This is a genomic window from Hymenobacter negativus (genome assembly GCF_017571495.1).
In the GTDB taxonomy this organism is placed as follows: Bacteria; Bacteroidota; Bacteroidia; order Cytophagales; family Hymenobacteraceae; genus Hymenobacter; species Hymenobacter negativus.
The window spans coordinates 1-57671 of sequence record NZ_JAGETZ010000014.1 but is presented as its reverse complement, the minus strand read 5'-3'; the positions used below and the strand labels follow the sequence as shown (position 1 = coordinate 57671).

Below are 57671 nucleotides of genomic sequence, written 5' to 3'. Positions count from 1 at the left end.
TTTTTGTTAGCGCAGCCCTATCGGTCCGACCTTTGGTGCTGCGTTAACGCCGTGAGACAGGGCCAAATCCGGTACTTTTGGGCTCTTTAAGCGCTTCAATTTTATTTTCTCATGCTTCATCTACACCCGAATTTTATGGTGCGACGCGCCCTTTTGATTGGTTTGACAAGCTTGGCCAGTGCAGGCCTGGCCGTACCCGCCCTAGCTCAAAAAGTCAAATCGACTCCGTTCAGCTACCTGCCCGAGCAGGGACCCGACCGCTACGACATGCGGGTGCCGCACAAAACCTTGTCCCTAGCCGATGGCTCCGGTTTCGTGATTCTGGCCCACCAAAGCGCCGGTGGCTATGCCGTGGAGCGTTACGACGCGGACCTGAAAAAGCAGTGGAGCACTACCATTCCGATAGCGCCCGGCGAAACGCTGGAGGCCTTCGGACGCGGCACGCAGCAGGCGCTGGTGGTGCTCCACCACAAGGACGACAGCGGCCAAAACCTGACCGCAGTACCCGTGAATCTGCAAAGCGGCCAGAAAGGCGCGGCCAAAGTGGTGATATCGGCTGCCGCGCGCGACCGCCGGCCGGGCGTGTCCATCTCACCCGATGGCAACCGGCTACTGGCCTTCCGCTACCTCACCCGTGAGCAACAAGTTCAACGCATTGCCGCTACGCTGTTTGACCAAAACCTGGCGCAGCTGGAGGAAAAAGCCTACGACTTCCGAGACTTGGGCGAATTTTTCTCGCCTGCCGTGCACGTGGCCAACGACGGTACGCAATACGTCACGCTCATCAGCGAGGGCATGAAGAAGCTGACTGTGCGCCGGTACCCGGCTGGGGCGGGCACCGAAATCAAGGTGCTGGGGGTGCCAGTGGGCGGGGTGTTTGGTGGCAAGCCCGTGACTGTGCGCGACGCCCGCTTCACGGTGCTAAATGATGGCAGCTTATACGCCGCTGCATTATGCGCCGACTACGCTACCGGCGAATATTACAGCCTGAAGGTGGTGAAATTCGACTTCAGTGGCACCGGCGACATGAAGTTTTCGCCGGAGTTCCGCTTCACTCCTGCTTACCTCACCGAGGTGAGCAAAGCTACTGGCAAAGAGACAAAACGCCTCGATGATGTGTACCTGGGTGAGCTCTTACTAACTCCCGAAAAGCAGCTGGTTGTTATTGCCGAAAAGCACTTTGAGGAAGACGGCAGCGAAAGCCCGGTGCATGCCCGCGAGCTGCATATGTTCGGCTACAACGAGTTTGGCGCGCCCACCTGGCACAGCATTGTGGCCAAAGACCAAGTAGCCCCGGCCGTTGATTCCTATACCGGAATCGGCTTCCGGGCGGCAGTGTTTGGGGGCACGGTGCAGCTGCTAACGCTGGAGAACATCGATAAGAAATCGGACCTCTACCTCCGCCGCGTGAATGCCCAAAACGGTATCATCAGCCCACCCGAACGCCTGAAGCTAAACGTGGCAAATGACCAGCAGCTGGCTTATGTGAAAGATTTTACCACCTGGATTACTGAAAAGACCATCGTCGGTGTGAGCCGACCAAGCAAAAAATCGGCTGCGCTGCAATTGGAGAAGATTGTAGTGAAGTAATACCACTTCGGTTTTAGCAAAATCAAAAGGGCCACTCCTATTATATAAGGAGTGGCCCTTTTGACTATTGGTAGAGGGATGGGTTAGGCCCGACGGCTACTCCACGGCCAAACGCTGGCTGGCTACCTGGCCACCGGCCACTACCCGCAACGTGTAGAGGCCGGGCACCACACCCGTGAGGTCGAGTTGCGTGCGGGTTTCGCTGGCCGGCGTGAGCGGCACCGTCTGCGTACGCACTTGCTGGCCAATGGCGTTCAGGAGCGTGATTTTTGCTTGCGCTACACCGGCTACGGCCGGCACCACGAGGCTGGCGGCATGACGCGCCGGGTTTGGAAATACATTTAATACGCCCGCACCCAGTGCCGTGCGATTGGCCAGCGCCCCGCGGAAGGCGTAGGTTATGGGAGCGCCAGAAGTAAACAAGGTGCTGGTGGCAGTGCCGCAAATGCTTATTACCCGAATGATATACGTCTGCCCCGGCAGCAGGCGACGGAGCGTAACCGGCGAACTGGTGGCATTTTGCACTCGCATGGTGCGAACGGAATCGGAAGCCACGAAATAGACTACTTGGAAGCTGGTGTTGCCTGCTCCTGGCGTGAAGCTCACGGTAGCTGAAGAGTCGCTGGCTGCTGTTATGGTGATATTGGTAGCAGCGCCGCAAGTGGCCGAAGTGACCGGAGTAGTGAAAGTGGTTGACAGCGTAGTGGAGGCCGATACAGTAGTGCAAATAGCCTGAATGGTGACGGTGTAGCCAGTGTTGGGTGTGAGGCCCGTCAGCAGTACCGGGCCCGATGACACGGTTAGGCTCGTTCCCTGATTAGGGTTAGCGCCTAGTGGAGCATACCGGATGATGTACGCCTGTGCGTTCGAATTCGCATTAAAGTATACCGAAGCCGTGGTGGCATTGGTGCTGGCGACATAAAAGCCCGATGGCGCGTTGCAGATTGGCGTACCGCCACTCGTGCCACTCACCGTTACCGACGGCGAAGTAGTGCCGCCGCCGCAGTTTGCTGTAATGCGAATGATGTAGCGCGTGCCCGGCAGCGCCCCCGTACCAATAAGCACCGGCGAACCTGTAGTGGTCAGGGTTAGTACCTGAGTACTGTCGGAAGCCGGATAATACTGCACCGTGTAGCTGGGTACTCCCGCTGCTGGCGTAAAGCTCAGGCTAATAACGCCTGAGCCCGCTGGCGAGGCTACCACGTTGGTTGGTGCCGCGCAAGGGCCGAAGCTGTTGGTATTCAGTCCCACCCATGGCGAACTCGTAGTGAGGCCGCCCGCGCAGTTGCTTACCACCGACACCCGATAGAAACCACCCTGGCCGGTGCGCAGTCCCGTCAGGGTCACCGGCGAAGTGGTGGTATTGACGCTCATAATACCGGCCGCCGTCGAGTCGCCAATCCAGAAATAGCGCACTGTGTAGCTCAACGCCGACGCCGATGGCGTGAAACTCACTACCGCCGAAGCCGTGCTCGCTGTGGTCGGCGTGCCGGGCAAGATGGTGACACTACCAACTTGTATGTTGGTTGGGGCCGCGCAGGTTTGGGCCTGAGCAGCGTGCAAGCCCAGCAGCGCCACCAGCAGCAAAATCAAGAAGGTACCAATGCGTTTCATAAGCCAGAAAGAAAAAGGAGAAAAATGGACCCAAAGCCGGGCGGCCGCGCCGTGCTTTTCCTTCAGACCAGGCCCGATGGCAAAAGGCTTCCCTAAGTCTCACATTTAACTCAAATTCAACGGCTATAATGATAAAGCCTCGGCATGCTGAGGGTTGTTTATAAATAAAACAACCACCCTAAGTGACTATTGAGGTGGCTGTTTTATTTATAAACAACCCTCAGTAGAAAAGACTGCCATTCGCATTTATCAGCTTAGTCCAACAATAAAAAGGCCGCCCCGGAAATCAGGAACGGCCTTTCTACTTTCACCTACCAAATCCGACTAATCCGTCGAATCCGATAAATCTGTGGTCTAGACGGCGTACTCGTTGGCCGTAATCAGCTTGGCGGCGATGCGGCGGCGCGACTCTTTCACGTTCAGCAACTCGGTTTTGGTGAAGCGCTTCAGGCCCATCAGCAACAGGCGCTGCTCATCACCCTCAGCCATGCTGCCGATGGCGTCCTTACCGGCTTTCTCCACAATGTCCACGGCATCGGCCAGGTACACGCGGGCAATGTCGGCTTCAACAGACATAGCTTCTTCGCCTTTGGCGGCAGCTTCCTTCTCTACGCGGAGCAGGGTGCTCTCGGCGATGTAGGTTTTGATGGCCATGTCGGCGATATTCATCAGCAACTCCTGCTCCTTAGCGAGGGTAGCGGTGAACTTCTGCACGGCCGAGCCAGCCACCATCAGAATGGCCTTTTTCAGATTGGCGATGGTCTTCATCTCCTTGCTGAACAGGCCGGATTCCTCGTCCTGGCTCATGCTTGGGATGCTCATCAGCTCCTGCTGCACGGCTTGGGCGGGGCCCATCAGGTCGATTTCGCCCTTCAGGCCCTTCTTCAGAATCATGTCAACGGCCAGCAGGCGGTTGATTTCATTGGTGCCCTCGAAAATACGGTTGATGCGCGAGTCGCGGTAAGCGCGGTCCATCGGATAGTCGGCCGAGAAGCCATAACCACCGTAAATCTGCACACCCTCGTCCACCACGTAGTCCAGCACTTCCGAGCCTTCCACTTTCAAAATGGCGCACTCTACGGCAAACTCACGGGCGGCACCCAGTAGGGCTTCGTTGGCACCTTTGCCCTCGGCCATGAGCTGCTGCTCCATGCGGTAGATGTCGGAACCGGCGCGGTAAATGGCTGATTCCACGGCGTAGATGCGGATGGCCTGCTGCGCCAGCTTGTAGCGGATGGCGCCAAACTTCGAGATAGGCATTTTGAATTGCACCCGCTCGTTCGCATACTTCACGCTCAAATCAGCGGCCATTTTGGTAGCGCCCAGGCAGGCGGCGGCCAACTTGATGCGACCGATGTTCAGCACGTTGAAGGCAATGAGGTGGCCTTTGCCAATCTCGCCCAGCACATTCTCCTTCGGCACCAGCGCGTCGGACAGGAATACCTGACGGGTCGAAGAGCCCTTGATGCCCATCTTGTGCTCCTCGTTGCCGAGGCTTAGGCCGGGCGTGTTTTTCTCCACTATGAAGCCGGTGAACTTGTCGCCGTCAATCTGGGCAAAGACAATGAACACATCGGCAAAGCCGGCGTTGGTAATCCACATTTTCTGGCCATTCAGCACATAGTGGGTGCCTTCGGCATTGAGTACGGCTTTGGTCTTCGCGCCCAGCGCGTCGGAACCGGAACCGGGCTCGGTGAGGCAGTAGGCGCCCATCAGCTCGCCGCTGGTGAGGCCGGGCAGGTATTTAGCTTTCTGCTCGTCGTTGCCGAAATACAGAATGGGCAGCAGGGCAATGCCTGTATGGGCCGCAAAAGCCACTGGGAACGAGTGGCCGCCGCCCACGCCTTCCGTCACGCGCAGGGCCGTGGGGAAGTCCATGTCCAAGCCACCAAACTGCTCGGGCACGCTTACGCCGAACAGGCCGAGCTGGCCAGCTTTCTCCATCAGGCTGCGCATAAGGCCTTCCTCGTGGTTATCGAGGCGCTCCAGCACCGGCTGCACCTCGGCCTGCACGAAATCGAGGCAGGTTTGGTGCATGTAGTTCTGCTCTTCGGTAAAGTCGGCCGGCGTGAACACGCTCTGGGCATCGGTCGGCTTGATGATGAATTCGCCGCCCTTGAGGCTGGCATGCTGCGTGGTTTCCATGACGGTTGGGGGTGGGTATGAAGTTGAAAAGTGTTAGGCACGCCTACTAGTTAGAGAAACAACGAGGCCTGCGGTTTAGTGTTGCAAGATAAGAAAAAATGTTAGGCACGCCTACTACTTCATGTAAAGAAAACCCCGCCGGGGCGGGGTTTTCTTTTACTGCTTTGTTTTAATCGTAGCAGGGAGCCCAATTGTTACCAGAGGTACTAACCCGATACGAAATAACCTCCGGTTGCTGTACTAGCCATTCCCTCATCCAAAGACGGTCAGTTTCCTTAATAGCGGGAATGGGAACGATGTTATAATTTGTGAAGACCTAGAAGTCATCGGCTCGTCCGATTACATACATTCTTTGTGCTTCAACAGCTTTTTCCAGCCTGGCCCAGAAATGATGCCTTTCCTCTTCTATGTCAGGTAAGCTTAAACTGAGACAAACGGCAAAACCGGTATGCTGAAACTCCCGGAGTCGAAGCTTCTTACGCAGACGCTTTTTCATGGCGGTATCTACTGTGGCTTAATGCATGCTATTCGAATATTGAGGCCCACTGTCACAGGACGCCCCGATTGATAGCCTAGCTTGAACGTTGGCAACGCTTTAACTGCTGCCAATAATGCAGCATCCAGGCCAGCAGAATGGGTGCTTTTGGTTATACGAATGTGCTGCACCTTACCAGTGGGGGAAACCTCGAAGTAAATTATTGGCGAGCCTTCAGAGGCCTCAAGGTCAGCTTTCGTGACTTGCAACCGGTCCAAAATAGCATTTACTATTTTCGGCATCCCGCCACCGCCCGGCAGTTACGGCATTTGCTCAACGTAAGTGTACACCTGAGCCGGCTTGGATTGCGCCAGCATGAGCTGCGTTGAAGCGAGTAAAAACAGAAAGAGCCATTTCATGCGCTTCACGATGGATTAGCTACCAAATAAAGGGAAGCATCTCTACCGCGCGCAATCGTAATTGATTACTACTGCGGTAGAGGTGCTTCACTGCGTTCAGCATGACGTTCGGCTAAACAACGGCTACTTCAGCAGTTCATAGATGCCGGCGACGCCCTGGCCGCCGCCCACGCAGGCCGTGACCATGCCGTACTTCTTGCCGCGCTCGCGCAGCTCGTCAAAGAGTTGGATGCTGAGCTTGGCACCGGAGCAGCCCAGCGGGTGGCCGAGGGCGATGGCGCCGCCATTCACGTTTAGCTTCTCGGGGTCGATGCTAAGCTCGCGCACCACGGCCAGCGACTGCGAGGCAAAGGCTTCGTTCAATTCAATCAAGTCGATGTCGTCGAGTTTGAGGCCGGCTTGCTTGAGCACTTTCGGCACGGCCTTGATGGGGCCCATGCCCATGATGCGCGGGTCCACGCCTTCGGAGGCGTAGTTCACCATGCGAGCTATGGGCTCCAGGTTCAATTCCTTCACCATGCGCTCCGACATCACGAGCACAAAGGCGGCACCGTCGGAAGTTTGGGAGGAGTTGCCGGCGGTTACAGTGCCGTTGGCGGCAAACACGGGACGCAGCTTGGCGAGGGCTTCTACCGAGGTATCGGCGCGGGGGCCTTCGTCGGTATCCACCACGTAGGAGCGGTTTTTCTTCTTGCCGGTGGCCTGGTCCACATAGGTTTCTTCCACGGTCACGGGCACGATGCTCTTCTTGAACTTACCACCCTGCACGGCCTTGATGGCCTTTTGATGGGAGTTGTAAGAGAATTCGTCCTGGTCCTGGCGGCTGATTTTGTAATCCACGGCCACGGCTTCGGCGGTGAGTCCCATGCCCATGTAATAGTCCGGATGCTGCATGGCCAACTGGTAGTTGGGCACGGTTTTCCAGCCCACGGTGGGCACCATGCTCATGCTCTCGGTGCCGCCCGCGATGATGCAGTCGGCCATGCCCGCCGAAATTTTGCCCACGGCCATGGCAATGGTTTCGACGCCGGAGCCGCAGTAGCGGTTCACGATGAGGCCGGGCACGTTGATGGGCAGGGCCAGCAACGAAATCAGGCGGCCCATTTGCAGACCCTGCTCAGCCTCGGGCACAGCATTACCGACAATTACGTCGTCAATCCGCGTGGGGTCGAGGGCCGGCACCTGGGCCACGAGGTGCTTGATAACGGTGGCCGCAAGGTCATCGGGCCGGGTAAAACGAAAGACGCCACGGGGCGCTTTGCCCACGGCCGTGCGGTAGCCCGCTACGATATATGCAGTGTTATTCGACATGTTGTTCTGGCGTTAACCTCACCCCCTAGCCCCCTCTCCCGTGGAGAGGGAGGACTAGTTTCTAGCTCTAGTTAACTAACTTTTAAAAAGTTAAAGACTGTTTTACTCCCGACTAACATCTAAAACTAGAAACTAGTCCCCCCTCTCCGCGGGAGAGGGGGCCAGGGGGTGAGGTTACTCGTGAGGCTAGTTGCGCAACGGCTTACCCGTTGTCAAAATCGACTGAATCCGCTCCAGCGTCTTCCGCTCGCCGCAGAGGCTGAGGAAGGCTTCGCGCTCCAAATCCAGTAGGTACTGCTCGCTTACTTCGGTGGGCGACGACAGGTCACCGCCGCACATCACGTAGGCCAGCTTATCAGCAATGAGCTGGTCGTGGGTCGAGATGTAATTGCCCTGCTGCATGGCGTACACGCCGGTTTTGAACATGGCCAGCGCGCCTTTTCCATGCACTTTGATGTTGGTTTTCTGCGTGGGCTGGGTGTAGCCAGCATCGGCCAAATCGAGCGCGGCGGCTTTAGCCTGCGCGATAACGCGGTTGCTGTTCAGTACTACTTCGTCGCCGCGACGGAGGAAGCCCAAATCGAAGGCTTCGGCGGCTGAGGTTGAAACCTTGGCCGTGCTAATGGTCATGTAGGTATTACGCAGCAGGTTGAATTCGGGCTCGCCTTCCTCATACTTAGCGGCCGTGCGCAGGGTCATTTCCTTGGTGCCGCCGCCGCCGGGAATCAGGCCGACGCCGAACTCTACAAGGCCGATATAGGATTCGGCTGCTGCTACCACCCGGTCGCAGTGCAGGTTCAGCTCGCAGCCGCCGCCCAGGGTGAGGCCGTGCGGGGTACCCACCACCGGGATGCTGCTGTAGCGCATCCGCATCATGGCCTGCTGGAACTGCTGAATCATCAGGTTCAGCTCGTCAAACTCCTGCTCCAGCGCCTGCATGTACACGAGGCCCAGGTTGGCACCGGCCGAGAAGTTCGGCGCATCGTTGCCCACCACAAGGCCCCGGTAGCCGGCTTCAGCCATCTCCACGCCTTTCAAGAGGCCCTGAATCACGTCGGTGCCCAGCGAGTTCATTTTGGAGTGAAACTCCACGTTCAGGATGCCGTCGCCGAGGTCGATAACGGATGCGCCCGCGTTTTTCCACAGCACTTTGCCGCTGGCACGCAGGTTATCGAGAATGATGAAGTTCTCCACGCCCGACACCGGCTGGTAGCTCTTGGAAGCCACATCGTAGAACTCGCGCACGCCGGCTTCGGTCACGCGGTAGAATGTCTGGTTACCAGCCGCTAGCATCTCCTCCACCCACGGTGCAGGAGTGCGGCCAGCTGCCTTGGTCAGGTCGATACCGGCTTGCACGCCCAGCGCGTCCCAGGTTTCAAACGGCCCCATTTCCCAGCCAAAACCGGCACGGAGGGCATCGTCCAGTTTGTAGAGCTGGTCCGAGATTTCGGGAATCCGGTTGCTCACGTAGGCGAACAGACTGCCGAAGCTCAAGCGGTAAAACTCACCGGCCTTGTCTTTGCCTGCCACCAGCACCTTAAACCGGTCGGCCAGCTTGTCAATGCTCTTGGTCATCTCCAGCGTGGCGAATTTCACCTTCTGGCTCGGCTTGTATTCCAGCGTAGTCAGGTCGAGCGCGTGTATTTCCGACTTGCCGCCTTCGCCCTTCACTTTCTTGTAGAAGCCTTGACCGGTTTTATCGCCGAGCCACTTGCTCTCGCCCATTTTCTTGATGAAATCGGGCAGTTCAAACACGTCTTTGGCCTCGTCATTTGGGAGGCCCTGTGCCAGGCCATTGGCCACATTGATGGTGGTATCTAAGCCCACCACGTCAGAAGTACGCAGCGTTGCCGACTTCGCATGGCCAATTACCGGGCCGGTTAGCTTGTCGGTTTCTTCCACGGTCAGGCCCAGCTTCTGCATGGTTTGCATGGCATCGAGCAGGGCAAAAACGCCCACGCGGTTGGCAATGAAGCCGGGCGTGTCCTTAGCCAGCACTACGGTTTTGCCCAGGTACAAATCACCATAGTGTTGCAGGAAATCCAGCACCTCCGGTTTGGTGTCCGGCGTCGGAATGATTTCCAGCAGCTTCAGATAGCGCGGCGGGTTGAAAAAGTGCGTGCCGGCAAAATGCTGTTTGAAATCCTCGGAGCGGCCCTCGGCCAGCAGGTGAATTGGGATACCGCTGGTGTTGCTGGTAATCAGGGTGCCCTTTTTACGGAACTGCTCCACCCGCTCGTAAAGGCTCTTTTTGATATCGAGGCGCTCGATTACGACTTCAATCGTCCAGTCGCAGCTGGCAATGTCCTTGAGGTTGTCATCGAAGTTGCCAGTCTTGATTTTCGTCGCATCGGCCTTGCGGTAGAGCGGCGAGGGGTTGGCAACGATTGCGGCCTGCAACGCAGCATTCACAATGCGGTTGCGCACTGCCGGTGCCTCTAACTTCAGGCCCTTTTTCTCCTCGTCTGGCGTCAGCTCTTTGGGGGCGATGTCGAGCAGCAGCACCTGCACGCCGATGTTGGCGAAGTGGCAGGCAATGCGCGAGCCCATGACGCCGGAGCCGAGCACGGCCACTTTCTTGATGGTTCGGTTCATCCTCTTTCTACTTTGGGTGGTGAGGTGGGTTGGTTATGAATAAAAGAACAGTCATGCTGAGCGTAGCCGAAGCATCCCGCTCGCTTCGTTGCAATCGTCTTGATTACTACTGCCCGCGAGATGCTTTGGCTCTGCCCAGCATGACGCTCCAGGAATTAGATTCTTAAGAAGCTGCCGATTCCGTACGCAAGGGCTTGAGCACGAAGTCTTCAAACAAGGTTTTACCCTCAATCATGCCCGTAATCTGGGCCGCTACTTTAAAGAATACTTCCAGTTGATTCTGCGGTATTTTCTCCCTGATTTTCAGGTTGAAGTGCCTCACGGTCTGCCGTGAAACCTCCTTCTTCTCCAAGCCCAGTGGCGTTAGGAAAATACGAACTGAGCGCTTGTCTACCGAGTCGCCTTGCTTATAAATAAGACCTTTCTCTTCCATACTCCGCAGAATACGGGTTAGGCTACGGGTTTCGAGGCCCAGCAAAGGCGCGATTTTCGTGGCGGGAGTGCCCTTTTCCTGGTCGATATTCAGCAGCACGAAGCCAATGCTTGTGGTAATATCGTTTTGGGCCGCCTGGGTGTTATACATCCGCGAGATGGCATGCCAGGCTACTTTGATGTTATAATCAACGGTTTCTTCAGGTTTCATGGGCGGGGTGTAAGTGCGGTAAACTTACGAATAATTTATTAGGCTTGCATAACAGTTGATATAATCTTTTCATGCATGCCAAGCCTCTTGCTACCGTGGCGCACCATTCTGCCAGTTGAATCCAGCCGACCACGCCGACAGCCCAAGCCCTTGGCAAGCAGAAAGCCCCAACTCTGCGAATGAGTCGGGGCTTTTCACATTTATACAGGCTGGTCACATCGAGAGGTTGGGTTAATGCATTGCTCACGCTGCAACAGGCTCAACCTAATGGTACATGCCCTCAATCAAGGCCTTGTTTTTCTCTGTAATGACCTTGCGCTTTACCTTCATGGTCGGCGTCATCTCGCCGGTTTCCACGGTCCAGAGTTCGGGTAATAAGGTAATTTTCTTTACCTGCTCCCACTGCGCAAAGCTCTGGTTGTATTTCTTCACCAACCCCTCGTAGAGCTCTACTACCTTCTCGTTCTTAACCAGTTCTTCGTTTGTCGCATCCGGCACGCCGTTGCGCTTGCACCAGCCTTTGAGGTCAGAAAACGAAGGTATTACCAATGCGGAAGCGAATTTCTGGTCGGCCCCCACTACCATGGCTTGCTCAATGAGCGGGTCTTCTTTCAGTTTGCCTTCGATTACCTGCGGGGCAATGTATTTGCCGCCTGAAGTCTTGAACATCTCCTTCTTACGGTCGGTGATTTTCAAAAACTTGCCATTCACCAACTCGCCGATATCGCCGGTGTGGAACCAACCGTCTTTATCGAACACTTCCGCCGTAAGGTCGGGCTTGTTGTAGTAACCCTTCATCACGGAGGCTGATTTGGTCAGAATCTCGCCATCCTGAGCAATTTGCACTTCCATGTTGTCGATGAGCGGACCTACCGTGCCAATCATATTGTTTTCGGCTTCGTAGCCACCTACGGCAATTACCGGCGAAGTTTCCGTCAGGCCGTAGCCTTCCATCACCCGGATGCCGGCTGCCCAGAATACGCGCGCCAGGCGCGGCTGCAAAGCTCCACCGCCGCTCACGATGCAGCGCAGGTTACCACCCAGCGCTTCGCGCCACTTATTAAAGATAAGCTTATTGGCCAGCGCGAGTTGCGTATTATAGAAGAAGCCTTGGTCTTTCTGGGTGTCGTATTTAAGGCCCAAGTCCAGTGCCCAGAAGAACAGGCTTTTTTTGATGCCATCCAGTTCGTGGCCTTTGGCGACGATTTTATCGTATACCTTCTCCAACAGGCGCGGCACGGTCGTGAAAATCTCGGGCTTCACCTCGCGCAGGTTGTCGGCGATGACGTCCATGTTCTCGGCGTAGTAGATGCTCACGCTGTTTATCATGTACAGGTAAGTCACCATGCGCTCGAAAATGTGGCATAGCGGTAGGAAGCTGAGCGCTTTGTCATTCTTTGTGACGGGCACAAAGCGCTGCGAGTTACGGCAGTTGCTCAGGATGTTGTCATGCGTAAGCATCACGCCTTTGGGGCTGCCAGTGGTGCCGCTGGTGTAGATGAGCGTGAGCAGGTCGTCGGGCTGCACGACAGCTTTCAGGGGTTCTAAGTCGGCTGCATTCCCCTTTTTGCCGATTTCCAGCAGCTCGCTGAAATGGCGGGCTCCTTCGATTTTATCAAAGGTAAAGACGTTTTCGGCCGGAATATCCAAGCCTTGCGTTGCCTCCCTCACCTTATCAAACAGCTTTTTATCAGCCACGAATACAGCGCGCACCCCGGCATCAGTGAAGATGTACTTGTAGTCCTCAACGGTGATACTCGGGTACATCGGCACGCTGGTAGCCCCTATTTGGGAGATGCCGAAGTCAGCCAGCATCCATTCGGGACGGTTCATGCTGATAATGGCTACTTTATCGCCCCGTTTAAGGCCCAGCGACACGAGCCCCAACGAAACCCGATTGGCTTGGTCCTGTAATTCCTGACTGCTGATGGGCACCCACTGGCCATCTATTTTGGAAGCCAGGGCGTCTTTTTTGGGCGACTCAGCTATTTGGTGAGCGAGGATGTCAAAGGCACGACGAACGTCCATGGGTGGGTTTTAATAAAGCGTATCTGGTGAATTTCCGCTTAAATAAAGCGCTTTTTTTGGGGCCGTGCTACCGAAAGCTGAACCAGACAGTAGCAGGCTTAGTACGGGTTAAAACCAAATCGGTAGCGCAAAGGGTCAAAAACCCCAAAAACCCGGCCTTTTTAGGTGTAATTTTGGCTTCTTGCATTACCGCTCCCAATGAATCTGGCCCTGTTTTTCGACCCGTTGCCGGAAACGCTGACCGACGCCGTGCCCGTGCCTACCACGCTGGCCGCCTACGCCACCCGCTTCACCGAAACCTTCCCTGACTGGCGCGCCGCCGACCTCGCCCTTATCGGCCTCGACGAATGGCGGGGCAGTGCCGCCGGCCCACCCAGCACCCGCCGCCACGGCCCCAATGAAGTGCGTCAGCGCTTCTACCAGTTGCAAAAAGGCACCGGCCTGCTCCGGCTGGTAGACTTGGGTAACCTTCGTCCCGGCCTCACGCTGGAAGACACCTACCAGCGCCTGCGCGAGATTATTGGGGCTTTATTGGAGGAAAATACAGTCCCCATCTTGCTCGGTGGCAGCCACGACTTGGATTATGGTCAGTTTCTGGCCTACGAGGTGCAGAACCGCACCATCAACATAACGGTGGTCGACTCACGGCCTGATATGGCTGAGCCCGGCCCCAGCACTCCGCCCGAGGAAAGCCATTTGCGCCGCCTGCTGGTGCACGAGCCTAACATCGTATTCAGCTTGGCCCACCTTGGTCACCAGCAGTATCTCACGCCGCCTGAAGTGACCGTGGCGCTCGAAAAGCTGCATTTTGATACCATGAGCGTGGGCGAAGTACGCGCTGACCGCCGTCTGGCTGAGCCACTGGTGCGTCAGGCCGATTTTATGAGCGTAGATATTGCTGCCATTCGCTGGCAGGATTCGCCGGGCTACTACCCGGCCAATCCTTTTGGACTGGGCAACGAAGAAGCCACTCAACTGTGCTGGTATGCTGGCCATAACGAGCAGCTAAGCTCTTTCGGACTCTACGGATACCGCGCCGACGTGGACTCCAACGGCCTGGCGGCGGCCACTATTGCCACCATGCTCTGGTATTTTGTGGAAGGCTTCTACCATCGCCGGCCCGAAACTGGTTTCGGCACCTTCCGCTTCCTCACCTACACGGTGGTGCTGCCCGGCAACCCGGATAAGCTGGTGTTCTACAAGTCGCGCCGTGCCGAGAAGTGGTGGATGGAAGTAGAGCGCCTCGGCGACAATTCGGTGAAGCGCGTGGTGCCCTGCACTTATGAGGACTACCTCAATGCCTCACAAGGCGACCTGCCGCAACGCTGGATTCGCTTGCAGGCGCTACTGAGCTAGGGTTTTAGTTGAGAGTTATCAGTTGTTTGTTGTCAATCAGATTTGTAAGAGAGGAGCATGAGCCTGACAACTGACAACCAGCAACCAACAATTAAAACCTACACCAAATCTCAGCTCGCCCTACGCAACGGTCAGGACCGCGACGAAATATGGGTGGCATACCAAGGTCAGATTTACGACGTCAGCCGCTCGCGGCTCTGGCGGCGCGGCAACCACTACGAGCACTGGGCCGGCCAGGACCTGACCGCCGAGCTGGACAAAGACGCGCCGCATACGGCCAACGTATTCGATAATTTTCCAGTAATTGGTCGGCTGTTGTAGAACATGCTTCCGCTTGTTCCCGGCCATATGAAACCCTTATCCCGAACAAGCTAAAGCTTGTTCCAAACGCTATGATGACCACCGAAGCTCCTTCCCAGTTCAACAACCTGGAAACCCTCTCCACCACCGAGCTGCTGGCCGGAATGAACCAGCTCGACCAAACCGTGCCTCAAACCTTGGCCAAAGCACTGCCTCAAATTGAGGCCCTGGTGGAAACTATTGTGGCACGGCTCGGAGCAGGTGGTCGGCTGTTCTACATTGGGGCGGGCACCAGTGGACGGCTGGGTGTGGTAGATGCCTCGGAGTGCCCGCCCACGTTTGGCGTCCCGGCCGGGTTGGTGGTTGGTATCATGGCGGGCGGCGACGGCGCCATTCGCCAAGCCGTGGAGGGCGCAGAAGATGACGCCGAGCAGGCCTGGATTGACTTACAAAAGCACGACATCAATGCCAAAGATGTGCTCGTCGGCATTGCAGCCTCAGGCCGCACGCCCTACGTCATCGGTGGTTTGAATAAGGCGCGTGCTGCTGGTCTGGCCACCGGCTGCGTGGTGTGCAATGCCGACTCGGGTGTAGCGGCCGCCGCCGAGTTTCCGGTAGAAGTAGTAACGGGGCCGGAATTCCTCACCGGCAGCACGCGCCTCAAGGCTGGCACTGCGCAAAAGCTGGTGCTCAACATGCTCACCACTGCCACGTTCATTCGCCTGGGTCGCGTGAAGGGCAACAAGATGGTGGACATGCAGCTTTCTAACGAGAAGCTGGTGCAGCGCGGCGAGAAGATGCTGATGGACGAGTTAGGCCTTGAAGAAGCCGAAGCCGCTGAGCTACTAAAGAAACACGGCAGCGTACGGGCCGCGCTGGAGGCAGCCAGGCAGTAGCAAAGGCTTCAGCTTGTGCCTCACTGGCTTGCTTTTTACGGCGAACGATTCGGCCTTTTCAGCGTTTCTAAGAAGGCACCAGCTAAAGCATGTGCCACCTATTCTATGCACACTATTGAGCCGCACTACAATTGGATTGAGCAATACTCGGCTACCGATGACCCTCGCTCACCCCTCTTCGAAGCCGAAAACAGCCTCGACACGTACACCAACACCATTTACGGCTACTACATCCACCCGCAGTGGGACAGCCTGGGATCGGACACGCTGTTTTTTAAAATCCTTTTTGCCGATTACGAATTGGGTATTGCCGTGCTCGAATTCATTGGTGAGTGGAACGATGCCATTGAAAATGACATCATGGAGCTCAAGCGGAACATCATTGATGTGCTGGTGCACGAAGGCATCCGCAAGTTCATTCTCATTGGCGAAAACGTATTCAACTTCCACGGCTCGGACGACTCGTATTATGAAGAGTGGTACGAAGACGTGGAAGACGGCTGGATTGCAGGCGTGAACTTCCAAGAACACGTGCAGCGCGAAATGAAGCAGTACAACGTGGACAACTACGTTAATTTCGGTGGTCAGCTCGATGACCTTCCGTGGCGGACTTACGAACCACGCCGCCTCTTCGAAGTAGTAGATGGGCTGTTAAACCGCCGGCTTGGCGCTCCCGAAACCGAGCTGTAGCATACTGCAGCAAAAGGCCGGCAAAGCTGCTTTCCACATTACAAGCGTTACAGTTTAAAAACAAAAAAGCCTCTCCGTTGCCGGAGAGGCTTTTTTGTTTTTACTAAAGCAGCAAGAATTACTTCTTAACTTCTTCGGTCGTGGTGGTCGTGGTGGTGGTACCAGCAGCGTCCATTTTGTCAGCGCCGTCCTGGATGGCTTCGCCTTTGGCATCAGCCGAGTCACGAACTTCGTCAGCCTTTTCTTCCATGGCATCAGCCTTGGCTTCGCCGGCTTCTTTCACGTTTTCGCCAACTTGCTCTTGTGCATCTTCTTTCTTGCTGTCGCAGGAAGAGAAGGTGAACGAACCGAGGGCCAGGGCGAGGAACAATACTTTTTTCATCTTGAGTAGGGTTAAAATGTGGTTGATTTCCAGATAACTTCTGAAGCTTAGCTTCAAATTCGAGGCTTTATACTTCAGGTTAGAGAAGGTAACCCCTGCTGCTGAAAATATTTTACAAACTCCTGATGAGGCCCGATATAGCCAGCCTTATTTCTTGCGAAACACGATGCCAATGGGTACCCCGGTAAAGTCGAAGTGCTCACGCATCCGGTTTTCGAGGTAGCGCGTGTAGTTGGTTTGCACGTACTGCGGCAAGTTGGCAAAGAAGGCAAACACCGGATTGTGTGTGGGCAACTGCGTCACGTATTTGATGCGAATCATCTTGCCTTTGAGGGCGGGCGGGCCGTATTTCTCAATCTCCTTCAGCATCACGTCGTTCAGCTGCGAGGTCGGAATTTTGCGGCGCTTGTTGTGGTACACTTCAATGGCCGTTTCGATGGCTTTGTGCACGCGCTGCTTGTTCAACACCGAAATGAAAATGACAGGGATGTAGGAAATGGGCGCAATCTTCTCGAGGATTTTTGCCTCAAACTCTTTGGCCGTATTGGTGTCCTTATCTTCCACCAAGTCCCACTTATTCACCAGAATGACAATGCCTTTGCGGTTCTTGTCGGCCAGGGTGATAATGTTCACGTCCTGAGCTTCTATGCCGCGGCTGGCGTCGAGCATCACGATGCAGACGTCGGCCTCTTCTAGGGCACGTAGGCTGCGCATGTTGGCATAGAATTCCACGTCCTCGCTCACCTTGGCCTTGCGGCGCAGGCCGGCCGTGTCTACCAAGATAAACTCTTTGCCAAAGGCATTATAGCGAGCCGAAATCGAGTCACGAGTCGTGCCGGCGATGTCCGTCACAATGCTTCGGTCTTCGCCCAACAGCAGGTTCACCAGGCTAGATTTACCCACGTTGGGGCGGCCTACTACGGCAATACGTGGGATTTCCGACTCTGGCTCTTCAATGCCGGGGTCGTCGAAATGGCTCACTACGGCATCCAGCAGTTCGCCGGTTCCGTGGCCGTTCTGGCTGCTGATGGCGAATATTTCGCCGTCGCCGAGGCCCAGCGAATAGAATTCGCCTACGCCATTGGCCCGCAGGTTGGTATCGGCCTTGTTGGCCACCAGATAGATGGGCTTTTTGCCCATGTAGCGGCGCAATACGTGCGCAAACTCCTCATCGAGGCCGTGTACGCCGGCATCGGCATCCACCATGAAGAGCACCACGTCGGCTTCCTCAATGGCTAGCTTCACCTGCTTGTTGATTTCGCCTTCGAAAATATCTTCCGAATTGTGCACGTAACCACCCGTATCAATCACGGTGAAGTTCTTGCCAATCCAGTCACCGTAGCCGTAATGACGGTCGCGGGTCACGCCGCTCTCGTTGTCCATAATGGCCTTGCGCTGGCCCACGAGGCGGTTGAAAAGCGTGGATTTGCCCACGTTGGGCCGCCCGACAATGGCGACCGTGTTTTGCTTTGACATGTTGTGTGGCCCCAGCCGCCGACCCGACCTAGATTCGGCAGTGTCCGGGGTGCGTTATGTTATAGATGGTCGGAAATATTGTAGCGTGGACTCTGCGAGTCCGCGCCCATGTGATGTTTCGTTCGTTCAATGCGCGGACTCACAGAGTCCACGCTACAGTTCTATTGGTAGCCAAACCGGCTCAGCGCCTTGGTGTCCGTCCGCCAGTTCTCGTTCACCTTCACGTGCAACTCCAGGAACACTTTTTTCAGGAAAAACTTCTCCATTTCCTCGCGCGCCCAGGTGCCTACTTTCTTCAGTGCCTCACCACCCTGGCCGATGACAATGCCCTTCTGGCTGGCCCGCTCCACGTAGATGATGCCGCGGATGCGAATGATGGCTTCTTCTTCCTTAAACTCCTCGATGACAACTTCACAGCTATACGGAATCTCTTTCTTATAGAGTTTGAAGATTTTCTCGCGCACCATTTCAGCGGCAAAAAACCGTTCCGGTTTATCGGTTAATTCGTCTTTGGGGTAGTAAGCAGGGTGAATGGGCAGGCGCTCCAGCACCATTTCCAGCACACGCTCGGTGCCGAAGGCGTTGAGGGCGGAGATGGGCAGCACTTCGGCGGCGTTGGGCAGTTGCTCTTTCCAGTAGGCCAGCTTGGCTTCCACGTCGGCCTGCTCGGCCTGGTCAATTTTGTTGACGAGGAGGATAATGGGCGTGTCCACCATTTTGCGCAGCCGCTCAACGACGGGCTCCTCGTCGTGTTTTTCGTAAATATCGGTCACGAAAAGCACCACGTCGGCATCTTCGAGCGACGAGTACACGAAGCTCATCATGGCGTTGTGCAGCTCGTATTTAGGCTGAATGATGCCAGGCGTGTCGGAATAAATCAACTGGAAATCATCACCGTTAAGGATGCCCAGAATACGGTGGCGCGTGGTCTGGGCTTTGCTCGTCACGATGCTGAGCCGCTCGCCCACCAGCGCGTTCATGAGCGTGGACTTGCCCACATTGGGCTTGCCAATGATGCTCACAAAGCCGGCGCGGTGGGGTTTGGTTTCGGGGTTCACGATGGATGGGTTTGATAATCAGGGCCGCAAAGGTACGGCTTATCGAGGGCAATAGCTAGGGGAGCACTAAAGTCGTGAGCCAGTGGCCCGCTTGCAGGCAACCTCACCCCCAGCCACTATCCTGAGGATAGAGAAGCCTGACGAAGCGCAGATTTTCGCTTTTGGTCAATTCGATTTGCGGAAAACGTCAGCAGTGCCGCTGAAGGCGGGCCGGACCTTTGACTTGTTCAACGGACCTCTCACTTCACACATCAACGCTATGTTTATCGGGCATTTTGGATTAGGATTTGGCACCAAGACGGTGCAGCCGCGCGTGTCGCTGGGCACCTTGTTTTTGGCGGCGCAGTTTGCCGATTTGCTGTGGCCCAACTTGCTGCTGCTGGGCATTGAAACGGTGCGGGTGGTGCCAGGCCTGATGGCCGTTTCGCCGTTTGATTTTGCGCACTATCCCTTCTCGCATAGCCTCGCCATGGATTTGGTTTGGGGCCTGCTGCTGGGCCTGGGGTACTGGCTGCTGCGGCGCAATGCGGGCGGGGCGCTGCTGGTAGGGCTGCTGGTGCCCAGCCACTGGCTGCTCGATTTGGTGGTGCATCGGCCCGATTTGCCGCTTTTTCCGGGCGCGTCGCCGCTGCTGGGCTTCGGCCTCTGGAACTCGATGGTGGGGACGCAGGTGGTGGAAGCCCTGTTCTTTCTTGGGGGCTTGTATATGTACCTGCGCAATACGCAGGCCCGCAATGGCGTGGGGCGCTACGGAGTGTGGGGCCTGGTTGCGTTTCTCCTGCTGGTCCATATCAGTAGCTTGCTGAGCCCGGCGCCGGCCTCTACCGAAGTTATCGGCTGGGGCGGCCAGCTGCTGTGGCTGCCAATACTGCTGGCTTATTGGGTCGACCGCAACCGTACGGCGCGCATTGCCACTTCAGCTACCGCCGAAACGCGCCCGGCGTCTGGCCCGTCCACTTTTTAAAGGAGCGTACGAACACGCTCGGCTCGGAATAGCCGAGCAGAAAAGCAATGTCGGTGGTGCTGAGGTGGGGTTCACGGAGGTGGCTTTGGGCCAGGTCGCGGCGCACGTTATCGAGCAGCTGCTGGTAGGTGTGGCCGGTTTCCTTAAGCTTGAGCTGGAGAGTGCGCACTCCCAGGTGCAGGCAGTCGGCCACGCTGGCCAGCGTGGGCGCTTCGCCCTTGAGCAGACGCACTATTTCGCCACGCACCCGCTCAGCCAAAGTAGGCGGCTGGGGAGTGGGCAGCTGGGCCAACAGAGCCGTGGCATGCTGCTCGAAGATGGGAAACAGCGCCGGGTTGGCGTGGAGCACGGGCCGCGCCAGCGTAGCAGCATCGAAAGCGACCTGAGTAAGGGGCGCATCAAATTCCAGGACAGTAGTACCAAAAGCCCGTTCATGCTCCCGCACATCGGCGGGGCGTGGGTAGGTGAGGCGCACGGCCTGCGGTACCACTGGCTGGCCCGTGAGCGTGGCAAAGATGGAGAGGTAAATCGACAGCTCCGAATTCAGCACATACTGCCGATGCACGATGGCAGCACTGGTTACTTCCGCAGTCAGCCAGATGCCGCCGGGCCATTCGGCAGCCGATGTTTGGAAGGTATGCACGCCTTGGCAGGCCACATCCTGGTAGCGGCACAGCTGCGTGATAGCAGTCCCCAATGTAGGCGCGTGCATCAGGACGTAAGCCAGCGTGCCGGCCGTGGCAAAGTTGATGTAGCCGCCGAGATGGAGGTCGAAGTTGGGGTCCTGGGTGGCCTCAATCACCAACGGCCACAGGCGCTGAATGGTAGCAATGGGGACGCGGGCGTCGGGGCCGGCAGCAGCGGTAGCAGTGGGGTCGAAGCCGACGGCCTGGCACAAGGCCGGCACGTCGGCGCCATGCTGGCCGGCCACCCATAGCAGCATGTTGAGCGAAGAGGCGGCAAGGGTATCGGGTGGCGTCATTATCGGCAATACTAAAATTCGGGTGCAAGTACGGAGCGCGGCACAAACCATCAGTGGAATTTGATGGTTTGATGGATTCATTCCCCTTACTGCATGACCATTCTTGCCTTTTCCGGCAGTCCCCGGGCCGGTTCGGCCGTGAGTCATTTGCTACGTGCCGCTGCTGCCCTGGCACCGTCCGGAACTACCGTTGCGTTCTACGAAGACATTCTCAGCCTGCCACATTTCAGCCCCGATTTAGATGGGCCCTGTGACAGTGCCCCAGCAGCCGTGGCAGCCCTGCGTGCGCAAATGCAGTCCGCCGACGCCGTGCTTATTGCCACACCCGAATACGCCTACGGAATGCCTGGCAGCCTGAAAAATGCGCTTGACTGGCTGGTTTCAGCTGGCAGCTTTTATCAGAAGCCCACGGGGGTGCTCAGCGCTTCGCCATCGGAAGTGGGAGGCGAGCGGGCCCGCAGTGGCCTACTGCTCACGCTGGAAGCGTTGGGTGCAGCGGTAGTACCGGAGGCGTCATTTCCGGTGCCATTTGTTCGCACCAAGCTGGATGGCAGCGGCCTAGTGCTGGACGCAGCCTTTGCCGAAAAGTTAGAACAGGCTCTTGTTGCCTTGGCTGCCACCGTGCCAGCAACCTAAGTTGTATTGTTGCTCCCGAACTTTGCCCCAATGAACTCTCCTGCTACGCCCACTCGCCGCATCGGCGTATTACTCGTCAACCTCGGCACGCCCGACTCGCCTAGCACCCCCGATGTGCGCCGCTACCTCAACGAATTTCTCACCGATGGCCGCGTGATTGACATGCCGGCTGCCGTGCGCTACCCGCTGTTTCAGGGACTTGTGGTACCGTTGCGCGCCCCAAAATCGGCCAAAATCTACCAGCAGCTTTGGGACGCCGAGAGGGGCTCCCCCCTGCTCTACCACGGCCTCGACTTGCAGGCCAAGCTGAAAGAGGTGTTGGGCAAAGACTACGTGGTAGCTTTTGGCATGCGCTACCAAAAACCCAGCATCGAGAAGGCACTGGAGGAGTTGCGTGACGCGGCGGTCGACCGTATTATCGTGCTGCCACTATTTCCGCAGTACGCGGCAGCCAGCACCGGTTCGGTACAGGAAAAGGTGATGGACATTGTGAAAGACTGGTGGGTGGTGCCAAGCATCAGCTTCATCAGCACGTTCGCCGACGACCCGGGGTTCATCAGCAGCTTTGCGGCGCGGGGCAAGGCCGAAATGGCAAAGCATGACTACGACCACATTGTATTCAGCTACCACGGCATCCCGGAACGGCACGTGTTGAAAGGCAGCTTTAAGGGCTATTGCAAGTTGGGCACCTGCTGCGCCAGCTACAATAAAAACAACCGCTACTGCTACCGGGCGCAGTGCTTTGCCACCTCACGCCTGTTGGCCAAAGAGCTGGGCCTGCGCGACGACCAGTACACCGTCACCTTCCAGAGTCGCCTGCAAAGCCGCCTACGCGACCCCTGGCTCCAGCCCTACACCGACGAAGTCATCAAAGAATTCCCGGCTAAAGGCATCAACAACGTACTCGCCTTCTCCCCTGCTTTCGTAGCCGACTGTCTGGAAACCACCATTGAAGTGGGCGAAGAATTCAAGGAGCTATTTGAAGAAGCTGGTGGCAAGCACTGGCAGCTGGTGCCTTCCCTAAACTCGGAGCCGCAATGGGTAGATGCCGTGGCCGGGATGATTCGGCAGAACTAGCACAGCAGGCCCTTCGGACTGATTGGAGCATTTACAGTATATCCTGGTAAACACAGCGAAGCATCTCTACCATGTGGTAGAGATGCTTCGCTGTGTTTACCAGAACTCGTTTTAACCAGCATTGCGCCCGCTACGAAGCCCGACGGCGGCTGTAGAAGCTATCCGCGTCGAAAGAATCCTGCTCGTAGAAGCGTCGGTTGGCAGTGCTAGGCTCCTGGCCAAGGGCGCGCAGCATGGCTTCTTCATACTCGCGGGTGATTTGAATCTCCATGTAAGGCGGGTAATTCAATACCGACTCAGCATTGAGAGCGGGCACGAACACATTGTCGTCATCGGTATCGATGGCGGCCACGCCGATAGGCAGCAGGATGTGGTTTTCGTATTCGTTGATGTGAAAGCGCGGGTCAAGCTCCACATCGAGGTAGCGCACTTTCATGGCTTCGGGCTCCACTATCAACTCGTGTACTGTGCCCAAGGCCTGTCCATCGTTGCCGCGCACGGTCCAGCCCCGCACATCGGGGTTGTCGTCGGCTACTTCAAAATCGGTGAGGTCGCGCAAACGGCGCAAAACAATAGTTTCCATACAGATTAGTGGTTAGCTGTTCGATGTCGTTTGTCTAGCAGGTTCGGTAACACTCACCAACCGGCAACTAAAATTTACTGTTTCGGCTCGCCCAGCACTTTCACAGTAGCAGCAGCCTGGGTTAAAAATTGCTTGTTCTGCTGCTGGTCGGCAGCCGTAGCACTACGGCCGGATAGCTGGCCAGCAAGGCGTACCAAGTCGTTAGTGGCATCTTCCAACTCGGGATAAGCTTTTTGCTGCATTATCCGGATAAGACCGGCGGCCGCTACGAAACCGGGGCGGAGGCTGGCACCGGGTTCGCCCAGCCGGGCAGTGGCGCTGGTCAGGTTATCGCGTTGCTCAGTGGTAGTGGGGTCACGCAGGTCGTCGCGGTCGGTGAGTGCAACGAGTACTTCAGATAGCTTTTGCAAGCCGTTGAGGGCGTAATTGGGTGCAGCCGGGTCGGTAGCGGCCTGAGCGGCAAGTGATTCAGCCGTTTCAGCATTGGTGGCATCAGCAATCTGGCTGGTATCGCCCGGCGGAATGGCCGCTACGGCCGCACGCCGCCGCGCTTGCTCGGCGGTGTCAGCGGTGGCTCCTGCAGTGGTTTTGGTGTCGGTAGCAGCACCGGGCACTGGCGGCGCGGGCTCATCAGCAGGCTCGGGTCGAAGAAAAAAATAAGCCGCCAGGCCCAGCACCACTGCCGCCAGCAGCACCAGAATCCAGGGGCTAGGAGCCGATTTTTTGCGTTGAATATTAATGTCAGCCATGCAGAAATAAGTTGTTGCCCGGTGTTTACGAAGGCCGGCGAAAATTAGTCATTCCGCGCTGATATCGTCGGCCAGCGGGTCAGGATGCAGGAATTTTAGAACCCGAGTTGCGCCGGCCGCCAGCTTTACCAGCTACGAATGCCGTACTTGCACCCCCAGGTAAGCTGAAGCGTTCCTTTCCACATCCATGCCATTGCCCCCCCCCCTCGACCCCTACCTGACCGAATTACAGGCCCGCAACCTGCTACCACTTACTCAAGCTGCTGCCATCGCGGAAGCCGACCAGGCCCGACCATTTTCGCTGCATTACGAGTTGCGTGCCCTGCTTTACCTCGGCATCACGCTGCTGGCCGGTGGCTTAGGTGCGCTGATTTATCAGAATATCGACAGCATCGGGCATGGCGTTATCATCGCCGTGATTGCCGCGCTCATGGTTGCCTGCTTCGGCTACGCAGCGCGGTACCGGGCCCCATTTACCTGGGGCATGGCTCCAAAAACCTCGGTCGGGGCCGACTATCTACTGCTGCTCGGCTGCTTGCTTTTTGTGGTGCTGGAAGGCTATGTGCAGTACCAATACGGCCTTTTTGGCAGCCGCTACGGGCTGGCAACCGCAATGCCCGCGCTGGTTTTCCTGCCGTTAGCTTACTGGTTCGACCATCGCGGCGTGCTGGCTATGGGCCTCACGGCACTGGCTTCGTGGGTGGGCCTCACGGTGGCTCCACTGGCCGTACTCACCGAAAACGAGTTCTGGAACGACCACATTCGCGCAGCCGCCACTGGCCTGGGTGTCCTGCTGATGGCCGCTGGCTTTTACTCGGAGCACAGCGGCCGCAAGGCGCATTTTGCCTTTACCTACCTGCTGCTGGGCAGCAATCTGGCGCTGGCCGCCCTGGCCACCTCGCTGCTGAAAGCCACCTTTCACGATGAGCCCGCGCTGGGGCTCAGCTATGTGGTCATAATGCTGACATTGTGTGCGGGGCTGTTCTGGTATGCCCGCCGGCTGCAGTCCTACTGGTTTTTAGTGCTGGCAGCAGGCTACGCCTACTTTGCCGCCTGCTACTTGCTCGTGCAACTGGTCAGCACGCTGCCCAATGGCCTGATACTAGGGCTTTCATTCTTCCTCTTTCCCCTATCGGCCCTCCTAGTCGTGTTGTTCTTCGTCAATCTGAAGAAAATCATGCATGGCCCAGTCAAGCCACCCGCCTCTTTCCCGAAAGCATGAAGCTGCAAGCCTACCCCCTGGACTGGCCATTTACGACGGCCCTGCGAGCCCGGGCGGCGCGCTGGCAGCGTCAGCAGCTGGTCAGCCCCGCTCAGCTAGCTGCTATCGAAGTGGCCTATCCGCTTGCTTACTACCGGCCTGTCTGGCCGCTACGCGTGGGCCTGTTCATCTTTACCTGGATTGCGCTGGGAATGATGGGCGGCTTTTCATTGTTGCTTACCGACGGCCATTCGCCCATTGCCGCTGGCCTGTTCTTCTGCGGGGCCTGCTTCGCCATGCTGGAACTTATGATTAAAGAGCGGCGCTTCTACCACGCGGGGGTCGATAATGCGCTACTGTATTCTGGGCTGGCGTCGGCAGTAAGCTTGCTATACTACATCTTTTCGGACCACCTGTGGCCTTTCAATGGGTCTTATCATCTCGATTTGGGCGGCAGTTTTTTGGTGCTCCTACTAATATTGGCCCTGCTGGTTGCGGCTGTGCTGCGCTATGCCGACGGCATAGTCACGGCGGCGGCGTTCGTCGCGTTTCTGCTTATAGTAGCTCTCTTTGGCTTGAATAGCCCACTGGGCCAGGCCTTGCTGCCCTTCCTGATGATGGGAGCGGCGACAAGCGCGCTGCTGGGCTACCGTCAGCTGACCCGACGCTTGGCGGGCACCTACTTAGCCGACTACTACGCTCGCTGCCTCCTTATGCTGAAAGTGCTTGCGCTGGCAGTGCTGTACCTCAGTGGCAACTACCTCGTGGTGCGCGAAACCAACGCGGAGTTGCACCATCAATTCAAGTCGGAGCAAATCCCGTTCGCCCCCTTGTTCTATGCCCTCACGGCGGGTGTACCCCTGCTCTACATCACCCTAGGCCTGCGCCGTGCCGACCGCTCTATGCTACTACTAGGCATGCTGGCACTGGCTTTTTCTCTGTTCACGCTGCGCTATTATCATTCGGTGCTGCCACCGGAAATAGCCGCGGTAGCAGCCGGCACCCTGCTCACGATATTGGCCGGCAGCTTGCTGCGCTCCTTGCGGCCCGCCCGCTACGGCCTCACTTCACTGCCCGATGATGAGCCACGGCATTTCAACCTGGAAAACCTGATTCAGGCCCAAACGGCCCACGCGCCCAGTGCCCCAGCAGGCGGCGGGTTCGAATTTGGGGGCGGACAGTCGGGTGGAGGCGGCGCCACAGGCCAGTTCTAAAAGTGCAAGCGGCCCGCTGAATTCGATCCAACGAGCCGCTTGTGCTTTTAGAACTGGCCTGGCTTATTAAACCGCCACCGGGCGGTACAGTTTGGCCAATGCCGCTACGGCATAGTCCACTTCCGCTTCAGTGTTCATTTTGCTCATCGAGAAGCGTACGGTAGCTCTGTCAGGGTCGCAGCCCAAGGCATCGAGTACGTGTGATCCCGCCTGCGCCCCGCTAGTACAGGCCGAGCCACCCGAAGCTGCTACTTTACTAATATCCAAGTTAAAAAGCAGCATCTCGCTGATAGCTGACGGTGGTAGACTCACGCTCAGCACGGTGTACAGACTTTGGTCGGCGTACTCGGAGAGGCCGTTGAACTGCACATCCTCAATCTCGGCGCGCAGCTTTTCAATGAAGCGGGTTTTCAAGCCCTGCACATGCGCTTGATGCGTGGCCAAGTCGCGCACGGCAATTTCCAGCGCTTTAGCCAAGCCAACGATGCCATATACATTCTCGGTACCCGACCGTACGTTGCGCTCCTGTGAACCGCCATGTATGAGCGGGCTCACCTGCAAGCCGCTGCGGGTATAGAGGAATCCAATGCCTTTCGGCCCGTGAAATTTGTGCGCTGACCCTACCAAAAAATGATTTTTCAGTTGCTGCACATTGTGGCGATAGTGCCCCATCGTCTGCACCGTATCGGTGTGGAAAACAGCATCATGACGAGCACAAATCTCACCGATGGCCTCAATGTCGTTCAGGTTGCCAATTTCATTATTGGCGTGCATCAGGCTTACAAATGTGCGTGACTGCCCCGCCAGCAATTCCTCCAGGTGCCCCAAATCAAGCTTACCAGCTTCGTCGTGCCGGATGTAGTGCAGTTCAATTTCCCCGTTCTTCGCCATAGCCTGCAAGGGATGCAATACCGCGTGGTGCTCCAGCGGCGAGGTAATGGCGTGCTTCAGCCCCAGCGTACGAATACTACCGAACGCGGCGTAATTGTCTGCCTCCGTACCGCCGCTGGTGAAGGTGATTTCGGCCGGCGCGGCATTGAGCAAGTGGGCAACCGTTTTGCGGGCGTTTTCGATAGCAGCCCGAACCTGCCGGCCCGGCCCGTGCAGACTGCTCGGGTTACCGTAGTGCTGGCTCAGGAAGGGCAGCATGGTTTCCAGCACCTCAGGGTCGAGGGGCGTAGTGGCAGCATTATCAAAATAAGCGAATTTGGGGGCGGAGGGGGAAGCTGAACTCATTGCAGATTGGGTTAAAAACCAGAAGCCGGGCGTGGGTGCACCCGGCTTCTTCGGAGTTATCACAGTACAAACTTCGGACTTTTAGCCCGAATCAAAAGCTAACCGCCCTTGGTCTGACAGTTGCGTCCGAAATTCATTTAAGCTTTCACCGCAATAATTTCCTTAATGTCACCGATTATCTTCTGTGCCAGATAGTCAGCAGTGGCATTTGAATCAGATTCGGCATAAATCCGGATAATCGGCTCAGTATTCGACTTGCGCAAATGCACCCATTCCTTATCGAACTCGATTTTCACGCCGTCAATCGTATTCACGGGCTGCTTGGCGTAACGCTTTTCCATCTTGGCCAGCACGTCATCGGTATCAATGTCCGGCGTCAGCTCAATCTTATTTTTTGAGATAAAGTAGCCCGGATAGGAGCTGCGCATCCGGCTCATGGTCAGTCCAGACTTAGCCAAATGCGTCAGAAACAGCGCAATGCCCACCAAGGCATCGCGGCCGTAGTGTAGTTCGGGATAGATAATACCTCCGTTGCCCTCACCGCCAATCACGGCGTTGGTTTCCTTCATTTTGGTCACCACATTCACCTCGCCTACGGCAGCGGCGGCATAGTTGCCACCGGCCTTTTCAGTCACGTCACGCAGGGCGCGGGTGCTACTCAGGTTGCTCACAGTATTGCCGCCGCCCAGCGCTTTCAGCACGTAGTCGGCCACGGCCACCAGGGTGTATTCTTCGCCGAACATCTGACCGTTTTCGCTCACCAGCGCCAAGCGGTCCACATCCGGGTCCACCACGATGCCGAGGTCGAAGCCGCCTTTCTCCAACACTTTGGCAATGTCGCGCAGATGCTCAGGCAGGGGCTCTGGGTTGTGGGCGAAGTCGCCGGTGGGCTCGCAGTGCAGCTTTTCGATGGTCGTCACGCCCAGCGCTTCCAGAAGCTGCGGCACCGCAAAGCCGCCCGATGAGTTCACAGCATCCACCACTACACGGAAATTACGGGCTTTAATAGACTCCACATCAACCAGTGGCAGCGCCAGAATTGCTTTGATGTGTTTTTTGAGGAAGGTATTGTCGGTGGTGTACTGTCCTAGCTTGGTCACAGCCGCAAACTCAAAATCCTCGCTTTCGGCTGAAGCTAGCACCTGCTGCCCTTCCGTTTCCGAGATGAATTCTCCGGCAGCATTGAGCAGCTTTAGCGCGTTCCACTGCTTGGGATTGTGCGATGCGGTGAGGATAATGCCGCCAGCCGCCTTCTTGGCAGGTACGGCCATTTCTACGGTAGGCGTGGTGCTCAACCCCAGGTCGCACACATCGAGGCCTAGGCCTTGCAGTGTAGCAGCCACTAGGCGGCTCACCATTTCACCCGAGATGCGCGCATCGCGTCCAATCACAATCAGCTTGCTCTCTGTGGGCTGGGTTTTCACCCAAGTGCCATATGCAGCGGCGTACTTCACTACATCAAGAGGAGTCAGGCCCTGCCCAACCGGCCCACCGATGGTACCGCGAATGCCGGAAATAGATTTTATTAAAGTCACGGAGTAATTTTTTTGAACGCGTAAAATTAGGCATTCGTCGGCGTTTGATGGTGCAGGAGTTTATCTTTGAAACAATGGAAAAACCTGCACCCGATTCTACAGCTCTGCTTATCACTACCCGACGCCCGGCCCAGCTCGAAGCTTTTGGCCGCTTGCTCGACGTCCTCGACCGCCTACGCACCGAATGCCCCTGGGATAAAAAACAGACCCTGCAAACCCTACGGCACCTTACAATCGAGGAAACCTACGAAATCAGCGACGCTATTTTGCGCGACGACCTCCCTGATTTGAAGAAAGAGCTGGGTGACGTTATGCTGCACCTCCTTTTCTATGCCCGCATTGCCGCCGAGAAAGGTGTGTTCGACATTGCTGATGTGCTCAATGCCCAATGCGAAAAACTTATCTACCGCCACCCGCATATCTACGGTGACGTGCAAGCTGATGACGAGGAAGCGGTTAAGCGCAACTGGGAGCAGCTCAAACTCAAGGAAAAAGGCAACACCAACGGTGTGTTAGGTGGCGTTCCTAATTCCTTGCCAGCCTTGGTGAAGGCCATGCGCATTCAGGAGAAGGCCCGGGGTGCGGGTTTCGACTGGGAACAACCAGAGCAGGTGTGGGAGAAAGTTCAAGAAGAATTAACAGAGTTCGGGGACGAGTACAGCCATGGCCATCCCGAACGAATGAATGCCGAGAAAGCCGCCGATGAGTTTGGCGATTTGCTTTTTTCACTCGTCAATTTTGCCCGCTTTGCAGGCATCAATCCAGAAGAAGCATTAGAACGGACCAACCGCAAGTTTATCAGCCGGTTTCAGTATCTCGAAACGGCCGCTGCTACCAACGGCCAACACCTTGCCGACCTCACGCTGGCACAAATGGATGTGTACTGGGAAGAAGCCAAAAAGCACTCACCCCAACCCAAACAGACCAATTAGCGTTGGCTTCATTCTGCATTCACTTCGCTGGCTGACACTAACGGTAGTCAACTTTTCTTTGGTGAGGCCACACTTTTTGGTTAGGTTTGCCAAGCTAAGGAGATTCACTGTGCAGAATTAGCTACAATAAGTACCAATTTAGCTTTCGCGTTGCGGGATTATCAATTGCTCTTTTGTTGCGCATTGCGCTCCTGACTAACTTTTTTTGCTTTTTCTTTACCCACTCAATTCAACTACAACACTTAATAACCTCCAAAAACTCCGGAACAATGGAACAGAAAAATGCCACGAATATGAGCCCACGGCCTGCCGCAACGGCCGCCAAAGCCGAAGCCCAAAGCAGCGGTGGTGCCTCGCTGTTCTCCGTCATCGTTATCATTCTTGCCTTTATCGTCAGCGTACTCGTTTATAAATTCGTGTTGGGTGATGGCAGCCACTTCCAAGGTGGTAACAACGAAAACAACCCTAACCCCGGCGATTACCTCGGCGTGGTATTCAAAGGTGGTTTCATCGTGCCAATCCTGATGACGATGTTACTTTGCGTAATCACTTTCTCGATTGAGCGCATGCTGACTATCAGCAAAGCAAAAGGGTCGAAAAGCATTGAAGCCTTCGTACGCACTGTACGTCAGAAACTGAACACCAACGACATTAACGGTGCCCTCGCCGCCTGCGACCAGCAGAAAGGCTCGGTAGCTAATGTTGTGAAAGCTGGCTTGCTGAAATACAACGAAATGGGTCGTGACCGTACCATGGCTACCGACCAGAAAATCCTCGCTATCCAGAAGGAAATTGAAGAAAGCACTGCTCTTGAGTTGCCTATGCTGGAAAAGAACTTGGTTATCATCTCCACACTGGCTTCTATCGCTACGCTGGTAGGTCTTCTCGGCACGGTATTCGGCATGATTCGCGCCTTCGCCGCTCTGGCACAGGCTGGTACTCCCGATGCAGTAGCCCTCGCCAACGGTATCTCGGAAGCTCTGATTAACACGGCTCTGGGTATCGGTACTTCGGCCTTGGCTATTGTGGCTTACAACTATTTCACGAGCAAAATTGACGAGCTGACCTACAGTATCGACGAGGCCGGCTTCAGCATCATCCAAACTTTTGCCGCTCAGCACGGCAATACGCAGAACGCTCAAACGGTTTAATTCCGTTTAGTTAGCCTACTGCTGATGCACTAAAACGCGGGGCGGTTCGTTCTCTTGAGCGAATCGCCCCCTTTTAACCCCCACCTCGCAATGCCTAAAGTAAAACCGCACCGTACATCGCCGTCACTCGATATGACGCCGATGGTCGACCTGGCCTTCTTGCTGGTGACGTTTTTCATGCTCACCACCAAATTTGCTCCTGAGGAGTCCGTGGTGGTAGACACGCCATCATCTATTTCGGAGCTAAAACTGCCCGAGAACAACGTTATTACGCTGACCGTCGACAAGAATAAGCGCGTCTTTTTTGGCGTCGATGCGAAGCAAACCAAGATACAGGCTTTGCAGAAAGTAGGCGCTAAGTATGGCGTGAACTTCACTGCCCAGCAGGCGAAGGAGTTTGGCGACCTGCCTAACTTCGGCTTGCCAGTCAGTCAGCTTGGCTCTTACCTCAATATGAGCAAAGAGGACCGCAAGCAAGTGAACGCCAAGCAGCCCGGTGTGCCGATTGACTCACTTAACAATCAATTGATTGATTGGGTACTTGAGTCGCGTCGTGCCAACCAGGCCATCTTCAAGAAGCCGACTTATATTGCCATCAAGGGCGACGGCGACGCCGACGTACCTACGGTGCAGCAGGTAATTAAGCTACTGCAAGAGAAGGACATCAACCGCTTCAATCTCATCACGGACATGGAAAACGCACCAGTTGCCTCCCGTTAATCGGGTAACTTCGACAGCTTTTTCAGTCTTTTCACTTAAGTAAATCCCATGGCAGAAATACAAGGCAAAGCCGACTCCGGTGGAAAAGGTGGGAAGAAGCGGGCCAAGAAAATGTCGACCAAAATCGACATGACCCCAATGGTGGACTTGGCCTTCCTCCTGCTTACCTTTTTCATGCTGACCACCACCTTCGCCAAGCCCAACGTGATGCAACTCACGATGCCGGTGAAGAAGACCGATGATGTGGAAGACACTAAAATCAAGGCCTCACAGGCCATGACCATCATCCTTGGTAAAGACAACAAGGCTTACTACTATTTCGGGCTGAACACGCCGCTCGATAAAACGGTAGCCAAGCCCGAACTGAAAGTAACCAACTTCTCAGCTACTGGTATTCGTCAGGTCCTGTTGGACCGTCAGCGCCAGCGCCCTGAGCCCATTATTCTTATCAAGGCAACGGAAGACGCTAAGTATAAGAACATGGTTGACATTCTGGACGAGATGAACATCACCAACCAGAAGAAGTACGCCTTGGTGAAGGTACCTCAAGACGACCTGACCCTTATTAAAGATTCAGCCCTATGATGGATAACGCGCAAATCGCGAAGGCCAGCTTAAACGACATCGTTTTTGAGGGTCGTAATAAGGCCTACGGGGCTTATGTCCTGCGGCGCTTATACCAGCGACACGTAACACGGGCGTTGGTTATTGCCACTTCCCTGTTCATCCTGCTTATCGCTTTCCCACTCATCGCTCAGTATCTGAAAGACAAGATGCCGAAAGAGGAGAAGAAAATGCTTCAGGAAAACGTGCTCATGGACGCACCGCCGCTTGACGAAACCAAGCCGCCACCCCCTCCTCCACCGCCCGAGGCTCCTCCGCCCCCGCCCCCCAAACTGACTACCATCAAATTCACCCCTCCAGTGGTGAAAAAAGATGAGGAAGTAAAGAAGGAGGAGGTTCCGGACCAAGAAGAGCTCAAGGACAAAACCGTAGCTACGGTAACCGTAAAAGGTAACACCGATGCTCCTGATTTGACTGAGCTCTCCGGCGAAGGCGACAAAGTGGTAGAAGAGGTTGTTGAAAACAAGGTTTATACCTATGTAGAACAAATGCCTCAGCTGCCCGGTGGTGGTGGCAACGCTGCTATCGTAAACGCCATCCAGAAGGCGGTGAAATACCCCCCGCTAGCACTGCGTAACCAAGTTGAAGGCCGCATCTTCGTTAGCTTCACCGTAAACCCGCAAGGCGATGTTTCGGATGTGAAGGTGGTGAAAGGTCTGGGTTCCGGCTTGGACGAGGAGACGATTCGGGCGGTAAAAACTCTGCCTAAATTCATCCCTGGCAAGCAGAACGGCCGAGCAGTAAGCGTTTCGTTTACTGTACCAATTACCTTCAAGATTCAGTAAGCTTCTGCTACCGTTTCTAATAGAAAACCCGAATCAGGCTATATGCTTGGTTCGGGTTTTTCAGTTACAAGGAAGGCGGACTTACAGTATGAAGATATGCGCATGTTTTACACGAACCCATACTATTTCTGATAGTAGTGCGTTAAGTCCTGCTTCTTCAAAATACGAGCCGTAGCAGAATATAATGTAGAATACCTCGATGCATTAAGTATTAGTCTATTCACTGTGGTATAGCAATTCCTAACTTTTTTGGAGATGAGCTTAGTAATGGTGAATTATTCTTCCGAACCTTTGCAGACCTTTTTGCGGTTTAGTACATCTCCATTCCTGCATTTCACTTATTATGCTTAACCTACCTACTACCGAGGAACGGCTCGGTAAGTCTCCCCAGCGACTGGTACGTTACTTTGTGCTGCTGATGGCATTGGTTTATCTGGGCCTTGGAGTCTGGCTGTGGTGGACGGCTAATACAGCCTCGAGTGGCAGCATCATTCAACTAGGCCCCATTGCGCGTCGGGTACTGGGCACTATGTTTATTCTCTACGGTTTGCTTCGCTTCGGTCGGGGCTACCAAACCCATTTCCGCAAAAAACCTTTTTCTGACAATGAATAATCGCGCACGTTTTCTTGCGGCTGGACTAGCAACCGCAGTATCTGTAGCTATAGCTGTGGCATCTTGCAATGGCCCCGGCTCGCCGGGAGCTCAGGATACGCCTACGAGCGGTAATGTAGCTGTGAGCGTAGATGAAACCTTTGAGCCAATTATCCAGGCACAGCTTGACACGTTTGCAAAGCTCTACCCCAATGCTCACGTGAAAATGAGCTTCCAGCCGGAGGAAAAGGTGATGCTCGACCTTATCAATGACAAGGTGAAGCTGGCAGTTGTATCGCGGGACCTGAACGCCGAGGAAATAGCCGAGTTTGCCAAACAAACCATAACCCCGCGCTCTACGCGTATCGGCATCGATGGATTAGCCATTGTTCTTCATCGCAGCAATCCCGATTCGCTGCTGACCATTGCACAGCTATCGGATATTTTCACTGGCAAAACCAGTACTTGGAGTCAGGTAAGCGGTAAAAAAGGCTTGGCCGCCATCAACGTGGTTTTTGATGCAAACCGGAGCAGCACGACGCGCTTCGTAAAAGACTCTGTGACGCGCGGCGCAGCCCTGACTACACGGGTGTTTGCCGCAGCTTCCAACCCCGCACTGCTCGACTATGTGGCAACACACCCCAATGCCATTGGCGTGGTGGGAGTGAATTGGATTTCGGACCGTGACGACCCCACGGCAATGAAATTTGCGAACAAAGTGCGGGTAGCCAGTATTACATCACGCCCCAATCCCAAGCCCAATGATTTCATTCAGCCATACCAAGTTTACTTGGCTGAGAAGACTCCTGAACAGCTGGCAGAACACCGGGATTTGCAGAATTACCCGCTTCGGCGCAACCTTTACGTCATTAGCCGGGAAGCGCGGGCGGGGTTGGGCACGGGGTTTGCATCCTTTGTAGCTGGCAAGAATGGCCAGTTAATCTTTCAGAAATCGGGCTTGATGCCTGCGCAGATGCAAGCCCGCATTATGGTTACGCCTAAACTGTAACCGCCTTCTGCGCGTACTTTCTTTTCATTGCTTTTTCATCCTTTTTCCCATCTTATGAGTTTCAAGCCCTGGAAACAGCCGCTGCTCGCCGCTGTCCTGATTGCGGCCGGCACTACGGCAGCCACCGCCCAAAACGTGCAAAACGCTCAGCGTGCCATCGAGCTAGGCCGCTACAACGAAGCCCGCGCCATTCTGCGCCCGGGTGCTACGCCGGAAACGGCCTTCGAGCTGGGTCGCCTGTATCAAATGCGTGACATGCCGGATTCGGCGTCATTCTATTTTAACAAAGCTGCCGGGACCACTCCGTTTGGTCAGGTAGCAGCTGGCCGTGCTGCGCTAGCGAAAGGAGATTTTAGTGCCGCCGACAGCCAATTTGAAGCTGCTGCCAAAGCAACCAAAAACAAGGATGCAAAGGTGCTGACGATGATTGCGCAAGCCTATGGCGAGTCAGACGTCAAAGACACCAGCAAAGGTCTGAAGTATGTTGATGCCGCACAGGCTGTAAATAAGAAAGACGAGCCTGCGCTACTGGTAGCACGTGGTGAGGTATACCTGCACTCTGACCAAGGCGGCGGCGAAGCGATGAACAGCTTCGACCGTGCTACTACCGCTAACCCCAGCTACGCCCAAGCTTATTACAAGAAAGGTGTGCTGAACGTACGAGCCCGTAACTTTAACGAAGCACGTACTAACCTAAGCAAAGCCACCGAGCTAGACCCGAGCTACGCCCCCGCTTATCGCGAATTGGCCGACATGTACTACTACGCTGGTCAATACGACTTGGCGCTGAGCACTTTCAAGAAGTACAGCGAACTGGCCGAGCGTTCGCCGGCCACAGATGCGCAGTATGCTTCTTTCCTGTACCTCACGAAGAAGTATCCGGAAGCATTGGTGGAAGTGGATAAGGTTTTGACGACGGACTCCAAAAATCTAACGATGAACCGCCTGAAGCCTTACCTGCTTTATGAAACCGGTGATTACGCCGCTGCAGCTACGGCCATGGATACATACATGAAAGTAGCCCCAGCCGATAAAATCATCGACGAGGACTATGCATATCAGGCTAAAATCCTCAGCAAAACGGGCAAAGCGGACGAAGCAGTGGCACTCATCGGTAAGATTATTGCCAAGGACCCCACCAAAGCTTGCGATTTCCAGAATGATTTGGCTACCATCTACGCCAACAAGAAGGATTACAAAAGTGCCGCCGGCGTGTACATCTATAAGCTGAAGAATTGCAAAGGTGACCTCACCGACCAATTCCGTTTGGCTACGGCCCTCACCGGCGACAAGCAGTACACCCGTGCTGACAGTGTATACAACATCATTCTAACGGCCAAGCCTACTTATGCTCCTGGCTACCTTGCTCGTGCTCAAGTAAACAACAGCCTTGACCCTGATGGTAAGAAAGGCCTAGCAAAGCCGTATTACGACAAATACATTGAGTTGTCAAAGGCTGAAGGTGCTGACCCCACTAAATTCAAAGCAGGTGTGATTGAAGCCAATGGCCAACTTGGTGTATACAGCGCTAATGCTGGTGATAAAAAAGCAGCCATTAGCTACTTTGAGCAGGTACTGGCAGTAGACCCAACCAATAAAGGTGCTCAGGACAACATCAAAATCCTGCAAGCTCCAGCTCGTCCTGCCTCCAAAACCACAACCAAAACGACTACAGTTAAGAAAAAGTAGTTGATTGATAGATATGAAGAGGCCCCAACGTTTCTGACGTTGGGGCTTCTTTGCATTTGATATGCTCTTGCTGAAGCTATTTACGACTCAAAGCAGCTCTATTGTTTGGCCGTCCAGTCGCGCCATTTTTCCAACACAATTTCAAAGTCATTAGGCAGCTCTGCTTCAAAGAACAGCTGCTCGCCGGAGGTTGGGTGTACGAAGCCTAGCGAACGGGCATGAAGCGCTTGCCGGGGCATTAATTGAAACGAGTTTTCGACGAAGTCCCGGTATGCACCAGTATTCTGCCCTACTCGGATTCGGTCGCCGCCATAAGTTGCATCAGAAAAGAGAGGGTGACCTATGTGCTGCATGTGCGCCCGAATCTGGTGAGTTCTGCCCGTTTCGAGCACACACCGCACCAACGTAACCGGGCCAAAGCTTTCTAGCACTTCATAATGCGTGACAGCGGGCTTTCCTTGCTCACCGCCTGGGTAGACAGCTTGCACCTTGCGGTCGCGCAGACTGCGGCCAATATGGCCCCGAATAGTGCCCGTTGGTCCGGGCGGCTTTCCCCATACCAGCGCTAAATAGCTCCGCTGGATGGTATGATGAAAGAACTGGTTAGATAAATGCGTCATGGCAAACTCCGTTTTGCCAATAACAAGTAGCCCCGATGTGTCCTTATCGATGCGATGCACGAGGCCCGGTCGAATTTCTCCGTTGCGCCCGGTGGGCAGGTTAGCTAGGTGGTGCGCCAAGCCATTCACCAGCGTGCCCTGCCAGTGCCCGTAGGCGGGATGCACTACCAAGCCGGCGGGCTTATTGACAATAAGCAATTCGGCGTCCTCGTAGCGAATATCTAGGTCCATTGCCTCTGGTAGCACCCGGCCGGTTTCACGCGGTGGCTCGGGCAGTGTGACGGTGATGGTGTCTTGGGGCTTGACGCGGTAATTGGGTTTGACGGCGGTACCGTTTACCTCTACGGCCTGCGCCCGAATGGCCTCCTGCACTTTATTGCGAGAGGTATTGCGCAGTCGGCCGTGCAGAAACTTGTCGATGCGCAGCATCTCCTGCCCCCGGTCCACCACAATGCGATGATGCTCATATAGCTCGTCACCACCATCTTCGTCACCGGGCTCGTGGTCGTCGTTCAGGTCCTCATTGGTGAGTTCGTCTTCTATCATATTCTGCACTAAAGTTTACGAAAAAAGCCGGAGCGGCTGCTCCGGCTTTTTTCGTATCTGGCAATTACAAGTATTTACTACTTGGTTTTGGTTTTGGTCTTGCCAGCGGCAGGAGCCGGCGTGCTTACAGGCGAAGCAGGACCGGACTTAACGGGAGCAGCGGCACCCGGGGTAATGCCCATTTTCTTCAGTACGAGGTCAGAGATATTGCCCGACTCGGGAGCATGCAACAGCAGCGGGCTGCCACCGGTATCCGAGTTGAAAACGTAGGTGAAGCCGTTCTCATCGGCCACGGCATCAATGTTCTTCTGGAGCTTGTCGAGTGCGGGCTTAAGCAGCGTCTGCTGCTTCTGCTGCAGTGACTGCTCGGCACTGCGCTGGAACTCCTGGATGGACTGCTGTAGGCTTTGTAGCTCCTTCTGCTTGTCGGCTTTCACCACGTCAGTCATCGTGGCTTCGCCTTTCTGATACTGCTCACCTTTGGACTGGTATTCGGCGTATTTGCTTTTCAGCTGAGCTTCCAGCTGGGTGTTGTAAGCTTTCAGGTCCGACTCAATCTGTTTGCTTTCGGGCATCTGAGCCAGTACGTACTGGACATCGGTGTAACCAATTTTCAGGGGAGCCTGGGCCTGCGCGGAAGTGGCTACCAGGGTTCCGGCGGTCAGCAGAGCGGCGGCGAGCGTCAGACGAAAAATTTTCACGAGATTCATCAAAAAGAAAAGAGGGTCAGAAAAATGTTGGGACAAAGGTAATTACTTCTTTTTGGTCGACCGCACCGCAGGTTTTGCGGCTGCTTTTGTACCAATAACCGGCTCTGGCGTTCCCGAATCCGACTCGAAGTTAGGGTCAACCGGGGTTTTGGGGGGCGCTACGGTTTTCACGGCACCTTTTGGACCAGGCTGGTTGCGGTCTTCTGCTCCCAAACCAAGTTCTTCCAACACAAATTCCGTGTAGTCGTGCGCTGGGTTGGTATACAGCATGGTCAAGTCGCTAGCTTTGTCAAACACCACAGCCAACTGCTTCTTCTTGGCCACCTTTTCGCAGGCCTCAAATACCTTGTCCTGAACCGGCTTGTTCAGTTCCTGACGCTTTTTGAATAGCTGGCCTTCGTAGCCGAACTGTTTATTGCGATAGGCCTTTATTTCCTGCTCTTTTTTCAGAATCTCGTCCTGCCGCTTTTTCTTCATGGGCTCAGTGAGCACCACTTCCTCAGCCTGGTAGTTGTGGTATAGCTTATCGAGGTCCTTTTGCTGTGCTTCAATCTCTTTCTGCCAAGTATCAGAAAGTGTATTTAATTCCTGCTGAGCCTTAGCATATTCCGGCATCTTGGCCATAATAAACTCAGAATCGACCCAGCCAAATTTTTGGGCGTTAGCACCTAGCGTCGTCGCAATCAGTAGTAATAAGGCCAGCAACAGGCCACCGAAGTTCTTCATACCCGAGGAAACGTGAAATCCTGTTTGCTAGTGCCTGCCTTAGCGAATTTGCTGACCAATAATAAAGTGGAAGTGGTTTGGGTCTTGCTTCGTGCCAGCCGCCGTGCCAATGGGCGGTACCACCGAATCGAACCCATGCCCGTAGTCGAAGCCCAACAAGCCGAATGCCGACATGAAGATGCGCGCCCCTACTCCAGCCGAGCGGTACAGCTTGTAAGGATTGTAGTTTGTATAGGAATCGTAAGCATTGCCTGCTTCAGCAAAAGCCAGTACATATACCGTAGCGGCGGGGTTAAGGCTGACCGGATAGCGCATTTCCAACACATACTTGTTGAAGGCAATGCCACCGCTCTGACCACTCTGAGCCGTTGGAATGGCAAATGAGCTGTTGGGGTCATCGTAGCCGCGCAGACCTACGTAGTCGGTACCTACCAAGTAGTTGCCGCCGCCATTGTAGCCCAAGCCTGCGCCACCCATTTTGAAGCGCTCAAAAGGTCCCAACTCGCGGTTGGAGTTGTAGTTACCAAGGTAGCCAAAGTGAGCACGCGTGTTCAGTACCAGCTTGCCTACGATGGGTGTAAACCACGAAGCATCGAACATCCATTTGTGGAATTCAATCCACTGGTTATTGTTGGGGTGGTTGGGGTTGAGCAGCGAATACGGTGGCGTCAGGTTAACGCTCAGGCTCAGCGACGAGCCGCGACGCGTATAAGTCGGGTTATCGATGCTATTGCGGGCCAGTGTGGTATTGAAGGTGATGTTGTTGGCAAAGCCAGTGGTGAAGCCCGGCAGCAATGGATAATTCTGCGTCTGGTATTGGCTGTATGACAGCGAATTGCTTAGCGTAAAGTAGTCATCTGGCACCCGCAGCTGACGGCCAAGGCCGACCGTCGCACTGTTTACCTTAATGAACTGGTCAGAAGCAGCATCGAGGCTGGTACCGGTGCGCTGCACGCTGTGGTTCAGGCTAAAGGAGAACGAGTTTGGACGACGGCCGCCCAACCAAGGCTCCGTAAATGACAACGAATAGGCTTGGTACTGCACGCCATTGGCCTGCACGTTGAGCGACAGGCGCTGGCCGTCACCAGCTGGAACCGGCGTCCAGTTACGGAGGGTCCCTGCTTTGCGCAATGAGAAGTTGTTGAACACCAACCCGACCGTGCCGATAAATCCAGCATAGCCACCCCAGCCACCCGAAAGGGTCACTTGGTCAGAGGGCTTTTCCACCACCGTATAGTTGATGTCCACGGTACCATCAACCGGATTTGGAATCGGGTTAATACCAATCTTTTCCGGGTCGAAATAGCCTAGTGTCGCAATCTCTCGTTGCGAACGGATAAGTAGCTCGCGATTGAATTTGTCACCGGGCAGCGTGCGCAAGGTGCGCCGTAGCACGTGGTCGCTGGTCTTCGTATTGCCAGCGATGTTGATGTCCTTAATGTGTGCCTGCACACCTTCGCTGATACGCATCTCAATGTCGATGGAATCGCCTTCTACCTTAGTTTCTACCGGGTCGATGGTAAAGAACAGGTAGCCATCATTCAGGTAAAGTGACGAAACGTCTTGACCTGTAGGATTGTAGTTCAGGCGCTTGTCCAACGTCTCCTTGCTATAAGGGCTACCCGACCGAATACCCAGAATGTTCGACAGTGTTTTGTCGTCGTAGAGGTAGTTACCGTTCCAAGTGATGTGGCGGAAGTAGTACTTCGGGCCTTCATCCACCTTTATGCGCAATGCGAGGCCTTGGTCGTCACGCATCAGCGTATCGCTGACGATAGCAGCATCACGATAACCTTCGGCATTGTAAAACTCCAGAAGCTTCTTCTTATCCTCCTCATACTCGCTACGCTGGAATTTGCCGGCAGTCAGGAATTTGTAGGGTTTCCGCTCTTTGGTCTTCTTGAATTTACCTTTCAGCTTACGGTCCGAAAAAGCCTTATTGCCTTCAAAGGCAATGTCATGAATGCGAACTTTTGCGCCTTTATCCACATCAATACGCAATGCTACACTATTAGCTAAGGCGGAGTCATTCACTTGAATAATGTTCACCTTCGTATCGAGGTAGCCTTTGTTCACGAAAAACTTGCGCACCTGCGTCCGCGTATTATTCATCAAGGCATCCGTTACAACTTTTCCGCGAATCAGCGTAATCTTCTTGGTCAGCTCTTCTGTTTGCCCCTTGCGTACCCCCGAGAACGTAAATTTTGATAAGCGTGGACGCTCCTTCAGGTTGTAGTCCAGAAAAATCTTATTCCCTTCGATACGCGCAATAGTTACGCTCACATCGCCCAGAATGCCTTGTGCCCAGAGCTTGCGAATAGACTTTCCAATCTCTTCACCTGGTACGTTGATGGCATCTCCCACCCGCAAACCCGTCAGGCTAATCAACGTATTGGGGTCCAGGTAGCGGGCACCGCTCACGGTAATACCACCCAACTCATACTTCTTGGGCTCTTCGGCTCCAGCAGATGCTTGCTGAGCACGAGCAGGCATAGCCCCCCAGTTTCCTAGCACTGCTAAAACGAGCAAGTATTTGACAAATAAATTACGCACAATAAACATTACAAAGTTTTAAGATACACCTACTTGCTCACTGGTTTTACCAAATCGCCGTTCCCGGCGCTGGTACGCACGGATAGCATCCTGAAAATGCTGCTTCCGAAAATCAGGCCACAGCAAGTCTGTGATGTACAATTCAGTATAAGCTAACTGCCACAGCAAAAAGTTACTGATTCGCTGCTCACCACTGGTTCTGATTAAGAGTTCTGGGTCGGGCATATTAGCCGTCACTAAGTATCGGCTTACTGTAGCCTCCGTCACATCGGCTGGCTGGAGCTTTCCACTGGCTACATCGGTAGCCATGCGCTTAGCGGCTTGGGTAAGGTCCCAGCGGCCACTATAGCTGAGCGCTAAAACCAAGGTCATGCGCGTGCCACCTTTAGTTAGCTCCATTGCTTCGGCCAACTCCCGCTGGCAATTGCCGGGCAGGGTCGTAATGTCCCCAATAGCTTCCAGCCGGATGCTATTCTTGAGCAGTGTGGCCGTTTCCTGGCGAATGGTATGCACCAAAAGCTGCATCAGGGCCATTACCTCAAGGGCTGGCCGGTTCCAGTTTTCCGTTGAGAAGGCATAGAGCGTTAGGTAGCGCACACCTAATTCGGCGGCTTCCTCCACAGTCTCGCGCACAGCCGTGATGGCACTTTGGTGCCCGAATACGCGCAAGCCCCCTCGCTGCTTTGCCCAACGTCCATTGCCGTCCATTATGACGGCCACATGGGTTGGAATATTTTGGATATCAATTTCGGCCTTGCCGGTCATCTTTGCGGTTTCGCTAAAAGAGGACGCAAGTTACGGAAACGGTTGCATTTAGCCGGATAATTCACCTCTTGTCCTCCACTACCACCCTACCAGCACTTGCGTCATCCTACTCAACAGTGAATTAATCAACTGTTACTTCAACAGTTTTTTATTCTTTTTATACAAGTCCGGGCACCGTATTTTAAAGAATGTATAGGACAAGCTGACCCCACTATAGTAATACCAGTCCTGGTCATGTGGATTGACGAGCAAGGGGTCCTGCTCACCTAAATGGTCAAGTTGGTCAGTAAATGTCTTTCGTACGCCGACCTCCAAACCCAGGTTGATGTGCTGCGACAGCGCATACTTCAGCCCTGCACCGGCGGGTATGGCAAGGCCAAGCATTGAGCCGTCCTGCTTGAAGCTACTGGTGAGGGCAGAATTGTTGGTTACCGTAGTGGTATTGGCATAGAAGCCTGCAATTCCCGCAAATAAGTAGGGCGTAAAATGGACCTTATCCGTACGGTAATGGTAATCCATGAAGTTGTACTCGACTACCACCGAAGCTTCAAGCACACCACCTTTGGTATTGGTTTGCCGGTAACCCTGCAGAGGTGGCACTCCACCGTTTACGCCGTTCACATTGCCATCATCGGCCCGCAAGAAGCCTGCCATCAGCCCACCTCGCAAGGTGATGGGCACCGATACGTCTTTGCGGTAGAAGGCAGTGAGTGCAGGCCGACTGTTCTGCAGTTGCAATTCTGGTGATACTTCGCCCCGGTAATTGGTAGCTCCGAGGCCAATACCTATTTCACTGGTATTCTGAGCCGTGGCAGTGGCGCAAAAAAACGTACTCCCCGCCTGCAAGATGCAAGCGAGGAGTACGTTTTGAAGAATTGAATTCGTCATTTAAGCTAACTTCTGGCTGGAGAAAATAAAGGCTCAGCCAGTGGCCACTGGCTAGCGGAACTTGGGGTTCTTGATGCGAGGCGTCAAGATATAGTTCAACGTGACACCAGTTACGATGTACCAGTCGGTTTTATTGCCTACGTCGCCACGTGCTTCGCCTTTATTGGTGAAGCCCGGGAAGCCAAGCGATGGGTCAGCTACGCTTCGGGTAATGCCGCCACCGAAATACTTCGCAGCATCAGTAGCCAACGATGCGGGGTCAGCATACTGACCACCTACGTCGTCGATGTAGTCGGTGAATGTTTTACGCCAGCCAATTTCTAGGCTCGCATCGAAGTTACGATTGATACGGTAACGGATACCACCACCAAATGGAATGGAGAACTGGGTCTTGCTATATTCTGTGGCCTGACCTTCCGTTTTCAACGGCTGCAAGTCGACATAGTTACCGGAAGCATCAAGGCCCTGGGGGCTGCTATAGAAGCCTGCGATACCGGCAAAAACGTACGGCACAAAATCGGGACGCTTGAGGTAGTTGTTGCGGTTTTCAATCAGGTCCACAATTACCACGCCCGAAGCTTCCAGAATGTCGTTGCGGAAGTTCATGTTGCGGTTATAGCGAAAGCGCGAGTCAGCACCGTTTTTGTCAGCCGCTTGGGAGTCATCGCCCGAAATACGACCGTACGACAAGGCGATACGACCAGAAACACGCGGGTAGAAACGACGAGTGAGAGATACACCAGCGCCAACACGCGTAGCGCCCAAACGAAGGCTGGTAAAGCTAGTTACGGGGGTGATGTCCCCAAAATAGTTCATAGCATTCAGGCTGAAGCCAACCGAGTTGTACTGCTTCCGCTTGCTGAATTGCTGGGCTTCTGCATCAGGAGTAGCCACTAAGGCAAGCCCGAGCACAAAGGCCGTGGAATAAGTGAAAATATTCTTCATAAGGCAACTAAAGTGATGAGGCGTAGGGCTAGGTGAGAACCGCGCAGACCGCGCGCATTTTCAGACGAAGACAAAAGTAGGCGATATTGGGAACTAAAAAAACTTTACTAGTTCTTTTCCCGAAAAAAAGTGCTGCTATACTTGAATACCTGCTGGATTGCGACGGTCGAGACCCCAATTCAGTTTGCTACGCAAGGTACTGAGGAAGTTGACGTGGTTGAGCTTTACTAGACGGGCATTAAAGTTTTCGCGGCGAACGGCAATTTGAACGGAGGCTTCGACGGGGAGCGAGCGGGAATCGAGTGCCAGCATGTAGCTGGTGCTACGCCCTTCAATCTCGAAAGAAATCACGCTTTGGTCGGACACCACGAGTGGGCGAACGTTCAAATTGTGGGGGCATACGGGAGCAATAATAAAATTGTTTGTTTGAGGCAACATTACCGGGCCGCCACAGCTCAGCGAGTAGCCAGTGGAACCGGTGGGCGTGGCTACTACGAGGCCATCGGCCCAGTAGGAGTTCAGGTATTCGCCGTCGATGTACGTATGTACGACAATCATGGACGAGGTGTCGCGCTTGAGGACGCTAAACTCGTTGAGACCAAAGTTGAGGCTACCGAACACATCAGGGTCAGTATCAACCCGAATGAGGCTGCGTTCTTCGATGGTAAAGTGCCCTTTAAAAAGCGCATCGATTGCTTGGGTAATGCGGTCGGGGGTGACGGTGGCGAGAAAACCAAGCCGGCCCGTGTGGATGCCCAAAATGGGGATTTGCAGGCTGCCAACGTACGTGACGGTATCGAGCAGGGTGCCGTCGCCGCCAATGCTTAGGACGTAGTGTACGCCGCGCAGGGAGTCGCCCCGGCGGAATTCGGTGGTGCCTTCGGGCAGACGCAGGCGGTTATCGAGGAAGGTGCGGAAGGCTTCGCCGATGCGGACTTCAGCCCGGCGGGCGGCTAGGTCGTCGAGCAGGGCCTGGATGGCGGGGGCGGCTTCGTCGTCGAATGGTTTGCCGAGGATGGCGATTTTCATGCGGAGAAAGAAAGCTGATACATAATGTACCAGAAGGGCTGGGCAACAATTAAATAACCATGGATGGTACCTGTCGCGGCTATATTGGGAATTCGGCTCTGAGAAAATAGCCGGTTTGGCCTAAACCATTCAGGGTGTATTCGGCGGTAAAAACCCGGTCGTAAAAGGTGACCAAGTGCAAGCCGAGGCCGCCGGCTCGCAGGAATTGATTGGCAAGGCGGTTTTGGGGCAAAGGATTGGGTGCGATGACGTAGCCGGCATCGGCAAAGATATTGAGGTAGAGCGCCAACGGAATGGCATTGACTTTGGGGTTGTCAATGGAATTGAGCTGAATGACCTTGGGCTGAAACAATTGGTAAGAAACGCCTTGCTGCACCAAGCCATAATGACGGCCGTCGATAACGTACTCGTCGTAGCCACGCACAAGGTCGTCGTAGCCCAGGGCGCGGGTGTCGATATAAGACAGGCGGCGCGAGAGGCGGCCCTGCGCACTGAGGCCGAGGCTGTAGTAGAACCGGTGCCCTAGCGAAAGATAACGGGCATAATTTAAGCGCAGGGTGGTGAGGCTAGGGGTCGTATTGTCCAAGAAGACGCGGTGCGTGAGGGTTGCCTGCGAAAATTTTCCTGTGAGGGGATAAGCAAAAGTGTTGCGCTGGTTGCGGGTGCTGGTGAGGGTGAAATCCAGAAATTCGCGCTGGGTGCGGCCCAAGAAGTAATCGGCGTTGTAGTAATTGACAGAGTCGCTGATTTGCTCGCGGTGATAGGAAACATCAAGAGCTGTGCGAAACTGCACGGTATGCCGAAAACGCAGCCCGCCCGTTACGTAGAAGCGCTGAATAGGAAATCCTTCATCGGCCCGGTAGGGCACCAGCCGGTCGGCAAGGGTGATGTAGTCGAGCGCATGGCTTTGGTAGAAGGATGCGCCGACTCCGAAGCCCAGCCGACGATAGCGCCCTACCCCGGGCACTTCATAGAACAGTTCGTACTTCCGATTGAAGCCGAGCTGTAAGTTGGCCAGCATTTGCTCATTGCGACCCCGAAAATTGGTGCGGGTGAGGTGGACGCCATAATCGACGCGGCGCCAGCGGTCGGAGCGGTTTAGCCAGGAGCGCAGGTTGCGGTCGGCCAGCGAGAGAATGGGGACGGGGAATGTATACCACCGCTCCTGCACACCAAATACAATGAGCAGTTTGCCATTGGCGCAGCTGGCCTGAGCCACCACGGCATGGAACAGCTGCAGGTTGAACAGCCGGCGCCGATTGGCTTCGAGGCGGGCGGGCAGGTCAGCTAGAGTAAGGGTGTCGCCTTCGTGAAAGTCCAGTTCGGCCCGTAGAATTCGCTCTTTGGTAACCGCATTACCGGCAAACAGGATGGACCCGACTGGCAGGTGGGTTATGCCCGGACAGGGCACGATGCGTACCAGGGTATCGGTGGGGGCTACTACGGGCCGGAGCGGGCGCAACGTATCGGTGGGAGCCTGTGCCAAACCAGCGACCAGCAGCCGCAACGCCAATAATAGAATTCCTAACACCCTATTTTTCTAGACACTCAGGTACCGCAGCAAAGCATCGTAGCGCTCTTGCTCGTCTTCATTGGCCACGGCCACGCCGCTGAACTGGGCCGTAACTACGTACCCAAACCGCTCCAGCGTGGCGGTGATGCGGGCGAGGTTATCAGTATTGAGCTTGATGGTGAGACGGATGCGATAAGGGTCTACTTCGTCCTGAGCTACCAGCGCACTGATGATTTTGGCGTTATTCTCCTCTACATAGCGGCTGATTTGGGTGAGCGAGTAGTCTCGCTCTTCCATGCTCAACACGATGATGCCACCCTGACCACCGGCCGGCTGCTGCCCAAATGCGGCCAGCGCATCGGCAATGGTGACCACACCGGCATATTCCTGCCGCTCGTCTACAACAGGCACAAGCTGGATTTTATTTTCAATGGCCAACTCCATTACGCGATAGAAATGCTGGTCGGGGCGCACGTACACGTCGCCATAACTCAGTGACAGTTCAGAGAGCAGCGTTTCGGGGTTTTCGGAATCGGCAAGGTCAGATTCGGTGACGAGGCCGCGGTAGTGGCGGTTGTCAAGCACGGGCAGCTGGGCCACGTGAAACTCATCGAGCCAGCGCGCCGCTTTGCCCGCCGAATCGGTGCCCTTCAAGGGCGGAATCATTTCGTTGAGTAAGTCTTCGGCAAGCAGGGCAGGCATATTCTGGCTAATGACGGGTTATGAAATAGTAAGCGTGGTAATTAGATGGAAAGGAATTAAAGATGAAGATAAAATATCACCGGGCAAGGTGATGAAGTAGTAGACAAGAATCGAGCCGGCAGCAAAAGGCCGCCGTTTAGGCAGCTATGGCAGCGGCCGTTTCAGTAGTACGCAAAAACTGATGCAGGTAGGTGTTAAATCCGGCGGGGCGCTCCATCATGGGGGCGTGGCCGCAGTGGTCGAGGAAGCGCAGTTCGGCACGCGGCAGCAGCGTGGCAAACTCATGGGCTACGGGCGGCGGGGTGATGGTGTCATTCAGGCCCCACACAAGAAGCACGGGCACTTTTATTTTGCTCAGCTCCTTGCTAAGGTTGTGCCGCTGGGCCGAGCGCGCAATAGCAATGATGCGCAGGCACTTGGCATTGGAGTTGGTGATGGTAAAAACTTCGTCAATCAATTCCTTAGTGGCCACCGCAGGGTCGTAGAACGTGTAGCCGACCCGTTCCTGCACATAGCTGTAGTTACCACGCTTGGGAAAGGAGCCGCCCATGCTGTCCTCAAACAAGCCACTGCTGCCAGTGAGTACCATGCGCGTGACACGGCTCGGATTTTTGAGGGCATAAACCAGCGCAATATGGCCACCAAGCGAGTTGCCGAGGACCGTGAACGTGGGTGGCAAACCGATAGCAGTAATAAACCCTTCAACGTAGGCCACGAGGCCGGGCACGCCAGCTTGCGTCAGGGGCATGTCATAGACGGGCAGCAACGGAATGATGACGCGATAGCGAGCGGCGAATTCATCTACCACGCCCTGCCAGTTGCTGAGGGCGCCAAATAAGCCATGAAGCAGCAACAGCACTGGCCCCTGCCCTTCGTCGACAAACTCGTACCCCTGCTCCTGCTTAGTCTCCATGCGCGTGGTTTCTACTTCTGTTTTTGGTTTATAACGCTGGATTTCGGAGAAATTATCTCAGACAACAGCCTTCGGCAACAAGCAACCAACAACTCGTTACGCGGTTTTGGCAATGATACAACAGCGGAGCCAATTGCCCAAAATAGCGAGTCCATGCGGGGTTAGCAGGGCTTCGGGGTGGAACTGCACGCCGTAGAGAGGCAAGGTGCGGTGTCGCAGGGCCATGAGTTCGGGGGCTGGGCCGGCGGTGTGAGCCAGCGGTAGGAGCATGGGTGGTAGCGGCTCGCTCACAATAAGGGAATGGTAGCGCGTGATGAGCTGCGTGGCTGGGAGGCCGGCAAACAGCAGCTCGGCAGTATCGCAGTGCATTTCGGATACTTTGCCGTGCATGGGCCGGGCGGCCCGCGTCACAGTAGCTCCAAAGAACTCGCCCAGTGCTTGGTGGCCCAGGCACACGCCCAGCATGGGCATATCTTGGTAAAAGGCCTGAATAAGCGCCGGCATCACCCCGGCCTGGGATGGGGTGCCGGGGCCAGGCGACAGCACGACGCCATCGAAAGCGGGCACTTGTAGCTCGGCCAGCGGTACGTCGTTGCGCCGCACCACAACTTGAGCCCCCAGTTGGCGGAGGTAATCGGCCAGTGTGAAGGTGAAGGAATCGAAGTTGTCGAGCAGCAGCAGACGCATTTTATGGATAGAGGAATGAGAAATCGAGGCCGTTTGTCATCCTGAATACCGCAAAGCACCTTACCACGATTGCGCCGACTGAATTACTGTCAACCATTCTTTGGTAATATGGTCTTTTGCGGTGCTCAGGATGACAGACGGACTCAACCTTTCAAAAAAGCTGTACGCATGCGTACCAGCAAATCCTGGGCGAAGGGTAGCACGTAGCCGGTGATTTGCAGGGCTAGTGGGGTGGCTTGCTGCACGATGGGCAGCACCTGCGAGCCGGCCACCAGCTTGGGCGAAAGCAGGTGCAGGCCCGCCAAGCCGGTGCCGTGCAGCAGTAAGCTGAGGCCGAGAATCCATTTCAGTACGCCGGCGGCCCCACCCAGCAGGTTGTCGAGCACGCCAAGGGGCGTGAGGTGCACGGCCGTTTTGAGCAGCCCGCCGAGCAGGTGCACACCCCACATGATGCCCACGAACACCAGCGCGAAGGAAAGCAGCGGCAGCATGCCAAAGGCATCGCCCACATATTGCCGCACCAGCGGCACAGCGGCCGAGAGCAGGCTCAGCCCACCTATTGCGGCCAGCACAAAAGCCAGCAGCGACACCACCTCCAGTACCAGTCCGCGCCGGTAGCCCTTCACGGCCCCAATGCACAGCGGAAGGAGAAGCAGGATGTCGAGGGCAGTCATGGTCTTGTTATCAGTCCGCAGTTAACAGTGAGCAGTTATAGAGAGACGTGATAACTGCTCACCGTTGACTGACCTACAGATTGGTATTGTTCAGCAGGTGGCTAAGCACGTCGGAAATACGCTTGCCGTCGGCTTGGCCAGACAGCTCGCGGGCAGCTACGCCCATCACCTTGCCCAGGTCGGAGGGGCCGGTGGCGCCTACGCGCTGGATGATGTGCACCAGCTTTTCGACCAGGTCGGCCTCGGAGAGCTGGGCGGGCAGGAACTCTTCGATGATGGCCAGCTCGGCCAACTCCGTTTCTTCCAGGTCAGAGCGGAACTGTTCCTTATAGATGGCGGCGGCGTCGCGGCGCTGCTTGGCGGCTTTGTTGAGAAGCTTGAGCTCGGCCTCGGGGGTGAGGGCAGCACCGTGGGCACCGTCGGCGGTTTCGGCCAACATGATTTGTGATTTGATGCTGCGCAGGGCGGTGAGACGCACCTTGTCTTTGGCGAGCATGGCTTGCTTGATGGCGGCGTCGATGTCGGTTTTGAGCATGGGAGGAGTTTGTAGGGTATAAGGGTAAGGGGTAGGAGGGTATGGGGGAAGGCGTAATTTCGCCCCGAAGCTACGGCTCCGCCTGTCATCCTGAGCGAAAAGAGCCGAAGGTCGGCATAGCCAGGGACCTTATGGCATTTGTGCTGTTTGTCATCCCACCCCCTTTACTCTCCTGCCTGACAAACGCCTCCCATCCCCTCCTACCCTTAACTAACCATGACCAAACTCAGCGTTAATATCAACAAACTGGCAACCCTGCGCAACGCCCGGGGCCACAACCGCCCCGACATTCTGCAAGCCGCCCGCGACATTGAGCGCTTCGGGGCGGAGGGCATCACGGTGCACCCGCGGCCCGATGAGCGCCACATCCGCTACCAGGATGTGCGCGATTTGAAGGGCATCGTGACCACCGAGTTGAACGTGGAGGGCAACCCCACGCCCGATTTTCTGGCCCTGTGCCGCGAGGTGCGCCCCGAGCAGGTGACGCTGGTGCCCGATGCGCCCGACGCTATTACCTCCAATGCGGGCTGGGACGTGGTTACCCACCAGCAGTTTTTGCGGGAAGTGGTGGCCGACCTCAAATCCATTGGCTGCCGGGTGAGCATCTTCCTCGACCCCGACCTGGCCCTGGTGGAAGCCGCCGTGAGCACCGGCACCGACCGCATTGAGCTTTACACCGAAGCCTACGCCGTGCAGTACCTCGCCGACCGCGAAGCCGCCGTGGCTCCCTACCGCGCCGTGGCCGCCCGCGCTGGACAGCTGGGCCTGGGCGTGAACGCCGGCCACGACCTCGACCTCGACAACCTGGCTTGGCTGCACCAGCAGCTGCCCGAACTGGCCGAAGTGAGCATTGGCCACGCCTTGGTGTGCGATGCCATTTACCTGGGCCTGGAAAACACCGTGCAACTCTATAAACGGCAGCTGCGGTAATCGAGGGTGGCAATGCTTAGCCATGCTCGGAGCACTTTTTGGGCTGGCGGACGGGCCGTTTCCCGGTTGGTTCTGCCGTCGGACCAGGGCATCCCCGGAAGCACCAAATGCGCAGGGTAGACCTATCGCATGGGCACAATCGTGGCTGTTTTTTATTGATACACGTACCGGACAAACATGCCGCGCCTTTCCCTGCCCGAATTTGAAGCCCTCTCCTACCCGTTGCTCGATGTGCGGGCACCGACGGAGTTTGCCCAGGGCCACGTGCCAGGTGCTCTCAACCTGCCGCTGTTCACAGATGAGGAACGCGCGCGCATTGGCACAACGTATAAGCAGGTCAGCCAGGAGAAGGCAGTACACTTGGGGCTGGAATTTTTCGGGCCGAAGATGTCGGCGATGGTGAAACAGGCCCAGAAGCTGGCGCCTGGTAAGGAAGTGCGCCTGCACTGCTGGCGCGGCGGCATGCGTAGCGGGGCGGTGCTGTGGCTGCTGGAGCTGGCCGGCTTCAAGGTGCACCTGCTCGACCACGGGTACAAGGACTACCGCCGGGCCGTGCTGGCCTCGTTTGCCCAGCCCCGGCCGTGGCGGGTATTGGGCGGCTTTACGGGGAGCGGAAAAACCGATGTGCTACGCGCCCTCGCCGCCGCACCGCACCAGCAGCCGGTGCTCGACCTGGAAGGGCTCGCACACCACAAGGGCTCGGCCTTCGGGGCCATCGGGCAGCCGGCCCAGCCCACGCAGGAGCAGTTCGAGAACAACCTGGCCGCTGCCCTGGCCCAGCTGCCCCCCGATGCTCCTATTTGGGTAGAGGATGAAAGCCGGCAGATTGGGCGGCTCACCATTCCAGCCGCGCTGTTTGAGCAGCTTCGGGCCGCCCCGCGCTACGTGCTGGAGGTGCCCCGCGAAGCCCGTGTGACCAAGCTGGCCGCCGAATACGGCGCCGAAAGCCCCACCGAGCTGGCGGCGGCCATCGAGCGCCTGCAAAAGCGCCTTGGTGGCTTGGCCACCAAGCAGGCCCTGGCCGCCGTCGAGGCCGGCGACTTCGAGCGGATGGTGGAGCTCGTGCTCGATTACTACGATAAAACCTACGCTCACGCCCTGGAGCCCCGGCCCGAAGAGCCGAGCCGAACGGTAATACCCGTTGATGAATGTGACGCTATCGCCAATGCCCATCACCTCCTAACGGCTGCAACCCCGCCTGCGATTGGGCGACTTTGATGGCTTGCTCAAACCCCGGTTGCCCCGGTATTTGCAGCAAACAGCGTATTTTGCCACCGATTTCTCCTAACCTGCGTAGTTAGCGCCGCGTAGCCAGCATTGCGCAACGGACTTATCATCTCTCTTTCATTACTGTTTTATTCCCCACTTTTCCTCTTTTTCCATGTTAACAAACTTACAATCCCGGCTTAAAAAAGCCGGCCGACTGCTGCCCGTGGCGTTGCTGCCATTTGCGGCTCATGCGCAGTTCAACTACGCGCCAGGTAACGCGGTAAATACCACCACCACTTACACCGACTTAGGCACTACTGGCACGGCCATCACCACGGCCAACAATGACGACGACAACTCGGCAGCCCAATCAATCGGATTCAACTTCAGCTTTAACGGCGTTACTTTCACCGACTTTGTGTTGAATACCAACGGCCTAATCCGGCTAGGCAGTGTAGCGCCGTCCGTGGCAGCAGCCTTCCCAGCTTATGCTCAAGCCCCCGAAACTGGTCCCATTTCCGGCACCAATGCTGCCGATGTCAACCTAATTGCTCCGTTCAACCTAGACCTGGGCCCCGGCTCGGCTGGGGGCACGGAGTACCGCGTAGTGACTACTGGTACGGCTCCTAACCGTGTATGCACCATTCAGTGGAAAAACGTAGCCGATAAGCCACAGGCCGCTGCTTCGACTATCAGTACGGTTATCACGACCCAGTTGGCCAACATGTCCTTCCAAGTGAAGCTATATGAAACCACCAACAATATTGAGTTTGTGTACGGTGCCGCAGTGGCTGGTACAGGTGCTGCCAATGCCAAATATGCGGCAGTAGGCATCAAGGGCTCAGCTCCAGCTTCATCGGTAGTAGCGACGAAGGGCTCATCCGCTCTGTGGTCGACCACTACTTTTTTAGCTGGTCCTTACTTGGACCCCCTTTTGGGTAATGGTCATAATGTCCGCCAGACTTTCCTGCCCGACGCAGGCCGGACCTATCGTTTCGTACCAGGTGCAGCCCCTGCAACCTGCGCTGACCCCACATCAGCCACAATTGGCAATGCTACCAACAACTCGTTACAAATTGCTTTCACACCGGGTGCTGGCAATGTTAGCTACAACGTTACTTACACTGCTGCTGGTGGTACTACCCAAACGTTGACACCTGCTCCTACAGCCTCACCCATTACCATCAGCGGCCTCACCGCTGGGACTGCGTATACTGTTACGCTGCAAAGTGTGTGCGCTGGTGGAACAACAGGTGCCTTACTAACAGGCTCTGCTACGACCACAGGGGGCACCACTGTGCCAGCGCCGGCTAACGATGACCCCACCGGCGCCATTACACTATCTCTCTCGGCTACCTGCACGCCTACAAATGGCACCAACGCTGGTGCTACAACTACCGGCGGTACTACTCCCTCTGGTTATGCTAACCCTGGCTGCGGCATTGCTGCATCGCCCAAAGACGTGTGGTTTAAATTCACAACGGCTGCTACAGGTATTGGGAGCACCGATGCCAGCATCCAAGTAACAGGCACGACGGCCGGTCAGGTGCGGGTATTCTCGGCCGCTACCAGCGCGGGTCCTTTCACCCAAGTAGGTTGCGCTGCAGGTACCGCGAACAATACAGCAGCAGGTCCATTGCGGCTATCTGCACTGACACCAAATACAACATACTACGTGTTTGTTTCGGGCTACGGCTCTGCTGATACGCAGGGCGCTTTCACGATTTGCGCTGTTGGCTTGGCGACTCCTGCCCCTCCTACCTACGCCACGTTGCCTTACACGGAGAGTTTTGAGGGCCCTTGGACCAGCGTATTAGGCACCAATGACGTACCTACGGTAAACTGGCGTAATACCCCAGTAACGGGTGACAACTCTTGGCGTCGTGAAGACGACGGTTTTACTTCAGCCGGCTGGCAGTACGCGGCCAACGAAGTACCGACCGCCAACTTCCCTACACCGCCATACGTTACCCGTTTTAGCACCGGTGCTCACTCAGCTCGTTTCCACTCGTTTGGTTCTGATGAAGACGCATTAGGCGCACTTGACCTGTATGTAGACATGAGTGGTGCTGGCAACAAAACGCTAACATTTGACTATATCAACCCGACTGGCGATGACTCACTGAAAGTATTTTTGAGTACGAATGGTGGTGCAACCTTTAATGCAACGCCGTTGCGTCAATTAAATACCAGCACTACGTTCTCAGCTGTCCAGCCGATTATCATCAATAGCACCTCCGCTACTACTGTTATCCGCTTCCAAGCAAAGTCGGACTTTGGCAATGATGACATCGGCATCGACAACCTGCGTATCGCTGTAGTAACCGCTACCCAGAACGCCGCTCTGGCTGCTACCATGAGCCTGTACCCCAACCCGGCGCACCAGAGCTTCCAGCTCACCGTGCCGGCTGCTCTGCACGCGGCTTCGGCCCAGCTCACCAACGCCCTGGGCCAAGTGGTGCAGACGCGCCAGCTGAACCTGCCCGTGGCCGGCGGCACTGCCGACTTCAACGTGAGCGGCCTGGCCGCTGGCGTGTACTCGCTGCAGCTCAAGTCGGGCAATGACTTGGTGGTGAAGCGCGTGGTGGTGGAATAACTCCCCTGCTCTCCACAAAAAAGGGCTGACCGCATGGTCAGCCCTTTTTTTATGCCCGCTTGGTTGTGCTCAGAACAGCAAATAGGTGCGCCAAACCGCTTTTACCTCAACTAATGGGCACCTTGCGCAGGATGGCCTCAATCAGGTCCTGGGTACGGATGCCGTCGGCCTCGGCCTCGTAGGTGAGCAGGATGCGGTGGTTGAGCACATCGGCCGCGACTTCCTTGATGTCTTCGGGCAGCACGTAGTCGCGGCCTTCGAGGTAGGCCACGGCCTTCGAGGCGCGGTGCAGGGCAATGCTGGCCCGCGGGCTGGCCCCAAACTGCACGGCCGAAGCAAATTCGGGCAGGTCGTAGTCGGCCGGGCGCCGGGTGGCAAATACCAACTCGATGAGGTACTTCTCCAGCGTATCGGAAATCTGCACCTGGTTGATTTGCTGCCGGATGCCGAAGATGTCGGCTTTGGTCAGGATGGGCTGCACATCTTCCACGAAGCTGAGGTTGGCCATGCGGCGCATCACCTCCAGCTCGTCGGCCTTCTTGAGGTAGTCGACGTGCACCTTCAGCATGAAGCGGTCGACCTGGGCTTCGGGCAGCGGGTAGGTTCCCTCCTGCTCCACGGGGTTTTGGGTGGCCAGCACCAAGAAGGGCAGGTCGAGCGGATAAGTAGTATCGCCGATGGTCACCTGCTTTTCCTGCATGGCTTCGAGCAGGGCACTCTGCACCTTGGCGGGCGAGCGGTTGATTTCGTCGGCCAGCACGAGGTTGGCGAAAATCGGCCCCTTCTTCACCTCGAAGATGGACTGGTTCTGGTTGTAAATCATGGTGCCCACCAGGTCGGAGGGCAGCAGGTCGGGGGTGAACTGTACGCGCTGAAAATGCAGGTGCAACACTTTGGCCAGCGTGGAGATGGTGAGGGTTTTGGCTAGGCCGGGCACGCCCTCAAGCAGAATGTGGCCGCCCGTGAACAGCCCGATGAGCAGGCGGTTGAGCAGCGGCTGCTGGCCCACCACCACCTTGCCCATCTCAGTAAATACCTGGCGGATGAGCGGATGGTAATCGATGGGCGTGGAAGGCGAAGCAGGAGATTCGGAAGTAGGCAACATAAGGATGGCTGGCAAAAAAGACAGGCCGCAAGGTAGCTCAAAAGGCAAAAGCGCCGCCGGCAGACTAAGGTGTTAAAGCAGAGGAAACATGGAAGGAAGTAGCCGTTCTGCGCAAGTGCTGCCGACACATAAGAAGACCGGGAAGCCACGGGGCATATAATTATTCACTGAATTATGGGCTTTTGACCACCGAAATATTTAAACAGCTTGTTTTTCTATTGATTATTTCTCAACTAGAATATTCCTAAGGCCTGCTTGATTCCTATATCAGGAGTTTTCTGGCACTAGTTTTTTAGTCCATTTCCCTATTTTTTCACTCCCTAACCTAAAACTTCCCATGCTAAGAACATTACTTACTGGCGGATATCAACGGCTACGAACCGATGGCAGACGCTTGCTGCTTCCGCTCCTGGCACTGAGCTTCGGCAGTTTGGAGGCACAGGCACAAATAACCATTCCGGCCACCAACCCAAATACCACTTCTTCGCGCAAACCCTATGGCAACTACTACGGGTTTGAGCGCAGTGCGATAATATATTCTGCCGGCGAGGTTAACGGCAGTGGCACCATCACAGCCATTGGCTTTTATCTAAATGCAGCCTCATCGGCAGCCGCCACACCTGCAAAAATCTACCTGAAGACGACCAGTAACTCGGCCTTCACGGCGACTGGTACCACAGTAGCCGCCGAAGAAACCGGGGCCACGTTGGTTTATAACGCCACGATTCCTGCTGCTTCTTTCGCGGCCAACTCCTGGGTAACAGTAACCCTGGCGACCCCGTTTGCCTACGCAGGAACCAGCAACCTGGAAGTCATCGTGGAAGCTAATGGCGGTGGCTCTGGCACCGAGGGCTCAACGGCGAAAACCTTCCGGCACAATACTATCGGAGGCGCTAACAGCGCTCAATACTGGGAAACTGATACCTCTGCTCCTACTGGTAATGGCACCACGGCGAATTCCCGTCCTAATATTCGACTTACTGGGTTGACTCCGCTGGCCTGCGCGGCCCCGACGGCTCTGACGGCTGGCAGCATCACCACGACCACGACCAGCCTAAGCTTCACGGCTGGGGCAAGCAACACCAGCTACACGGTGACCTACACGCCCACTGGTGGCACGGCCACCACCGTTACCCCCGCTCCCACGGCCTCACCGGTCGCCCTGACGGGCCTCACCCCTAGCACGACTTATTCGGTATCGGTTATCGGCAACTGCTCAGGTGGCACAACTTCGGCGGCCGCTGCTACGACTTTCACCACCTTAACACCGCCGCCGGCGAACGATGAGTGCGCCACGGCCACGGCCATCCCCAGCATCGGCGTGGGCACCTATGGCACGGCCGTGAACGGCACCAACGTAAGCGCCAC

Annotated in this window: 53 protein-coding genes; 22 read left to right on the top strand and 31 right to left on the bottom strand. The window is 55.6% G+C overall.

What is annotated here, in order from left to right; genetic code table 11:
- Positions 1-111: 111 nt before the first annotated feature.
- Positions 112-1590, top strand: a complete 1479-nt coding sequence (locus J4E00_RS23215) for a hypothetical protein (RefSeq protein ID WP_208177725.1) — start codon at positions 112-114, stop codon at positions 1588-1590.
- A 96-nt stretch (positions 1591-1686) separates the two neighbouring features.
- Here the strand turns inward: J4E00_RS23215 and J4E00_RS23210 are convergent, their stop codons facing one another.
- From J4E00_RS23210 to J4E00_RS23175, 8 genes are all read right to left on the bottom strand, one after another.
- Entirely contained in the window at positions 1687-3204 is a 1518-nt protein-coding gene (locus tag J4E00_RS23210; protein WP_208177723.1) for a fibronectin type III domain-containing protein, read from the bottom strand.
- A gap of 354 nt (positions 3205-3558) precedes the next feature.
- Entirely contained in the window at positions 3559-5349 is a 1791-nt protein-coding gene (locus J4E00_RS23205; RefSeq protein ID WP_208177721.1) for an acyl-CoA dehydrogenase family protein, read from the bottom strand.
- A 316-nt stretch (positions 5350-5665) separates the two neighbouring features.
- Positions 5666-5845 carry a 50S ribosome-binding protein YggL gene (locus J4E00_RS23200; protein WP_208177719.1) on the bottom strand — a complete coding sequence of 60 codons (180 nt, stop codon included), beginning with the start codon at positions 5843-5845 and terminating at the stop codon, positions 5666-5668.
- Between the two features lie 8 nt (positions 5846-5853).
- Positions 5854-6126, bottom strand: a complete 273-nt coding sequence (locus tag J4E00_RS30325; protein ID WP_208177717.1) for a TonB family protein — start codon at positions 6124-6126, stop codon at positions 5854-5856.
- Positions 6127-6366: 240 nt separating this feature from the next.
- A complete protein-coding gene (locus J4E00_RS23190; RefSeq protein WP_208177714.1) occupies positions 6367-7554 on the bottom strand; it encodes an acetyl-CoA C-acyltransferase in 1188 nt (395 codons plus the stop codon).
- A gap of 186 nt (positions 7555-7740) precedes the next feature.
- The gene (locus tag J4E00_RS23185; protein WP_208177712.1) at positions 7741-10149 is read right to left on the bottom strand and encodes a 3-hydroxyacyl-CoA dehydrogenase/enoyl-CoA hydratase family protein; all 2409 of its coding nucleotides are present in this window, start codon (positions 10147-10149) and stop codon (positions 7741-7743) included.
- A gap of 163 nt (positions 10150-10312) precedes the next feature.
- Positions 10313-10792 carry a MarR family winged helix-turn-helix transcriptional regulator gene (locus J4E00_RS23180; protein ID WP_208177711.1) on the bottom strand — a complete coding sequence of 160 codons (480 nt, stop codon included), beginning with the start codon at positions 10790-10792 and terminating at the stop codon, positions 10313-10315.
- 264 nt (positions 10793-11056) lie between these two features.
- Positions 11057-12820: an AMP-dependent synthetase/ligase gene (locus J4E00_RS23175; RefSeq protein WP_208177709.1), complete on the bottom strand. Its 1764-nt coding sequence runs from the start codon at positions 12818-12820 to the stop codon at positions 11057-11059.
- Positions 12821-13018: 198 nt separating this feature from the next.
- Between J4E00_RS23175 and J4E00_RS23170 the strand changes: the two genes are divergently transcribed.
- From J4E00_RS23170 to J4E00_RS23155, 4 genes are all read left to right on the top strand, one after another.
- A complete protein-coding gene (locus tag J4E00_RS23170) occupies positions 13019-14176 on the top strand; it encodes a formimidoylglutamase (RefSeq protein ID WP_208177708.1) in 1158 nt (385 codons plus the stop codon).
- A gap of 57 nt (positions 14177-14233) precedes the next feature.
- On the top strand, positions 14234-14497 hold the full coding sequence (locus J4E00_RS23165; RefSeq protein ID WP_208177707.1) for a cytochrome b5 domain-containing protein: 264 nt from the start codon (positions 14234-14236) through the stop codon (positions 14495-14497).
- Positions 14498-14571: 74 nt separating this feature from the next.
- Positions 14572-15372 carry an N-acetylmuramic acid 6-phosphate etherase gene (gene murQ, locus J4E00_RS23160; protein ID WP_208177853.1) on the top strand — a complete coding sequence of 267 codons (801 nt, stop codon included), beginning with the start codon at positions 14572-14574 and terminating at the stop codon, positions 15370-15372.
- A 105-nt stretch (positions 15373-15477) separates the two neighbouring features.
- Positions 15478-16062, top strand: coding sequence for a hypothetical protein (locus J4E00_RS23155; RefSeq protein WP_208177706.1), 585 nt, complete (start codon positions 15478-15480; stop codon positions 16060-16062).
- Between the two features lie 118 nt (positions 16063-16180).
- Here J4E00_RS23155 and J4E00_RS23150 read toward each other — a convergent pair whose 3' ends face one another.
- The 3 genes from J4E00_RS23150 to era form a co-directional block, all read right to left on the bottom strand.
- A complete protein-coding gene (locus J4E00_RS23150) occupies positions 16181-16444 on the bottom strand; it encodes a hypothetical protein (protein ID WP_208177705.1) in 264 nt (87 codons plus the stop codon).
- A 147-nt stretch (positions 16445-16591) separates the two neighbouring features.
- The gene (der, locus tag J4E00_RS23145; protein WP_208177703.1) at positions 16592-17920 is read right to left on the bottom strand and encodes a ribosome biogenesis GTPase Der; all 1329 of its coding nucleotides are present in this window, start codon (positions 17918-17920) and stop codon (positions 16592-16594) included.
- A 161-nt stretch (positions 17921-18081) separates the two neighbouring features.
- Entirely contained in the window at positions 18082-18978 is an 897-nt protein-coding gene (gene era, locus J4E00_RS23140) for a GTPase Era (RefSeq protein ID WP_208177701.1), read from the bottom strand.
- Between the two features lie 259 nt (positions 18979-19237).
- Between era and J4E00_RS23135 the strand changes: the two genes are divergently transcribed.
- On the top strand, positions 19238-19942 hold the full coding sequence (locus tag J4E00_RS23135) for a hypothetical protein (protein WP_208177699.1): 705 nt from the start codon (positions 19238-19240) through the stop codon (positions 19940-19942).
- Here the strand turns inward: J4E00_RS23135 and J4E00_RS23130 are convergent.
- Positions 19899-20924, bottom strand: coding sequence for an AraC family transcriptional regulator (locus J4E00_RS23130; protein ID WP_208177697.1), 1026 nt, complete (start codon positions 20922-20924; stop codon positions 19899-19901). The genes J4E00_RS23135 and J4E00_RS23130 overlap by 44 nt on opposite strands.
- 93 nt (positions 20925-21017) lie before the next feature.
- Here J4E00_RS23130 and J4E00_RS23125 point away from each other — a divergent pair, with 93 nt between their 5' ends.
- Entirely contained in the window at positions 21018-21560 is a 543-nt protein-coding gene (locus J4E00_RS23125) for an NADPH-dependent FMN reductase (protein WP_208177696.1), read from the top strand.
- A 30-nt stretch (positions 21561-21590) separates the two neighbouring features.
- Positions 21591-22637, top strand: a complete 1047-nt coding sequence (gene hemH, locus J4E00_RS23120) for a ferrochelatase (RefSeq protein WP_208177695.1) — start codon at positions 21591-21593, stop codon at positions 22635-22637.
- A gap of 130 nt (positions 22638-22767) precedes the next feature.
- Here the strand turns inward: hemH and J4E00_RS23115 are convergent, their stop codons facing one another.
- Positions 22768-23220 carry a PRC-barrel domain-containing protein gene (locus J4E00_RS23115; RefSeq protein ID WP_208177694.1) on the bottom strand — a complete coding sequence of 151 codons (453 nt, stop codon included), beginning with the start codon at positions 23218-23220 and terminating at the stop codon, positions 22768-22770.
- Between the two features lie 74 nt (positions 23221-23294).
- Positions 23295-23969, bottom strand: a complete 675-nt coding sequence (locus J4E00_RS23110; protein WP_208177693.1) for a hypothetical protein — start codon at positions 23967-23969, stop codon at positions 23295-23297.
- Between the two features lie 187 nt (positions 23970-24156).
- Here J4E00_RS23110 and J4E00_RS23105 point away from each other — a divergent pair, with 187 nt between their 5' ends.
- The gene (locus tag J4E00_RS23105) at positions 24157-25191 is read left to right on the top strand and encodes a DUF2157 domain-containing protein (RefSeq protein ID WP_208177692.1); all 1035 of its coding nucleotides are present in this window, start codon (positions 24157-24159) and stop codon (positions 25189-25191) included.
- Positions 25188-26384, top strand: coding sequence for a hypothetical protein (locus J4E00_RS23100; RefSeq protein WP_208177691.1), 1197 nt, complete (start codon positions 25188-25190; stop codon positions 26382-26384). The genes J4E00_RS23105 and J4E00_RS23100 overlap by 4 nt, the downstream gene beginning before the upstream one ends.
- A gap of 66 nt (positions 26385-26450) precedes the next feature.
- Here the strand turns inward: J4E00_RS23100 and J4E00_RS23095 are convergent, their stop codons facing one another.
- Complete coding sequence (locus J4E00_RS23095; RefSeq protein ID WP_208177689.1) at positions 26451-27620, bottom strand: cysteine desulfurase family protein; 1170 nt, start codon at positions 27618-27620, stop codon at positions 26451-26453.
- 137 nt (positions 27621-27757) lie between these two features.
- Complete coding sequence (gene glmM / locus J4E00_RS23090; protein ID WP_208177687.1) at positions 27758-29155, bottom strand: phosphoglucosamine mutase; 1398 nt, start codon at positions 29153-29155, stop codon at positions 27758-27760.
- A 74-nt stretch (positions 29156-29229) separates the two neighbouring features.
- Between glmM and mazG the strand changes: the two genes are divergently transcribed.
- The 8 genes from mazG to J4E00_RS23050 all read left to right on the top strand — a co-directional run bounded on the left by mazG (position 29230) and on the right by J4E00_RS23050 (position 36657).
- A complete protein-coding gene (gene mazG, locus J4E00_RS23085) occupies positions 29230-30087 on the top strand; it encodes a nucleoside triphosphate pyrophosphohydrolase (RefSeq protein ID WP_208177685.1) in 858 nt (285 codons plus the stop codon).
- Between the two features lie 269 nt (positions 30088-30356).
- Positions 30357-31238 (top strand): MotA/TolQ/ExbB proton channel family protein, encoded by an 882-nt coding sequence (locus J4E00_RS23080; RefSeq protein ID WP_208177683.1) that lies wholly within the window; start codon positions 30357-30359, stop codon positions 31236-31238.
- Between the two features lie 90 nt (positions 31239-31328).
- Entirely contained in the window at positions 31329-31958 is a 630-nt protein-coding gene (locus J4E00_RS23075; RefSeq protein ID WP_208177681.1) for an ExbD/TolR family protein, read from the top strand.
- 48 nt (positions 31959-32006) lie between these two features.
- Positions 32007-32543, top strand: coding sequence for an ExbD/TolR family protein (locus tag J4E00_RS23070; protein WP_208177679.1), 537 nt, complete (start codon positions 32007-32009; stop codon positions 32541-32543).
- Positions 32540-33367 (top strand): energy transducer TonB, encoded by an 828-nt coding sequence (locus J4E00_RS23065; protein WP_236050077.1) that lies wholly within the window; start codon positions 32540-32542, stop codon positions 33365-33367. The genes J4E00_RS23070 and J4E00_RS23065 overlap by 4 nt, the downstream gene beginning before the upstream one ends.
- Positions 33368-33710: 343 nt before the next feature.
- Positions 33711-33980: a hypothetical protein gene (locus J4E00_RS23060; protein WP_208177859.1), complete on the top strand. Its 270-nt coding sequence runs from the start codon at positions 33711-33713 to the stop codon at positions 33978-33980.
- Positions 33981-34035: 55 nt separating this feature from the next.
- Entirely contained in the window at positions 34036-34968 is a 933-nt protein-coding gene (locus J4E00_RS23055; protein ID WP_317196663.1) for a substrate-binding domain-containing protein, read from the top strand.
- Between the two features lie 54 nt (positions 34969-35022).
- Complete coding sequence (locus tag J4E00_RS23050) at positions 35023-36657, top strand: tetratricopeptide repeat protein (RefSeq protein ID WP_208177677.1); 1635 nt, start codon at positions 35023-35025, stop codon at positions 36655-36657.
- Positions 36658-36755: 98 nt separating this feature from the next.
- Here the strand turns inward: J4E00_RS23050 and J4E00_RS23045 are convergent, their stop codons facing one another.
- The 14 genes from J4E00_RS23045 to J4E00_RS22980 all read right to left on the bottom strand — a co-directional run bounded on the left by J4E00_RS23045 (position 36756) and on the right by J4E00_RS22980 (position 50463).
- Positions 36756-37823, bottom strand: coding sequence for an RluA family pseudouridine synthase (locus J4E00_RS23045; protein ID WP_208177675.1), 1068 nt, complete (start codon positions 37821-37823; stop codon positions 36756-36758).
- A 77-nt stretch (positions 37824-37900) separates the two neighbouring features.
- Positions 37901-38533: an OmpH family outer membrane protein gene (locus tag J4E00_RS23040; protein WP_208177672.1), complete on the bottom strand. Its 633-nt coding sequence runs from the start codon at positions 38531-38533 to the stop codon at positions 37901-37903.
- Between the two features lie 42 nt (positions 38534-38575).
- Complete coding sequence (locus J4E00_RS23035) at positions 38576-39259, bottom strand: OmpH family outer membrane protein (RefSeq protein WP_208177670.1); 684 nt, start codon at positions 39257-39259, stop codon at positions 38576-38578.
- A gap of 39 nt (positions 39260-39298) precedes the next feature.
- Positions 39299-41752 carry an outer membrane protein assembly factor BamA gene (gene bamA, locus J4E00_RS23030; protein WP_236050075.1) on the bottom strand — a complete coding sequence of 818 codons (2454 nt, stop codon included), beginning with the start codon at positions 41750-41752 and terminating at the stop codon, positions 39299-39301.
- 78 nt (positions 41753-41830) lie between these two features.
- A complete protein-coding gene (locus J4E00_RS23025; RefSeq protein WP_208177666.1) occupies positions 41831-42577 on the bottom strand; it encodes an isoprenyl transferase in 747 nt (248 codons plus the stop codon).
- 132 nt (positions 42578-42709) lie between these two features.
- Positions 42710-43465 (bottom strand): DUF6089 family protein, encoded by a 756-nt coding sequence (locus J4E00_RS23020; RefSeq protein WP_208177665.1) that lies wholly within the window; start codon positions 43463-43465, stop codon positions 42710-42712.
- Positions 43466-43516: 51 nt separating this feature from the next.
- Positions 43517-44410, bottom strand: coding sequence for a DUF6089 family protein (locus tag J4E00_RS23015; protein ID WP_208177664.1), 894 nt, complete (start codon positions 44408-44410; stop codon positions 43517-43519).
- A 135-nt stretch (positions 44411-44545) separates the two neighbouring features.
- Entirely contained in the window at positions 44546-45439 is an 894-nt protein-coding gene (locus J4E00_RS23010; RefSeq protein WP_208177663.1) for an NAD kinase, read from the bottom strand.
- Between the two features lie 79 nt (positions 45440-45518).
- Complete coding sequence (locus tag J4E00_RS23005; protein WP_208177662.1) at positions 45519-46925, bottom strand: POTRA domain-containing protein; 1407 nt, start codon at positions 46923-46925, stop codon at positions 45519-45521.
- Between the two features lie 54 nt (positions 46926-46979).
- Positions 46980-47654, bottom strand: a complete 675-nt coding sequence (locus J4E00_RS23000) for a CBS domain-containing protein (protein WP_208177660.1) — start codon at positions 47652-47654, stop codon at positions 46980-46982.
- Between the two features lie 136 nt (positions 47655-47790).
- Positions 47791-48567 (bottom strand): alpha/beta fold hydrolase, encoded by a 777-nt coding sequence (locus J4E00_RS22995; RefSeq protein ID WP_208177657.1) that lies wholly within the window; start codon positions 48565-48567, stop codon positions 47791-47793.
- Between the two features lie 96 nt (positions 48568-48663).
- Positions 48664-49254, bottom strand: a complete 591-nt coding sequence (locus J4E00_RS22990) for an anthranilate synthase component II (RefSeq protein WP_208177654.1) — start codon at positions 49252-49254, stop codon at positions 48664-48666.
- A 143-nt stretch (positions 49255-49397) separates the two neighbouring features.
- The gene (locus J4E00_RS22985; protein WP_208177652.1) at positions 49398-49928 is read right to left on the bottom strand and encodes a CvpA family protein; all 531 of its coding nucleotides are present in this window, start codon (positions 49926-49928) and stop codon (positions 49398-49400) included.
- A 73-nt stretch (positions 49929-50001) separates the two neighbouring features.
- Complete coding sequence (locus J4E00_RS22980; RefSeq protein WP_208177650.1) at positions 50002-50463, bottom strand: GatB/YqeY domain-containing protein; 462 nt, start codon at positions 50461-50463, stop codon at positions 50002-50004.
- 216 nt (positions 50464-50679) lie between these two features.
- Between J4E00_RS22980 and J4E00_RS22975 the strand changes: the two genes are divergently transcribed.
- From J4E00_RS22975 to J4E00_RS22965, 3 genes are all read left to right on the top strand, one after another.
- Positions 50680-51393, top strand: a complete 714-nt coding sequence (locus tag J4E00_RS22975) for a pyridoxine 5'-phosphate synthase (RefSeq protein ID WP_208177649.1) — start codon at positions 50680-50682, stop codon at positions 51391-51393.
- A gap of 177 nt (positions 51394-51570) precedes the next feature.
- On the top strand, positions 51571-52611 hold the full coding sequence (gene mnmH, locus J4E00_RS22970) for a tRNA 2-selenouridine(34) synthase MnmH (protein ID WP_208177648.1): 1041 nt from the start codon (positions 51571-51573) through the stop codon (positions 52609-52611).
- Positions 52612-52774: 163 nt separating this feature from the next.
- Positions 52775-55198: a T9SS type A sorting domain-containing protein gene (locus tag J4E00_RS22965; RefSeq protein WP_208177647.1), complete on the top strand. Its 2424-nt coding sequence runs from the start codon at positions 52775-52777 to the stop codon at positions 55196-55198.
- 106 nt (positions 55199-55304) lie between these two features.
- Here J4E00_RS22965 and J4E00_RS22960 read toward each other — a convergent pair whose 3' ends face one another.
- A complete protein-coding gene (locus J4E00_RS22960) occupies positions 55305-56303 on the bottom strand; it encodes an AAA family ATPase (RefSeq protein ID WP_208177646.1) in 999 nt (332 codons plus the stop codon).
- 337 nt (positions 56304-56640) lie between these two features.
- On the opposite strand from J4E00_RS22960, the gene J4E00_RS22955 reads away from it, so the two are divergent.
- Positions 56641-57671: fibronectin type III domain-containing protein (locus J4E00_RS22955; RefSeq protein WP_208177633.1), on the top strand; the 1031-nt coding region annotated here is incomplete at its 3' end.

Bases quoted from the DNA above. Each gene is read 5' to 3' on its own strand.
- J4E00_RS23215 (WP_208177725.1), top strand. From the start codon at position 112: ATGCTTCATCTACACCCGAATTTTATGGTGCGACGCGCCCTTTTGATT.
- J4E00_RS23210 (WP_208177723.1), bottom strand. From the start codon at position 3,204: ATGAAACGCATTGGTACCTTCTTGATTTTGCTGCTGGTGGCGCTGCTG.
- J4E00_RS23205 (WP_208177721.1), bottom strand. From the start codon at position 5,349: ATGGAAACCACGCAGCATGCCAGCCTCAAGGGCGGCGAATTCATCATC.
- J4E00_RS23200 (WP_208177719.1), bottom strand. From the start codon at position 5,845: ATGAAAAAGCGTCTGCGTAAGAAGCTTCGACTCCGGGAGTTTCAGCAT.
- J4E00_RS30325 (WP_208177717.1), bottom strand. From the start codon at position 6,126: ATGCCGAAAATAGTAAATGCTATTTTGGACCGGTTGCAAGTCACGAAA.
- J4E00_RS23190 (WP_208177714.1), bottom strand. From the start codon at position 7,554: ATGTCGAATAACACTGCATATATCGTAGCGGGCTACCGCACGGCCGTG.
- J4E00_RS23185 (WP_208177712.1), bottom strand. From the start codon at position 10,149: ATGAACCGAACCATCAAGAAAGTGGCCGTGCTCGGCTCCGGCGTCATG.
- J4E00_RS23180 (WP_208177711.1), bottom strand. From the start codon at position 10,792: ATGAAACCTGAAGAAACCGTTGATTATAACATCAAAGTAGCCTGGCAT.
- J4E00_RS23175 (WP_208177709.1), bottom strand. From the start codon at position 12,820: ATGGACGTTCGTCGTGCCTTTGACATCCTCGCTCACCAAATAGCTGAG.
- J4E00_RS23170 (WP_208177708.1), top strand. From the start codon at position 13,019: ATGAATCTGGCCCTGTTTTTCGACCCGTTGCCGGAAACGCTGACCGAC.
- J4E00_RS23165 (WP_208177707.1), top strand. From the start codon at position 14,234: ATGAGCCTGACAACTGACAACCAGCAACCAACAATTAAAACCTACACC.
- murQ (WP_208177853.1), top strand. From the start codon at position 14,572: ATGACCACCGAAGCTCCTTCCCAGTTCAACAACCTGGAAACCCTCTCC.
- J4E00_RS23155 (WP_208177706.1), top strand. From the start codon at position 15,478: ATGCACACTATTGAGCCGCACTACAATTGGATTGAGCAATACTCGGCT.
- J4E00_RS23150 (WP_208177705.1), bottom strand. From the start codon at position 16,444: ATGAAAAAAGTATTGTTCCTCGCCCTGGCCCTCGGTTCGTTCACCTTC.
- der (WP_208177703.1), bottom strand. From the start codon at position 17,920: ATGTCAAAGCAAAACACGGTCGCCATTGTCGGGCGGCCCAACGTGGGC.
- J4E00_RS23135 (WP_208177699.1), top strand. From the start codon at position 19,238: ATGTTTATCGGGCATTTTGGATTAGGATTTGGCACCAAGACGGTGCAG.
- J4E00_RS23130 (WP_208177697.1), bottom strand. From the start codon at position 20,924: ATGACGCCACCCGATACCCTTGCCGCCTCTTCGCTCAACATGCTGCTA.
- J4E00_RS23125 (WP_208177696.1), top strand. From the start codon at position 21,018: ATGACCATTCTTGCCTTTTCCGGCAGTCCCCGGGCCGGTTCGGCCGTG.
- hemH (WP_208177695.1), top strand. From the start codon at position 21,591: ATGAACTCTCCTGCTACGCCCACTCGCCGCATCGGCGTATTACTCGTC.
- J4E00_RS23115 (WP_208177694.1), bottom strand. From the start codon at position 23,220: ATGGAAACTATTGTTTTGCGCCGTTTGCGCGACCTCACCGATTTTGAA.
- J4E00_RS23110 (WP_208177693.1), bottom strand. From the start codon at position 23,969: ATGGCTGACATTAATATTCAACGCAAAAAATCGGCTCCTAGCCCCTGG.
- J4E00_RS23105 (WP_208177692.1), top strand. From the start codon at position 24,157: ATGCCATTGCCCCCCCCCCTCGACCCCTACCTGACCGAATTACAGGCC.
- J4E00_RS23100 (WP_208177691.1), top strand. From the start codon at position 25,188: ATGAAGCTGCAAGCCTACCCCCTGGACTGGCCATTTACGACGGCCCTG.
- J4E00_RS23095 (WP_208177689.1), bottom strand. From the start codon at position 27,620: ATGAGTTCAGCTTCCCCCTCCGCCCCCAAATTCGCTTATTTTGATAAT.
- mazG (WP_208177685.1), top strand. From the start codon at position 29,230: ATGGAAAAACCTGCACCCGATTCTACAGCTCTGCTTATCACTACCCGA.
- J4E00_RS23080 (WP_208177683.1), top strand. From the start codon at position 30,357: ATGGAACAGAAAAATGCCACGAATATGAGCCCACGGCCTGCCGCAACG.
- J4E00_RS23075 (WP_208177681.1), top strand. From the start codon at position 31,329: ATGCCTAAAGTAAAACCGCACCGTACATCGCCGTCACTCGATATGACG.
- J4E00_RS23070 (WP_208177679.1), top strand. From the start codon at position 32,007: ATGGCAGAAATACAAGGCAAAGCCGACTCCGGTGGAAAAGGTGGGAAG.
- J4E00_RS23065 (WP_236050077.1), top strand. From the start codon at position 32,540: ATGATGGATAACGCGCAAATCGCGAAGGCCAGCTTAAACGACATCGTT.
- J4E00_RS23060 (WP_208177859.1), top strand. From the start codon at position 33,711: ATGCTTAACCTACCTACTACCGAGGAACGGCTCGGTAAGTCTCCCCAG.
- J4E00_RS23050 (WP_208177677.1), top strand. From the start codon at position 35,023: ATGAGTTTCAAGCCCTGGAAACAGCCGCTGCTCGCCGCTGTCCTGATT.
- J4E00_RS23045 (WP_208177675.1), bottom strand. From the start codon at position 37,823: ATGATAGAAGACGAACTCACCAATGAGGACCTGAACGACGACCACGAG.
- J4E00_RS23040 (WP_208177672.1), bottom strand. From the start codon at position 38,533: ATGAATCTCGTGAAAATTTTTCGTCTGACGCTCGCCGCCGCTCTGCTG.
- J4E00_RS23035 (WP_208177670.1), bottom strand. From the start codon at position 39,259: ATGAAGAACTTCGGTGGCCTGTTGCTGGCCTTATTACTACTGATTGCG.
- bamA (WP_236050075.1), bottom strand. From the start codon at position 41,752: ATGCCTGCTCGTGCTCAGCAAGCATCTGCTGGAGCCGAAGAGCCCAAG.
- J4E00_RS23025 (WP_208177666.1), bottom strand. From the start codon at position 42,577: ATGACCGGCAAGGCCGAAATTGATATCCAAAATATTCCAACCCATGTG.
- J4E00_RS23020 (WP_208177665.1), bottom strand. From the start codon at position 43,465: ATGACGAATTCAATTCTTCAAAACGTACTCCTCGCTTGCATCTTGCAG.
- J4E00_RS23015 (WP_208177664.1), bottom strand. From the start codon at position 44,410: ATGAAGAATATTTTCACTTATTCCACGGCCTTTGTGCTCGGGCTTGCC.
- J4E00_RS23010 (WP_208177663.1), bottom strand. From the start codon at position 45,439: ATGAAAATCGCCATCCTCGGCAAACCATTCGACGACGAAGCCGCCCCC.
- J4E00_RS23000 (WP_208177660.1), bottom strand. From the start codon at position 47,654: ATGCCTGCCCTGCTTGCCGAAGACTTACTCAACGAAATGATTCCGCCC.
- J4E00_RS22995 (WP_208177657.1), bottom strand. From the start codon at position 48,567: ATGGAGACTAAGCAGGAGCAGGGGTACGAGTTTGTCGACGAAGGGCAG.
- J4E00_RS22990 (WP_208177654.1), bottom strand. From the start codon at position 49,254: ATGCGTCTGCTGCTGCTCGACAACTTCGATTCCTTCACCTTCACACTG.
- J4E00_RS22985 (WP_208177652.1), bottom strand. From the start codon at position 49,928: ATGACTGCCCTCGACATCCTGCTTCTCCTTCCGCTGTGCATTGGGGCC.
- J4E00_RS22980 (WP_208177650.1), bottom strand. From the start codon at position 50,463: ATGCTCAAAACCGACATCGACGCCGCCATCAAGCAAGCCATGCTCGCC.
- J4E00_RS22975 (WP_208177649.1), top strand. From the start codon at position 50,680: ATGACCAAACTCAGCGTTAATATCAACAAACTGGCAACCCTGCGCAAC.
- mnmH (WP_208177648.1), top strand. From the start codon at position 51,571: ATGCCGCGCCTTTCCCTGCCCGAATTTGAAGCCCTCTCCTACCCGTTG.
- J4E00_RS22965 (WP_208177647.1), top strand. From the start codon at position 52,775: ATGTTAACAAACTTACAATCCCGGCTTAAAAAAGCCGGCCGACTGCTG.
- J4E00_RS22960 (WP_208177646.1), bottom strand. From the start codon at position 56,303: ATGTTGCCTACTTCCGAATCTCCTGCTTCGCCTTCCACGCCCATCGAT.